Here is a 57,671-nt window from a genome sequence, read left to right on the forward strand (position 1 = left end):
GCACCTGGTCCCATCGGCGGAGTTGGCGTTGCCAGTCTGGACCAAGCGTGGCGTTTTGAGCTTCGCGAGCTGGATCGCTTTGATGGCGATGTGCGGCTGATTTACCGCCGTAGCGCGGACTGATTAAAAGTTCCTCTTCATTTACTCAGCGGTTTCAGGCGATACTGACCTATGGACTCGTCGGCCTGCCCGATGAGGGTCGGCCAATGCGTCCACCGTACCGTTCGTTCCCATCGCCGCTGCGAAGCGGCCTACCCGAAGAATTCGGGGAAAGAGAGGGTTCAGGGATGAGGTGGCGTTTGCTGTTCGCCTTAATCGGCTTGTCCATCACGGGCGTGACGTCTTTCGCACAAAGACCGCCCGGGGCTGAGGGTCTTGCCGCGGGGCGATCGAGTCCCAGCGAGTTTGGCACCGCCGAATTTCGCGACGCAGGTTTCTTTGGCGGGGCTCACAACCAACCTGGGGTCGTCAAGTTCATGTTAGTTCAAGGCCGACTGTGCCTTGATCCACCGCGACACCGAAAGGGTTCGCAAAGCTGTCGAGAAGGTGACGTTTTCGAAAGCATCTGTGTTACGGCCCAGCGTGGCGTACCGTCGCTTCAGTACATCTGCCAGACGCCGCACCAGGACCTTCGCGTCAATGTTCAAGACGCCGATGCGGTGCGCATCGAATCCTTTTTGCCCGGGCGATCGCAACGTTCAGTTCTGCATCACCAACGGTCCGGTGATATTGTTTGGCAGCGGACGGACAGCAAAGAAAGGGAAGAAATCGTTTCGGTGACCGCATCCACGCTGCTGCACCTTCGGCACAGTCATCCCGCTGATTTCGATGCTCACTTTGGGCATTTGATCTCGCGGATCTTGCAAGGCACGTCACTGCAGACACTATGCCAGCAGACCGAGGCTATCTTGATCGCCGAGACCGCCGCCGGAACCGCCGAGTTCAGCGAGTCTGACATTGCGACAGTCGTCGAAGGACTTCGTTCACCTCGCCGCGGCGTTCGAACCCAATCAGTACGAACGATACTGGCTTGGGGGACACCCGCGCTCGCTTCGCTTGATGCGGTTGATCGTAGCACGTTGGACATTGAACAGCTCGATCGGCTTGATTTCATTCGCAATCAACTGCGGCAACGAACGCCTGATACCCCGCGGACCCTGGCCAAGTTATTGATCAACGACCCGGCGTATTGGCTGTCGATCGCCGATCAACTGTCGCACACCGATAAGCAAATTGCAGAAAATCGGTTGCGGCAAGTCGGGTTCGAGGTATCGCTGCTTGAGGCCGATCCAGTGGAGTACGTCGCGTCGCAGTAGCGGCGGCATGCCTCAATCGGGGCGACTTCGCGGGAACGGTGGCCACTGCTCGGCCATTGCCGGCGATAGTCAAGCACTCACCCAAGCAGATCGAGATTCGTGAACGCGAGTCTCGGATCCTACAGCTCGCCCGCCCGATGGTAGCCGCGGGAAGGATTGCTGCGCTCAGCATGGGCGCCATCGCACGCGAAATGCGATACGCCAACGGCACGATCCATAACCACCTTTTCCTGCAAAGAACAAAATTCTGCTCGCGCTGGCGATCCAGAGTACCGAGACTCGGCTATCGCTCTTTCATATCGCCAGCAGTCCGAGTCGACCTCGCGAAATTCGATGGCGGCGATTGGATTGCTTGCGAGGATTTCCGCAATCGGTTTGCTGACCTGCTCGCGATTGAGACTCTGGTCCGGCACGCCACGATCTGGGAAAAGGCCAGTGATCGGCGACCAGAAACGCTAATGGATTGCGAAAGCCGAACGGTGTCGTGGGTCGCTAGCGTCGACCAGCAAGCGATCGAAGCCGGTGATTTGTCGTTGCCTGGGGAGGTACCAAGGTCGAGAAAATCGTGTTTGGGCTTTGGTCGCTGACTTATGGCGGAATGATGATCGATTCGACTTCGCCCGGACTCGGAAAGGTTGGCGTTCGCGACATACTAGCCGCGATCCGTCGGAACTGTAACGCGATGATGGACGGCGATGGTTGGACACCGCTGTACCACGCCGCCAGCTATCGAAAGCTTGTAACGCGAGTCCGCGCGACGCTCTTGCGACAGATTCCTACCTAACCAGTTGCGGTTACCAACGTTGAATCGCCAGCTGGTTTTTCCCGTTGTGTCGGTGCCCACGCAATCACCATGAATCGTAGCCCCATGTGATCTTCGGGTGACCGACGGTTCAAGACTCGATTGCCGATACTGGTTTGCACAAACGGATGTGTCAGCGTCGCTGCTGGTTGGCTGGTTCAGCAAAACAATGATCCGGCGGGTGCCGGTTTGTCGTCCAGTGATTCGGCAGCCGATCGTGCGACGTCCCGTTCACACGCATTGCCCGTTAACGTCATGATCGCCAGGAAGCCGCGCTAGGGCTGGACGCCTCGTCCGTCGCTGCTCGTTTGCAGGGATCCGGCGCAAAGGGGGGCGTCGGGAATGATGCGCACCGATGACCAGCAGTTGGCGATGGAAATTGCGGATCAATTTGAACAAGCCGGTGCGATCGGCGATACGCTGATCAAGTCGGGTGTTGTTAGGCGAGTCGTACGCGTCGGCGATATCGCTGACATCACTCGCGGATGTTCCGATCCGCTGTCACGTGATGCTGTCATCAATGATTCCCCCCCCGCGGTCGCACTTGGCGTCATGGTGCGTAAGACGCAGCGCATCGACCTGTGGCGTGCTGATTTCCAGCAGGTCCTCGATCAATATCAGTCTCGGCTACCGGCCGGTTTGGCGTTAGATATCATGCTTAACCAAAACAAGTACGGCGAGCAGCGGTTGTCTTCACTCGCCGGAAATCTACTGCTTGGCGTGGTTGCGATTGGCTTGGTCTTGTTGACGCTTGTGGGATGGCGAAGTGCCATCGTCGTGGCGTTGGCACTACCGCTGTCTGGGTTTACGACACTGTTTGCTCTAAGACTGTTGGGGAATTCCGACATCATTCGATGTCGGTCACAGGAATGATCATCGTGATCAGGTTGTTGATTGACAACGCGATCGTTGCGGTCGATCAAGTGGTGGTTGAAGTGAACGCAGGGGATTCGCCAATGGAGGCCCTTCGAAAAACGGTTGCAAAGTTTGTGGAACCCGCTCGCTTTTGTCGTCCGATCGAGGCGAGCAGAGATCGAAGCGACTAGAGACCGGCGGCCTCTGCTTTGATCAATGCCCCAAATTCGGCGATTTGTTTTCGGTCGCCAAGTCGCCGCAGGTTCTCGGCGAGGACAATGTCATCCACCACGCGTATGAATCGCATGTGCATCGCTTGGCGTTCTTCTTCGTCCATTTCTGTGTCGTCCTGATCCATCAGCTTGACCATTCTCGCATACTTGGGGTGCCGCTTGATGGATCTGACGAATTCGTCGGCGCGTGATGTCACCAGTTCGACCGCGACTGGGTTCATCACGTTGGCAAGCTCGGGCCAGCGTTTGATCAAATCACTCGTGATGCGTTTGCGAATCGTTTCAAGTTCAACATCGGTATCCGATCGGCGCGCCCGAGGTCGCCGCCGACCACGTTGGGGCTGGCCGGCTTCCCACGCCACGGTGATCCGATCGTCACTGTCGAGTCCAAGTCGCGATGAAAGGCCTTCCAGAATCGCTTGTTGAGCTGGTGTGCCGAGCGGCAATACCAACGAATAAGTTTCGTCATTTGCCAATAAATCGAATTGGGCATCCGAGTCACGTTCACCAGCGAATCGGCTGTGGATATTTAGGTACTCGCTTGATGTGGTCAGTGGAATGTCGATCGTTGCCGCGTTGATGACCGTGTAGGCATGGGCCTCGTTGAATCCGACCTTGCCGTCGTTGTCATAGTCGGGCAGTTCGATGGGATCGCCCGATCGATCGGTACCGTGTATTGCAGCCCAGAAATAAGTGCTGTACTCGACGTAGTTGGTTTCATCGACATCAGGCGTGCATCCGGCGGCCGGCCGATCATGGACGGTTGCAAAGAACCCCACGCGTCTCTGTTTGGCCAGCCCTTTCTTGGGGTCACCGTTGACGTAACAGAAACGTGAAAACCCACCTGCGTAACACTGCACCATGACAACCACGACATCAATATCGTCCGGCAATTTGTCAAGCAGCGACGAAAACTCGGACATCTTCAGCGACGAATTTTCCCATAGCGCGATCTCGGTATCAAACGGCTTTTTGTCTTTGCTGCTGGGGGTTCCGTGCGCGGTGACGTAGACAAACAAGCGATCGCCTGACTTGATATTCTTGGATGCTTGATCAAACCATTGTCGCACGTTGTCGGCCGTGGCTGCGTCGCGGGCACCCGGGACTTGATGGTTTCGGTAGAAAAGGCCAAGGTCGTTCGTATCACCAAACAGTTCGGCCATCCACCGATTGGCTTCGGGGATCGACGCCGGGTCAATCACTTGCAGGTCACTCGCTGGATCGTTGCCGTCGGCGAAGTAGGTGTCTGCAACTGGCTTTGGTGATCCTGTCTTCGCGGCGTAAGTGGCTTTGATCACCCGTTGGAACAGCAGCACGTTCTTTTCCAGCGATACTTGGTTTCCCGATGGCGCGTAGCCGCCGCCAATTGTCAGGAAGTGGTCACTGGCAGTTGTGCGCCGGTGTCCCACGCCAAGCGATGCAACAGCGGACAGTCCCGCGAGTGCGGCAATCCAAACGTATTTCATGGTGACTTGCCAACACTCGGTAGAACGAAGGAGGAAGGGATTTGGCCGCGGCAGTTGTTTTTGGCGCCCACGGCTATTCTAACTTGGGCCAGGGATGGCTGTGTCCAATCCCCTACGTTCTCGACGCGAAGGCGTAGAATGCGTGAACGTGCGTGACTTGATCTCGTCGACAACAACGTCTTCCTTTTGAAATCGGATCGTTCTATGAGCCAATCAAACCCCTATGCACCGTCGACGCATCTGCCCGTTTGCGATCTGCAGATCCGAAAAGTCAAAGTTCGTCCGCTGGATCTATTAAAGCGTGGTTACCGGATGTTGGGTGATCAGTACTGGTTGTTTCTGGGGATCACGATTGTCGGCATGATTGTGGGGTCGGCGGTTCCTTTTGGCCTGATCTTGGGGCCAATGCTGGTTGGCATCTATGGATGCTATGCCGCACGCGAACGCGGCGAGACGGTTGAGTTCGCTCAGCTTTTTCGAGGCTTCGATTCATTCAAAGAATCGTTCATCGCCTACTTGGTTGTCTTGGCCGCCGCGATGGTAGTCATGATTCCGGTGATGATCGCGATGTTTGTCATCGTGATCTTGCCGATCGCCTCGTCGGCGGCGCAGAACGGCGGCAATGGCGGACCTCCGCCAGGCTTTCCAATTGCGATTTTGGCTTTCTATCCGGTAATAATCATCCTGAACATCGTGATTGCGATTCCGTTCCTGTTTGCGTTCCAGCTGATTGCTGATCGCAATATGCGCGGGATCGACGCGGTGAAGGCAAGTGTGCAGGGAGCGCTAAAGAACCTGTTCGGCATCACGTGGTACATGGTGGTGCTGACCTTCATTTCGCTGATTCTGGTTTGTATGTGCTACGTGCCAGTGTTCTTTTTCTTTCCCGTTTCGTTCGGAGCAATCTTCTTGCTCTACCGAGACATCTTTCCAAATCCTGGTTCGATGCAATCGTTTGCACCTGAGAACTAACGGTCGAAAGGCTACTTTGAGTTGACCGATTCTCGAGTCGATCGCTTGTCCTTCTGTTGATTGCGATCGAGCCGTTTGGCCATGGCATCGGTCTTGCGTCGTTCTTCTCGCAACACCCGTTGTCGAGGGTCTGCAGGCTTTGTTAGCCACTGACGAATCTGGTCGAACAATCCCATCGTATTCCCTTATCTTTAGCCAAGCAGAAAAGTGGGTTGGCAATGTCCCTTCCAACCTCTGTTGCCGAATCATAGGCGATCTGGGCGTACCGGCGCTGTCGAATCTCGGAAACTTGCGGTAGAGCGCCGCTGGCCGGGGGGCGTGTTGGTTCCCCATCGCGATCGGCTTCGGTAGGGGGGTAGGCCGAGGCTACGGTCCTTCGTGCAACAAGACGAATGGGAAGATGCCCGATCCATGCCCGTCACTGAACGCAATGTTGTAAGCGTAGCTGCCGACCGGTCGCATGGACTCGATTGTAAGAGGGCGTGCTTCGGCGGCACTTAGCACTGGCAATCCGACGAGCTTTCCTTTCGCATCGGCTTTCTCGGCCTCGCCCCGTTTCTTTTCGCGGCACGTTGCACACGGGCATGCTTTGCGAAGCTGCGGCGTTGTCCATCGCGTCGTGGTGTCATCGCTCCACTTGATCACGATGGTCGTATCGCCATCGCGATCGATTGAAAGCGGGACCACATCAGTCTGTGTGAGTTTTGGTTTGATGGGATCACGAAGTGTCATTGGCTTTAGCGGTTCGTAAGGGATCGTAATGTAAGGGATCGTAGCGAAACTAAGTTCGGGACATTGCCCTTCCGCAAGCGGGAAGGTTGGTTTGTGCATGGTGAACGTTGACGTACCGGGAAACCCGACTGCATTCGGCTAGCGTCGATCAATCAAACGCTTCGCTTTTGCTTCGAATTTTGGCAGCGATTCACTAGGTAACGCTTGAACGTCGATTCGCATTGCCAATCGATCTCGTAGCAGTCCGGCCAAACGATCTGCGCTGGACTGCTCTGCTTCGACTTCGATCGCTAATTGGTCCATGTGGTTTTTGCGAGTGACGATGATGCGAAATTCTGCGGTTGATTCGACCTCGCGAATGATGGCTTCGATGCTGGACGGAAACACATTGACGCCGCGGATGACGATCATGTCATCGGATCGCCCGAGGACTCCGCCGTCGAGCCACAGGAACTTGCACGGTTGGTCATGGTTTCGATAGCCGCGAACGATATCGCCGGTGCGGTACCGAAGGACCGGACCGCCGAGACGTCCAAGACTGGTCAGTACTAATTCGGCTGGTTCGCCGTCGTCTACTGTTCGGCCGCCCGGTGAATCGTCGTCAAAGACAAGGCATTCGGCAATGAACTCGGTTTCGATTACATGAATGCCGCGGCCATCGTCGCTGCCGAAACCCCACGCGCCAACTTCGCTGGCACCGGTATGGTCAATGACCTTGGCACCCCAAGCATGCTCGATCGTATGGCGGATCGACGCAATGCTGCCGCCCGGTTCGCCGGCGACGATGATTCGCGACACTGTGTTCCTAGTCAGGTCGATACCAAGCTTCTTGGCAACTTCGGACAGGTGCAGCGCGTACGTCGGTGTGCAGCACATGACGGTGCATTCATAGTCGTTGATCATCTGCAAGCGATTCTCGCTGGACATGCCGCCACCAGGAACAACGGTCGCGCGTCGGCGAACCAGCGCATCGTGTGCGGTCCAGAAACCAATAAATGGTCCAAACGAAAACGCCATCAAAGCAACGTCTTGATCGGTCACGTTGGCTGCATCGAGCACGAAGTCCCAACATCGCAGCCACCAGGCCCAGTCATCAGGCGTGTCCAGCACCGCCATCGGAAATCCACGCGTGCCGCTGGTTTGGTGTAACCGCGTGTATTGGCAGCGAGGCAAATCAAACACCCGCCCAGGCGAACATCGAGTGTCGCCTAGCAACGCGTCCTTGGTCATCAGCGGCAATGACGCTAGGTCCTCGAGCGATTTGAGCGGAATCAAAGAACCCGCCAAGTGACCAGAGAAATACGGACGCTCGCAAACTTGCATCAGCATCGTGTTCAGCTTTCCTAACTGAATCGATCGCAGTTGATCCGACGACAAGGCTAAAGAGTCGCGGTAGGCGTTTTCGGCTGACAAAGTGGCGCTCAAAGGGGGCAAGAATCATTGTGAAGAAGTCGTGAATCTCCGATTCGCTCCATCTTACCAAACCCCGTGCGGATGATGTCACATACGCAAAATCGCCGGCTTTTTACAAGATTTAAGGACGCTGGTTTCACAAAGCGGCGAGTTGTCTCAATCGCCGATTGTGCAGGAACCATGAAGACTCTGTGAGATGGCTAATTGGCTGTTGCAACCAAGCGGTTTGGCGACAAGGATTCTCGCGTTGCCTGATTCGGACGGATGGAATCCGCCCGGCTAGCGCAGTAGTGATTACGGCCGTCGTGTGGATCGAGTTCGGTTCCCGCGAGTGCCGCGACGAACAATTCAAACAACAAGTTTCTTGTCAACATGCGACGAATCGGATTCACTCTTATTGAAATGCTAGTTGTCATCTCGATCATCGGCATACTCGCAGCTCTGCTGCTTCCTGCAGTGTCGAAGGCGCGTGAAGCCGCTCGCAGTGTCGAGTGTCAAAACAACTTGCGGAACTTTGGTGTCACGCTGACCGCGCGGAGCGCCCAGTCGCCCGACGGCGCGTTCTGTACCGGTGCGTTTGACTTGCAACGCGACGGCGTGCCCACCGAACAGGGCTGGGTCGCAGACCTGGTCAAACGAGGAGTCTTGGTTGGCGAGATGCGTTGCCCCAGCAGTTCGGTAGTGACAAGCAAGGCGATTGAGCAAATGTTGACGATGCCGCTGATCGAATTGCAGTCGACGGACTGTCTCGATCATTTGGGCAGTAAGTCGTACACCGACGAAATGGGACAGTTGATCAAGAACGTGTGTCGAACGATCTCGGACGACTCTTTGTCGCCGCTCGATATGAAGCGCGCTGAATTGATTGATCAGAAAGCCATTCAGAAAGGCTACAACACGAACTTCGCCGCATCATGGTTCTTGGTACGTACCGAGCTTCGGCTTGACGAAGACGGGAATCCCGATGCCGGTAACGCTGCTTGCACTGACCTGGACACCAAGAGTCGCAACGTGACTCGCGGACCACTGACGACTCGCGATTTGGATAGCAATAAGGCTTCGTCGAGTACCGTGCCGCTGCTGTGCGATGCTGCTGCTACTGGAACAATCTCGGCCGCGGTCGGTGAGATAGAAAGCGGATCGTTTTACGGAACCGGTATCGTCGGCGGCCCAATTGGCAATCGCAAAGACATTGACAACGACGCGGACGGAACGCCGGAAACGCCCAGTGCTTTCTTGCTTTCGAAGCCCACGTTCGCCGTCGGCAGCAAGAATCGCACAGGTGCCGACGGTTGGTTGAAGCAGTGGAACCATGACACGCGTCAAGACTATCGCGGCATGTCACCGCTGCACCAGGGCGTCGTCAACGTGTTGATGGCCGACGGTTCGGTGCGTGGAATTGTCGACGCGAACAACGATGGGTTCATCAACAACGGTTTCGATGGTGCCGATGTGGTGACGCCGACGAATGGTCCGTTTTGGACAGACTCGGAAATCGAAGCAGAGACGTTGCAGTTGGCGAGTTTTTACTCGCTTGGTTCGCACGGGAATGAAAAGTAGTTCAGGTTTCTTATTCGTACTCATTGCTGGAGTCGGCGTAGGCTCGCAGCGGCAGGCGTCACCATAGGAGGATTGCGACCTAACCAACTTCGTGATTGATAAAGCTTAGGCCGCAGTTTGCGGTAGGAAGTGGCTCGCCGTCTTCTCGATCGAGAGAGGTTGACGGCGAGGGAAACACGACCGTCTTTCGTCGTGTTTAAGACCTCAATAGAAAAAAGCAGAGTGGGAGACGGTCCTGGTCTTTGGAATCCGGTTCAGACGGAAGCCAATGTCACCTTCAAGGGACGCGTCCCACCACTCTACCGGTATCACAATTTTGGGCGCGGGCAATGTTTCGCGTCCAGAGACATTCCAAGGATTTTAAGTATGCGTTTGCGTAAAGTATCAGGTTTCACCCTGATCGAACTGTTGGTCGTCATCTCGATCATCGCCCTGTTGGCGGCCCTGTTACTGCCAGCAATCACCAAGGCACGTGAAGCCGCTCGTTCGGCACAATGCCAAGCCAACCTGAAGAACATCGGTGTTGGTCTGTTCAAATTCAGCACGCGTAGCCCCGGCGGACAATTCTGCTCCGGTGCCTACGACCTCCGTCGTGACGGATGCCCCGATACGTTTGGGTGGGTTGCTGACTTAGTAAACACGGGCGAAGCGAACTTGAACGAATCGCTCGACCCGTCGAACCCGCTTCTGGGTTCCGAAAAGTTGAATGACTTGCTCGGTAGCGACACCACCCGTGGACGCGCCGGTGCCGGACCGGACCGTTTGTCCGCAGGCGTGTGTGGCCAAAGTCAGTGGAAGGGATTCTCGACCGCATCGCCCACCACCTTTTTCGGCGGTAGCGCCAACAACAGCCCAGAACGCGCCGAATTGGTTTCGCGTTACTTCGTGCAAGGCGGATTCAGCACCAACTATGCAACCGGCTGGCATCTGTCCCGCGGCATGGTCCGCACGCAAAGCGTGGGTAGCGGTTCGAGCACCTACTTGACCACGACAACGGCAACGACGATCAACGCCATCAGCGGCGCGGTCGAACAACCGGACTTCAAAGCACTCAACGGCACCGTCGGTCCGATCGCCGCCCGCGAGTTGGATCGTTCTCGCATCCCATCGAGCAACTTCGGCTTCGTTGGTTGCGCAGGCCCCGGCGATATCGACGAAGCCGTTTTGGCATTGGATATCCGTCACGGCCAAGCAGACCGTCGCGTCTACAACCCGAACAGCGACGAAGCCGCTGCCTACATCACGGCTGGATCGATCCTTGCAGAATCGTTCAACGATGGTCCTGCGATCTATGATGCTACTACACGTTCAGTTCGCTTGATCCAAAGTGGCGCACCGTTGGTCGGGAACCAACTTTGTGAGAAAGGCGAAGCGACCACCAACGGTTGCAGGCCTGCCTACGCTGCGGACTTGGCTGCTGCGACCGCTTACGTCCCAAGCTTCACCGCAGCGGACATCACCACTGCCCCGACGTACTTGCAAGACACCCGCGACTGGTTCGCCGTTCACGCCGGTGCAGTCAACGTGTTGATGGGCGACGGAAGCGTCAAGGTCTTCTATGACCTGAACAACGATGGCTACTTGAACCCAGGTTTCCCCGTCGGCAAAGACGCCAACGGTGATGACGCTGCTCCGCTGACCGACGACGAAATCGTTGACGTCGGCTATGCCGATTCGACGACGGAAATGCCACGCGACCAGTTCTATGGCGGCGTCTTCTGGAGCGAAACCTTCTTCAAGGGCGCTTTCGAAGACTGAGCCTGATGCTTGCTTGATCAAATTCGATGCCTCTGCGATTCATCTTGAGTCGCAGAGGCTTCTTGAGTGACAACCTTTTTGCCCTATCTAAACCAAATACCTATCGCTGATGAACACGCTCGGAAAACGAATGATGGCCGGTATCGCGGTTGTGGCCAGTCTTGCCACGGTCGCCGGAGTCTTGATTGCCACGGTCAGCTACGAACCTCACGGTGTTCCGAAAGCCCTTCGCCCGGCGTTCAAAGCGAAGATCGCAGAGGTCAAGCAGCGGGCAAGCGAAGTCGCGACCATTTCCTCGTCCGTTCGTCCGAGCGCCTCGCTTGATACAACCGAGTTTCATTTCGGTTTGCTCGACCCCCATGCCACCGTCAGCCATTCGTTTACCGTTCGCAACGACGGCGAAGCACCCTTGACCATCAACGTTCAGCGAACGAGTTGCAAATGTACGGTCGGAAAACTGGGCAGCAATGTCATTCTTCCCGGCGGCCAAACCGACGTCACACTGACTTGGAACACGGGATACCAACTGGACAACTACGAGCAATCGGCGACGCTCGAAACGAACGACCCGCTACAACCTGAGATCACTTTGACAATCCAGGGCGACGTACGCGCCGAATTGGTCGTGCCCAGCGAAGTTGTTATGAAGTCGGCCAACCCCGGCGACATGCCTGGAGCATCGTTCACCGTCTACAGCCAACTGCTCGAAGACTTCTACCTAGATTCGGCCGCAAGCGACTTGCCAAGCTTCGATTGGAACGTCGAACCGCTGTCCATCGACGACACTAGTCTGTTCGACAAAAACGCGAAGTGGGCATGGCGTGTGAACGTATCAACAAGCGGAAAGTCTCGCGGCAAGTTTGCCGGCGATGTGAAGTTGACGTTCAAAAATGCGAACTCCGACCAAGTGATGACTCGCACGGTCAAACTGGCTGGCCACGTCCGTGCACCGATCAATTTTTACAGTCCTGACATCCACAGCAAGGATGGATTAGATGTCGGAACCCTAGATTCGGGCAAGGAACACCAGTTCAAACTAGTTGTCCGAAATCGAGTCGAAGCTAGTCGCAGGATCGAAGTTACCGGCGTGGAACCGAAAGAATTGAAAGCCAATCTAACGCCAACGTCCAAACCGGGCGAGTATCGATTGGTGCTGACCTTCCCGGCGGATTGTCCGACGGTGATGTTCAATCGCGATAGCCAACACGGCTACGTCGAGATAGGTGACCCCGACGACAAAACTTTCAGCAATTGGTTTCCGGTTCTCGGTGCAATCGTCGACCTTCAGTGAGGAATGAAATGACAACGATGAACTCTGTGTCCGACGCGGTCGGAAACACGTGCGGAAACTGCAAACACAGAAACGGCAACGGCGAATTGTTTTGCGCCGGATGTGGCCAAACTTTGGTCGAACCCTGTGCGACGTGCAGTAAGCAGGTCTCGCTGACGCAAAAGTTCTGTGGTTCGTGCGGTACCGATCTAGCTGCGCTGTTGAATCAACGCATCGCCAAGCACGGCGAATCGATGGCCGAGGCCGTGCAAGCAGCCAAGGCGTTTGACTTTGATCGTTCGATTTCGCTATTGGGACGTGTTGCCGAACTCAACGATTATCGGTTCGCCAAAGAAGCCAGCGACGCTCGCAAAGCCATTGAGAAGATCGAGCAGCTGAAGTTAAAAACCAACAACCAATTCGATCAGCACACTCGACAAGCCGCCGCAGCGTTCGACCGAGGCGACCATGCAATGGTTGTGAAAATGCTTGGCGAAGTCCCACCGCAACTGCTAAGCCCCGACGATCAAAAATTTCTCTCCCGCAGCAAAAACCACCTCGGGCAAATCGCCGACATCGATGCAGAACTTCGGCAAGCGGTCTCGGCAAAACAATGGGTCGTGGCGGGTGGCCTTCTCGACCAACTCAATGAATTGGCCCCCAGCCATCCGACCTATACGAAGCTAGCCGGGGACTTGTCACAAAAGCTGCTTGCCAACGCAAACGCACAGCTCGCCAAATCCAAATACACGGCCGCCCTGCAATGCGTCAGCGCCATCCCAGCGATATGTCAGAACGAAGAATCCGAGCGACTTCGCGGACGAATTGACAACGTGCATTGGCTGGCGGACCAGTTCCCCAATGAACCCTACGCACTTCCTTTGCTGGGTCGACTGTGTGTTCGATTTAACCAGGAATCGCCCGACGACGAAACGGCGAAGGTGACGTTGAAACGGTTATCCGAGGCTGTTCGCTCACGCGCATCGGAACCACGACTGGCCTATGCCGATTGGGATGGTGGTCGCCGAAGTTGGATGGGCGGGCAGGCGGGAATTTTGGCGTATCCCCAATCGCTTTCGTTCGGCGATACATCGTTTGATCGAAACGCGTTGGCAAGACATAGCGTCGCGTTCGGCCTGGCTCTGCAGGGACTTGGGATCGCTCGTGTCGAGGGCGACTTTTCGCCGCCTAAAAAAGGTCTGATGTCGGCGATTCGTAGTCGGAAGAAAATCAAGTCTTGCTGGGGAATCGACGTTGGATCAAGCGGCATCCGCGGTGCTCACTTGGAATTGACCCCCGAGGGTGCCGTACAAGTCGTTGCAATTTACACCGCCGAATTTCTTGAGCCGGCATGCCGCGTCGGTAGCCAAACGAAGTCTTCCGTCATTCGCGATGCGATCTTAACGATGGCCGACGAAATCGTTCCTGGTGAGACACCAATATGGATCAGTATGCCGACGACCGAAACGGTCAATCGCTTTGTGCGGTTGCCGCCGGTCGATAAGAAACAAGCGAACAAGTTGCTCGACGTCGAGATCAACCAACGGATCCCACTTCCCCTAGATGAACTTGGAATCGTTCGCTGGATGGCTGACGAGGTGGTGGAAGAAACCAAGGGACGACCGGCCTTCGTGTCGGCTGCTCGCCAAACCGCGATCGAAAGTCGCATCGATCTGTTCCAAAGTGCTGGTCTGACAGTTTCCGGATTGCAATCGGCAGCGATAGCATTAGTAAATTTTTCGGTGTACGAGTTTGCGACGCATTGGAAAGTGGATCCCGAATCCGAGACAACTGAATCGGAGCACAGCGAAGCATTCGCCATCGTCGACAGTGGTGCCGAGACACTAACCGTTGCGTTGATCGCCCGAGACGAGTTTTGGTTCTCGTCGATCGAAAATGCCGGCGAGAACTTTACCTCGTTGCTGGCTCGATCGATCAAACGAACCAACCGCGATGCCGAACAACTCAAACGCGATCCGGCAAAAATCGAATCACCATCATCGGCTTGGACTCCGCTTGAGAACCGCATGGGCGAAATCCGCGCGAGGCTCGAGCAAACCATGACCGAAGCCAACAAGTTCATGAGCGAACTCGACGTGATTGGGGTCTGGTGCGTCGGAGGTTCGGCGTTCACGTTCGGTTGGATCCGTCGCGTTCTGTTGAAAGAGTGATGAGAACGTTCGAGACACTTACGGCCAGCCCACTGTTCTTGCGAAGAATCCATTGAAAACGTCTTTCACCGCCGCCCGACCCGAATCCGCTGCAACGGTCGCATTGGCTCGGTTCCGCATCCATACGATTTTGAAAATGATCGCATGTTGCGCAACGATTTTTGTCGTCGGATGTGGCCCCAGCAAAGAGGATTTGATCGCCAAAGCGATGAGGCGCAAACGGGCAAGTTCCGATGACGTTGACCCGACTCCGGTGCAAGTAGCTACTCCGGTCGCAGCAAGCACCCCTGCACCGCAACCCGCCCCCATCAGCGAGTCAAAGACCGCAGCGGTCGAAACGGCCGTTCCGAAACAAACGTCCAAGGCGATCGCCGGCGTCGAACAGAAACCATTGACGCCCATTGACCAGCGCAAACCAACCGAGCCATTGTCGGCAACCGATCGTCGCAGGATGGCTGTCGACAACCTCAAAAAAATCCACGAAGCAATGGCGGCCTACGTGGCCGATCACGGTGAGTTCCCGTACTACACGATGGAATCTTCGGGTGGAATTTCGACATTTTCGTGGCGAGTTGCCCTCCTTCCCTACCTGGGCTACCAAGAACTGTACGACAAATTCAACCACGAACGACCTTGGGACTACCCCGAGAACAAAGAACTGTTGACGTTCATTCCGCCAGAATACGTTTCACCAGAACGTTTCGACACGAATACGAATTTCTTAGCCCCGCTGGCCAACTTCCTGATTTTTCACGATTTCACCGAGCGTGATGAAGAAAGCAACGAACAGAAAGTTACCAAGGTGGACAGGATCACCGATGGCTTAGACAACACGATCCTGTTGTTGGAAGTCGACGACGATTTCTCGGTGCCGTGGACCAAACCTGAGGACTATCGTCTGTTCGGTGGCGAGGGCGGTCAAAGGGCAATCACTCGCGGATTCGGTCATCTACGCGGTGACGGCGCGCTGGCGATCTGGGGCAACGGTTGGCCGTTCTCTTTGAGTGACGACCTGCCATTCCAACAGCTCTATCCCGCGTTCACCTATGCCGGGAACGAACGCCAACCGGCGGCGGTCATTCACCGCGAAGTTTCGTTCGACAGCGTGGTCGACCGCAGCGAAACAGTGACCTCGTCGATCATTGCGGACACGTCCGGGTCACCAACCCAAACGATGAGCCTTGATTCGATTCCCATCGTTCGGCGAGAAGTCCCCAACTCGATCGAATTGGCCAACGCCGAAGAACAATTTCAATCGATCTTTGGTGACCGTATCCGTGCGGCGAGAGATCGAATGGCAAAAGACAAATTGGCGGTGGACATTTTGAAAGCTTCGGCAACGATGCAGGCCGATCTGGCCGGCACCTATGTGATGCAAACGGCGGCGATGAAGCTTGGCCAATTGGCGGGATCGGTCGACACGTTGTTGTCGGCGGTCGATGCACGTGTCGCCACGTTTGAAGTCGACGCTTATAAGACCAACACGGACGCTCTTTTGAGTCTCGCCAAGTCATCGTCACAAATGGATTCGGCATCCGTCAATGGAACCACGTTTTTACAACGGGCGGTCTACGTTGTTTGGCACGCGGTTGAGAACGACGACTACGACACCGCCAGAATCTTGGTACGTAGCGCGGATCGGATGATCGAGGTTTCGCGAAGCAACCGGTTGCCGAAAATGCTGGGGCGATTGGGTGTTGTGCTGGCCGAGGCCGAACGCCAGTATGCGAACGCCAAAGATCAATTGGCCGCCTATCGCGTCAATCCCGATGATGGCGAGGCGGCGGCGACGTTTGGGCGATACCTGTGCTTCATCAAGGGCGACTGGGATCGTGGATTGCCGCTACTGGTTGGTGGCGGCCCCGAACCACTTCGCCGTGCCTCAAGGATCGACTTGAAGGGATCTGAAACGAATGAAGACGAAGTTGCCATCGCCGACTCGTGGTGGGAATTGGCATCGCAAGCCAGGCCGGGAGTCTATCGACAGGGTGCCCTCGATCGTGCCGCCCATTGGTACCGAAACGTGTTCGAAAAGATGCCCGACTCACTGGACAAGATTCACGTGAAGGCGAGACTCGGTGATCTCGAAAAAGTCGACCTTTCCAGCCCGCTTGCGATAACGGCCCAACTGGCGAAGCAAAGCGGCGTCGATCTAAGTATCAAGTTGTCCGATGTTGCATTCTTCGGTCGCAAGGGGGGCCTATTGACGGCCAGCAATACCGAAATAGAGGACGTCAACAACTAAGCGAGCGTCCGTACCAGATGCCAAAAGCTTCGTATAGGACGGCGATCAGTTTCTCAAATCAAAACAAGTCAGCCGTTCACCATCGCGAACAAATAGGTGATTTCCAGCCAGCGCGGGTGGAGCAAAACAAGGCTCTGTCATGATCGGCGCGGCAGTAAAAGCGAGCACATTGGCCTCGGTTGCTGTTGGGATGACAGACGCGAGATGACCTCGCTCGCCAACCAAAACCAATGATCCGTTGACGACCAGACCCTGGCCTCGACGAAGTAGCGAGTGATATTTCCAGTTTAGCTTTCCTGTCGCAAGGTCCACGCTGCGTAGTTCCGCGCCACCCTGCCCGGCAGAAGTAAATGCGATTACATCCGATCCGACCGGCATCAACGTATTGTACTGGCAATCGATGACACGCCGATCTCGCCACAGTTCGTGTTGCGTTCGATCAGGGTTGATTTGCAAACAAACTGCCCCTGGCCCTGGGCCTGTTACGATCAACACTTTATTATCCGACACCAACGGTGTCACAGCGTTGAACGACATCGGGGCGCGCGAATGATGAGAAACCGACCAATCGGCCAAGCCCGTTTCCGGGTCAAGTGACGTTAGACCCAAATGGGTCATCACGAACACGAACGATTGATCGTGGATGGTCGCAGCGACGGGTGCGCAATAGCCTGCGGGCGCGTCGCCGGATTGCCAAATGTCGGCTCCATCATTGCGGTCCATCGCCAGAATGCCCACGCCGTGATCTTCCGCTCCAACATCGAAAATGACGCGGTCGCCGATCACCATTGGCGATGCACCGACGGGAAAGATTCCGTCTTTCACTTCGTATTCCTCGTGCAGATCGCGCGACCAAATGATTGCACCAGAGTCAAGCGACAAGCAAAAAAATTGACCCTGTCCGCCAACCGCGAAGACTCGGTCGCCATCAATCACCGGTGTGCTATACGGGCCATCACTGTATTCGATGTCGCAAACGAACGTGGTCGGATACAGGTATTGCCATATCGTTTCACCACTTTCTGTGTCGACGCACTGGACGATCTCATCGTCGTCGATACGGTGATTGAACACCAACCGATTTCCGGCAACGACGGGCGATCCATAGCCCGTACCGATACTTAGGCTCCAGCGTTGTTTCGGGCCGCCCGGTCCCCAAGCCAGATTTACCGCCTGAGTTGCCGCGACTGAGTTTCGGCTGGGCCCGTACAACTGAGGCCAATCGTTGGAGGCAACGATCGACGACTGGGCACGGGGTGACGATTTTTTTTGAATTGCCGTCTGATACTGGCGAATGGTTTTCTGGTCTGCCACATCCGCCGATGTCGGTTCGGACAGGGGAAGCTCAAGCGGATCGGGCTGGGGTGGTCGGGCACACCCAACGTGAACCAGTAACATGATCAAAAACATAGCACCGCAAGCGTACCGGCGGTGTCGTTGGCGATGATGCAACATAAAATGGTACAGTCAGTGCAGCAAATCAGAGATGAATTTCGCGAAACATAATGTTTAACGACCGCCTGTGACATCTCTGATGCACTCGCGCCGCCAAAACTTCATAGAAATGACACCATGGATTCTTATCCCGATCCGACGCCCGATGCAGTTTCCAATTCGGAATTCCCTTGTACCGGCCGGGTTGCCTCCGTCGACTACGGGACGGTTCGCATCGGGATCGCGATTTGCGATCCAGATCGGATTCTGGCAAGCCCGCTGGAGGTTTGCTCCGCGGCGAATTGGGAAGACAAAGGCGACTACTTTCGCAATCTTGCCAAGGACGAACGCATCGTTGCTTACGTCGTGGGCTTGCCGATCCACTGTGACGGTGGCGAAAGCGACAAGAGTCGCGAAGCACGCAAGTTTGCAAAGTGGCTGTTCGACGAGACGGACTTGCCCGTTCGGCTGTTTGATGAGCGGTTCACGACGTCCGCGGCGAATTCACGCATGGCCGGCGCGGGCTACACCCGTGCGAAGAAGAAGAAACGAGTCGACGCGATCGCCGCGCTCGTGTTGTTGGAATCGTTCTTGGAAGCCTGTCGTTATCACGACGAAGTCGCTGGCGAGTCGGTGAACGCACCTGCGACCGGTGGCGAAAAACTGGATGATCAGTGAATGCTACCAGCGAAAACGACTGACGGCCTCGGCCGCGATTAGGCGGCTTCGCAGCAAGTCAGTTTTTCCAGCAACGCGGTAAACCGATCGTCGGCTTCGCGGCGGCGGGCGACTCGTTCTTGAACGCTCCAACCCGCTCGGATTCGATTCACACGTCGAGAGATTTCAGCATCGGAAGGAAGCGTCTCAATTTGGGCGCCAGTGGTGATTTCCGAGACAGTAGGTTCGCAAGTGACGGTCAACATGATCCAGATCCTCCTGAAAAGTCATTCGTCCAGATGATTGGACGTTTTGCCTGACGCGTGTCGGCTTCTTGATCGGGTTGCAATGCAATGATCGTGCCAATCAGTAGAAGTGACCGCGAAGGAATGATCGATGTTCGCGTTAAAGTCATCCTTTTCCGCGTTTTACGACCTCATTTTTCTTTCCGCCGGTCTAGCTAGCATTTGCACGGTGGGCGGTCGAACGCCAAACTGATTTTTCAAAGCTTTGCAATTCCTGCAATTCTTGTTCGGGCAATCGCATCGCTTGCAGACCGATTACAGGGCCGGCGGTGGCGAGCTCGCCGGTGATTGCCGATCGCAGCTCGATCCAAGTCGAAAGGCTGCATTTGCCTTGGATTTCGCAGTACTGGATTTGTCCTGCGGCGTCGTACAGCATCCCATAGATCTGTTGCTCGCCACGATCGCGGCACCACACAAACGAACCGTCGGGTTCAAAGTACAAAAGTGGAAGTGCTTCTAGCCGCGAGGCTGTCGCTTCGAAGCTGGTCGGAATCGGACCTCGATCATTGCCATACAGATAGATATGGAATGGACGGATAGCGTCGTTTTTAGAATTTGTCATCGGTGCAATCGCTTGGTGTTGTCGACGTTGGCCAGTGGCGAGTTCGTGAAACAAGTGTTGACGTGTTCCGGCGAAGTTTCATAGCGTCACAGATGCTCCGCGTCCTCGCCGATGCAAACGCCCGCTCGCCCTTTTCCCGGCAGCATGATACCGGATGGTCCATCTTGATTGAATTTCTGTCGCTCACGATCTTCCAAAAGATTCGAAGTCCGTATATCGGGGCGATGGTCTTGGCGTTTGCATTGCTTGCAAATCAGGTTGTCGCTCAGAACTTTCGCGCCGACGCTGGGGCGGAACGCGATGAGATCGTCGAGCTGAACTTGGCCGGTTCGGTCAGTTTGACCAAGTTGGTCGAGGCGGTTTCAAAACAAATGGATGTTCGGTTCCTGTACAGCGCTGATTTGGCGAATCGTCAGGTAACGGTTTATACGCCGGCAAAATTGCCCAAGTCGGCGTTGTCGGCGTTGATCGGCAGTCTATTGAAGGGGGAAAACCTAGCGATCGTCGATTCCGACGTGCCGGGATGGAAACGGATCGTTGATATCGCTGACATGGTTCCCTATGCCAAAACCGGCCAAGCCGGTGACGTGCTGCGTCTCGACGGGCCAGCCGCCGCAGTGACTCAGGTGATCCCTGTCGAGCATTTGAACATCACTCAGCTTTCGCAGACCTTTAAACAGTTTTTGTCTAAGGGTGCCAACTTCATCACGCTGGCTGACAACAGTTTGCTGGTGGTGACGGACTATGCCCAGAACGTCCAGTCGCTCGTTGAGTTGCTGGCAGTCCTGGATCGACCGGCGGGACGACCAGTGATCGACTTTTTCGTCGCTCGCAGTCGAACGCCCGCCTCGTTGATCGAGCAAGTCGAAGCGTTGTTGGTCGAGGGTGATGCCAAAGCCGCGGCAACCAAATCCGATTTCAAGCTGTTCAATGACGCATCGGGCCAACGGATCGTTGTCGCGGGTGAGAAGTCATTGGTCGAGCGAATCATGTCGCTGTTGAAACAGTTAGACACGGGTGTCGAGTTTCAAACACGAGCCTATCGGTTGCAAAACGTTTCAGCAGAGCGAGTCGACAAACTGGTTCGCGGAATGGTCAGCAGCGAAGAGGCCGAAGAATCGATCGAGACCACGATCGATGAAGAAGGGAACTTGTTGATCGTCCGAGCGGGCATGGACGTTCATCAGCAGGTCGAAATGTTACTAAAGGAACTCGATCGTCCGGTCAGTTCAAGCAACAGCCCGATCCAGTTCTATAAATTGAAAAACGCAAACGCGGTCGAAGTTTTGTATTCATTGTTGGCGCTGCAGCAAGCGACGGGCACCGAGGGTGTCGCAGGTTTCGGCGGCGGTGCCTTCGGAACGCTCGGCGGATTGAACGTCGGAGGTGTTGTTCCGGCGTCCGGTTTGGGACTTGGAATGGCGCTGGGTGCAGCCGTGACGCAGCCAGGTGCGTTTGGCGATACCGGCGGACAAAACATTCGGTTACCGTTCAACAGCGGGAATGGTGACAATGGCGGTTTGCTGGGGATGCAGGGTCAAAACGCAAATGCGAATCAGAATGCGGCACTGAGTCCTTTGATCGGCAACGCGGGGTTTGGGGGCGCTGGTTTCGGCTTAGCGGGTGGCGCGGGAGCCGGGCAAGTCGCGACTTTGCCGGGCGGGGCACGTGTGTCGGCTGACGTTGCGACGAATTCATTGATTGTCTTTGCGCCATCAAACGTTCAACCGCTGTACGAAAAACTGATCAAGTCGCTCGATCAACGTCGTCCTCAGGTGATGATTGAAGCTGACATCATTGCGGTCGACACAAGCGATAATTTCTCGCTCGGCGTGGAAGTCTCGATCGGCGACCGTACGGGCGCAAAGCGACTGTTCAAATTCACTTCATTCGGACTTAGCGAAGTTGATCCGACCACCGGAGCGTTGAGCGTGATTCCGAATCTGGGATTCAACGGTGTGCTGGTGGACCCGGATGTAGCGGATGTGATTGTCCAAGCCTTGTCGCGGCATACCCGTAGCCGTGTGCTTGCGTCGCCCAAAATCCTTGTCAACGATAACCAAACCGGGACGCTTGAGAGTGTCGCCAGCGTGCCGTTTCTTAGCATCAACACGATCAACACGATCAGCAGCCAGTCCCTTGGCGGGGACCAGCAGGCCGGGACAACCATTACGGTGACCCCTCATATCAACGAAGACGACCACTTGCAGTTAGAATTTGAGGTGGAGTTCAGTACCTTTACCGGTTCCGGTGGCGCCAACTTGCCACCACCACGCCAAATCGACCGTGTGGGCAGCGTGGTGACGATTCCCGATGGCAAAACAGTTGTCGTCGGGGGGCTGAAACGAATTGGTGATAGTGAGACGTTCACGGGCGTGCCGTGGGCTGAAAAAATTCCGATACTGCGAGAGCTGACTAGTTTAACGACCAAGGAAGAGTCGACGACGTCATTCTTTCTGTTCATTCGACCCAAAATTTTACGAGACTCGCGTTTCCGCGATCTGAAATACTTGTCTGACATCGAGGCGCAGGACGCGCAGATTCCCGGCGACGACCCGGAAAGCGGTCCGATCCTGATTCCATGCCTGAAACCACACCAAACCATCTCGACCCAGTATCCGAGCTCGGCGCTGAATCGCTAGTCAGAGATGCTGATTCGCTTGACCGCACTTTGGACGAGCCCGTATCGACGCTCGCACGCTTGCTGCGGTGCAATGTTTTGGATTCGCTTGCGCATTTGAAAGCCAATCCGGCGTTCTTGAAACGATTCGGCATCGCGCACGCACGAAGCCACCGAGTGATTGGTGTTTTGGATGGTGACGCGGCGCTTGTTGCGGTTTGTGACCGAGCGGGATACGACCACTTGGATGTCATCGGTCGCGCGCTGGGACGACCAGTCACGCCAGTCGTTGCATCGGCGTCGGCGATCGACGCAGCGATCAACTTGGCGTACGCCGATCGATCGAGCCAGGCTCAGCAGGTGATCGATGCAATCGATCGAGACAGTGTGCTTCGGGAGGTCAGTGGCTTAGCGTCGCGCGAAGACTTGCTGGACACCGAAGGTCGCGCACCGATTATCCGGTTGGTCAACCACTTGCTCTTTGACGCGGTCAAAGCAGGTGCGTCGGATGTTCACATTCAACCTTACGAAGACCGCGTGATCGTGCGCCAGCGGATCGATGGTGTTCTGTTCGATAGCTTTGAGATTCCCAAAGCGGTCCAGGAAGAAGTGCTGACTCGCGTGAAGGTACTTGGGCGAATGAATATCGCCGAGAAACGTTTGCCTCAAGACGGACGTGCGACCGTTCAGTTGGGCGATCGCACGGTTGATCTGCGGATTGCATCGCTGCCGACTAGCCACAACGAGCGGATCGTGATTCGGTTGCTCGACAAGAGCGCCCGGCTGTATTCGTTGGCCGAGTTGGGGATGCCACCCCACTACTTTGACATCTTTCGCAAGCTGATTTCTCGCGACCACGGCATGGTTTTGGTGACCGGTCCGACCGGCAGCGGCAAGAGTACGACGTTGTACGGCGCCCTGCAAGAAATCAACTCCCATGATTTGAACGTGCTGACGTTGGAAGATCCGATCGAGTACCAGCTTGACGGAATCAGTCAGACGCAGATCAACGAAAAGAAGGGCATGACCTTTGCGTCGGGGATGCGCAGCGTTTTGCGCCAGGACCCCGACATCATCATGGTGGGCGAAATCCGTGACGCCGAAACGGCCGTGATGGCGATCCAGGCATCGCTAACCGGGCACTTGGTGTTTAGCACGCTGCACACCAATGACGCTGCCAGCGCGGTGACCCGGTTGTTGGACCTAGGAATCGAACCGTACTTGGTCAGCAGTTCTTTGGTTGCCTCGCTCGCTCAGCGTTTGGTTCGCAAGCTGTGCAGCGAATGCAAACAGCCCGATCCGACCGCCATCGGTCGGCTACCGAAACCGCCCGATTCGTTGCTCGCTGATCAAGGGATCTCGCTAGCGGATTTGAAAGGCGTTTACCGCCCGGTCGGTTGTTCGGCATGTCGACAAACGGGATTCCGAGGCCGAGTTGGATTGTTCGAGTTGTTGGTTGTCGATGATGCGTGTCGTGATTTGATCCAAACACGCGGCAACGCATCGCAAATCCGCGATGCCGGTTTGGCGGCGGGGATGCATTTGCTTTCGACCGATGGTGTCCTAAAGATTCATCAGGGAATCACGACGCTTGATGAAGTGCTGCGAGTGACGTCGCTATGACAGTGTATGCCTACACCGGTGTTGGAAGCGATTCGCAAACGGTGCGTGGCACCATCGCCGCTGATACGCCGCGACAAGCACGTGACCAACTTAGGGCCAACGGTGTTCGCGTTCGCAAGCTTGACGAGTGCAGTATTAAGTCAACGGGCGGCGGTTGGCGGCCAAATTTCTCGTTGACGTCGACCAAGGTTCAGTGGTCAACGGCGGTTCACGAACTGGCGATGATGCTGCACGCGGGAATCCCGATGCTGGATGCGCTGGACACGATCACGGATCAAAACACTGGATCGTTTCGAACCGCAGTACTGGGCGTTCGCGATAAAGTGGCGGCCGGTTCGTCGCTTGCCGAAGCGCTGGCGGATCGACCTGATCTGTTCGACGCTGCGTCAGTACACATGGTCGAAGTCGGTGAGAATTCGGGGACACTCGATTCCGTACTGACTCAATTGGCCGACTTCAAACGCAAACAATTGAACCTACGTGATTCGGTGACCACGGCAATGGTGTACCCGTTGTTCCTGGTGTTCTTTGGAAGTGCGGCAGGACTGTTTTTGATGACGTGGGTTTTGCCACCGTTGTTGGAAAACCTGCAAGAGACGATGGACGTGTTGCCGTTTCCCACGCGGGTTGCCAAAGCGATCAGTGATGCACTGCTCGCCCACGGATGGCTGATTTCGATCACGGTGATCGTGGCGATCGGTGCAGCGGTAATTGCTTTACGTACGCCTGGCGGTCGGCGGTTTTGGGATCGTACGATGCTGAAATTGCCGATCATTGGACCGATGGCAGTCAAGCAGGGCGTGGCAAGGATCGCGATGATCATTGCGACGTTGTCTCGCAGCGGCGTTGAATTGACTCGCGCGGTCGACTTGGCCGAGCGATCCACGGGTAACGTGATCTTCAAGAAGGCCTTGTCGGAATGTGGTGATCGGATCTCAGCGGGCGAAGAGGTCGCCGACGCGCTGAAGCAAAGTGGCGTATTTCCCCCGTTAGCGGTACGGGTGTTTTCGGTCGGACAGGAATCCGGCAAGCTCGATGAAATGTTGTTTCGGCTTGCTGACGACTACGATGCACAGGTGGCGACGTCTTCGGCTCGCTTGACGGCGCTACTGGAACCTGTCCTGATCTTGTTCTTAGCCGCCATGGTCGGCTTCTTGTTATTAGCGACGATCCTTCCAATTTTGGAGGCGGGGAATGTTCAGTAAATTCGGTGGCGATCAATCCATGACATGCCAATTCGGTTGGAGTTCCAATTTGAAGCCATGTTTCGTAAGGCCTAGCAGTCTTCATCGTCGGCACCTATCGCGTGCAGGTTTTTCGCTGGTCGAGTTGATCGTTGTGATGGTGATTTTGGGGATGTTGGCCGGCTTGGTGGCGGTCCGCACGCGAGGCTATTTGATCTCTTCAAAACAGAATGCGGCCAAGGCTGAAATCGCCAATATTGTCAAAGCGATCGAAACGTTCTACGCCGACCAAGGTCGTTATCCGACCACGGACGAAGGACTGGAAATTTTGGTTCAGGGGACTGATTCCTGGCCCGATGGGTTCTTGAACAAGTTGCCGATCGATCCCTGGAAGAATCCGTACGAATACGTCAGCCCCGGCAGTACCGAACCCTACGAAGTCGTATCGCTCGGCGCGGATGGTCGCGAAGGCGGCGAAGGTGAACACGCTGACTTTACCAGTGAATCGTTGGATGGCGATGCGTAGTGCCTTTACACTGATTGAATTGGTGGTTGTGATCACGATCATGGCCGTGCTGGCGGCGATCGCTGCATTGTCGCTTGGTGGAGTGATGGATCGCTACCAACTCGGACGGGCCGCAGAAACGATCGAGCGATTTGATTCACGCGCGCGACGCGAAGCGCGTGTGACGGGCGACGTTGTGATTGCAAAAATCGATCGGAGTCGCGGTCGCTTGGACGTCGATGTGGCGGGATCTGGTTTAGACGTGATGTTTCAATTGCCGTCTCGTGTTTCGATATCGAACATGCGAATGCACCGGAGTGGTGTTTCGGGTTCCGACTTAATCTTGGTGGTTGATCGAAGTGGGCAATGTCCAACCTACGCGGTTGAACTTATGCGCGGGAACATGAAACGCTGGCTCGTGATGCTGGGGACCAGCGGCCAAGTGATATCGCTCGATAACGAGGGAGCCGTCAATGCGTTGTTCGCGTTATAGTTTTTGCTCTGCTGCTCGTGTTGGCCGGTCTTCAACGGGTTTTACGCTGCTAGAAGTTCTGGTCGGCTTAGCGATCATGGCCAGCGTGCTGGTCAGTTCGCTGTTGGCCTTTGCCGCTCATCAGCGAGCCCGCCGATTTGCGGAGGCTAAGTTGGCGGCTGTTGGTGTGGCTGATGAACTGTTGTTTCAGTTGTCGGGTGGTCGGGGTGGCATTCCACCGGCGGGGCGCGGCGTGGTCCCCGGTCGCAGCGGTTGGTGGTGGCAGACGGAGTTGGTCGGATTGGCCGCGCCGGCGGGGATCCCAATGAGTGTGGTTCGCTTTCGTATTATTGAGGCGACGGCACCGGGAAAACAGCAAACCTTGGTCAGTGTCGATATTGTCAAAGGTGCAAAGTGACCACGCGCCAAAACAATCGGCGATTGGCATTCACGTTGATCGAATTGGTCGCGTCGGCGGTTTTAACCGCCATGATGATGGCGGGACTGTTAGGTGTCGTTTGGTCGGCGGTGCGAGAATCGAACGAGCTTCGGAAGGCCGAAGCGGATCGTTTTCCCATCACGATTTTGGCGGACCAGTTGCGATTGGATTTGCAAAACTCACGTGGCATGACGGCGATCGCGGGTGGTATCGTGTTGCACGGATTCTTGAGGGATGGAAATCTGCCGGGACGAGTCGTCTATCAGATTCACGTCTCGCAGGCAGGTTCATTGCTAACGCGAACGGATGCTCGATCGACAGAAATCGCTTGGGTTGGCGCGACTGCGATCGAGATTGATGCGGTAGCCGCTGTCGATTCCGGTGATGGTGATTTGCCGATGTTGGAAACCGGTGGTTTACCGCCAATTCCATCGGTATTTCGGGTCACGCTGCGAGGACGTGACGGCCGAGTGCTGTTTCGTGAATTGGTGAATCATCATGACGCGTAAAGGCTACGTTCTACTGGTCGTGATCGCCGTCTCGGTTTTGGTGATCACCGTTCTGGCAACGCTCGCAAAAGTGAGTTTGCGTCGCGGGTTGGAAGCGGCTGATGCCGAGCGGGATTTGCGATCACGTTGGGGCGCGTTGACGATCGAACGCGTGGTCAAGCAAGCGATTCCCAAAGTGTTTGACGATCAAGAGAAAATCTACGCTGAAAAGAGCCCCGAAATTCCACCGCCTGCAACCATTCGCGCGGCGGTCACGTTGTCGGGGATCACCTTTGATTTGCTGTTGGGTGACGAAGACGCAAAGCTGAATCTCAATGCGATGTACCACCACGCTGGGCCGATGAAAACTCAGCAGGCGATCGAACGTGTGATTGGTCGGGCGGTTCCAGGAACGATTCGATTGATACCCGCTGTCGAGCCCCTGCAGTTGGCTCGCGAGAACAAGCGGTTGAAGGAACCATCGTCGGAGGATGGCGAAACGGCCGAGCCTGAGTTGCCGGCGGCGTTTCGCAGTTGGGGAGAAGTATTCGACATTGGGGAACTCGAGCGTCAAGCTAGGTCGCCGGTTGCACTTCCGAATGTGACGACCGGAATTTCACTTTGGGGTAACGGAGTTCTAAACATTCGCCGTGCATCCGACGAAGCGATCTTGGCGGTGGTCGGCTCAGTGGTGCAAGATGGCGGAGCGCAGAAGTTTTTAAAGCGTTTTCGCGAGAATCCAACCGTTACATTAGGGGTGATTCTGCAGACGGAGGTTTCGGGCCAGGACAATCGTGATCAGATTACCGCCCTGATCTCTGAGACTAGTACGAACTATTCTGTGTGGATTGACGCTTCGAGTCGCAGCGGGACAAGGTTGCGAACGTTCGCTGCGACCGTTCGCGATGAAACCGGAATCACCCAGCACACTCGATTCGCTTACTGATCGATTCGCGTACAGATCAATCGCCATGGATATCACCAACCAACGCCGCACAATGAACGCCCTAGCAATCATGCTGCTGGTTGGTGCTGGCGGTGTGGGATATTGGGCGGTTTCGGATGTTAGCGAAACCGATGGTCTAGGGGCGACCAAAACGATGCCGTCAGTGATCGTGACCGACGAAGATGCGACCGTGAAGGTTCCGCTTAGTACCGATGTCGCGCTGCGTTCACTGCGCTCGCCGCTGTACGATCCACCCGCACCGACGCCGCGTCCGGTGCCGGTCAAACCGCCGCCTCCGCCTGCGGTACCGCGACCGGTTGCTGTGCCGAAGCTAGGGTTGATTTTGGTAGGAACGATCATCGATCCAAACGGCAGCGTTGCGATCATCTCGGACGCCGAAGGAAAGTTCGACATCAAAGCGATTGGCGAGGAACTGGATCTGACTCCCGCGGGAGTGACCATTGATGGGATCGAGTCGGAACGGGTGATGTTGTCTTACCAAGGAAGCGAATCTACCGTTCGGTTACAGCGGTCGGAACCGTCGGCAAACTCGAATGGCGGCGGCAATCTTCGTCCCAACGGCCGGAGACGTAATCAATGAGTCGCTGCGAGATACTGATTGTTGAACAGTCCGGCCAGTGGACCGTTGCCTGTGGTGACGAGTCGGTGGTGATCGACGCCGCTGCATCACCGACCGAGCTTGCAGATGCGGCCGGTGTTTGGATCGACGGTTTGAAGTTTAAGAACGTCGCCTGCGTTTTGTCGCCAGCTTCGACGTCATGTTTCTTTGTCGCCATGCGTCCGGCTGACAACGTTGATGTGCGAGATCGAACTGCGATGGCGTTCGAACTTGAAGATCACTTGCCAATGGATGCGGAATCTTTTGTTGCCGATTATGTCGTGACGGACGGTGACGAGGGCAAGATCGTGGCGGCGGTCGCGATTGAATCGGATCGTTGGAAGGCGATTGCTGACGCTTTCGAAGCAAACGGAATCGTGATCCATTCGATCGTGCCGCAGTCCATCTTGGCGACGCGGTCGGTGGTCGAAAGCGAATCGTTGGTCGGACGCGTTCGATTGCTGTTGGGCATCGATGACGCGTTGGATTCGATTGCGATTCACGATGGACGCGTTGTGTCATGGAAACACTTGCAGCTCGATGGCGAAGCGATCTCACGTCACGGTGTGATGGATTTTGGTGACGTTAATCGAGTGTTGATGGCCGGGGCAACACCGGAATCAGCGGCGATGATTCGCGGCTCGCTCGATTGCCAAGTCGAGTGGATCGATGAATCGGCGATGCTGCACGCTCAGCGAGGTGCCGCGTCCTACTTGGCGGATCGCAGCGGACCTTGGTTCGAATTGCGCCGCGAGAAACTGGCCCCGCTGGATCGGCTACGCGGTGTTCAACAGAGTTTGCGATTGTTGGCGTTTTCCGCAGTGGCTTTCTTGCTGGCGATTGCGATCGGCGGTTGGTATCGGACGTCAAAGATCGAAAACGAAATCACTTCGCTTCAAAAGCAACAACGGGCGTTGTTCGAGACCGGGTTCCCTGACACCCGAGTGCCCGGCGCGATCCTTCGTCGTGTTCGCAGCGAGCACGCCAAGGTGATCGGATCCAGTGGCGCGGCGGCGATTGATGTGCCGACGCCAGCGCCGATGGTGCTGCGGCGTTTGATGGCCGCGTTTTCGCCAGACGTTCGATTCCAGTTCGAATCGATCGAGATCAACGATGGTCAAGTCGATATGGATTTGGTGGTTCGCAGTCCTGTGGATGCGGGCAAGATCGCATCGGCGATCGCGGCGGCCGGTTTCCAAGTCAATCCACCCGTCACGACTCAGAAGGACGCCAAGTCGTTTGTGTCAGCGATCGAGGCGACTTGGTTAGAGGAGCCGTCGCTATGAGTGGCTGGTCAAACGAAGCGGTGCGGCGCCGATGGTTCGTGGCGATTGCAATCCTGATCTTAGGGGTTTACTCGGTCTTTGGACTGTTGGACGCACGGTCGGCTGCGGACCGGTTGGGCCAAGCGTGCCGAGACTTGGACGAGGTCCAAACGAAGATTTCACAGATCGACCGATTGAAAGACGGCCCGCGAGTCGCGGCGTTGGAATTGCAGTCGCCCGCCGAGATCAGTAATCGAATCGAGGCGGCCCGACAGGCAGCCGGCTTGAATCAGGCGGCCCTGTTGCGAGAACAGCCGACGGATCCTCAGCGAATCGGTCGCAGTGATTTTGAAATGCGGATGACCACGATCGGGCTGGCTCCGTCGACGATGGTTCAGATTTTGAAGTTCTGTGACGCGCTTCGGGACGAAAAATCAGGGACGATGGTTCGAGACCTGCGGTTGTCGGTCCCCAGAAGTCCGGAAAATGGAAATCAGGCAAATAGCGGGGACGTGGAGAAATGGGATGCCGAGATGACCTTGACCCAGATGATCTTTTCACCGAAGTCTAAGTAATGAACGGAAACTAAGTTCGGGCTCTTACCCTCCCTCTGGGCGGCGTGTGATTTTGTGGTTGTCAATGCCTGAGTTATTTCCGAACAAGTCCTAGGTAGCCAAGAAACCTTGGCGTTGTACTCGTATTAAATTTCTGCATTTCTAATGCTTCGATTGGCCATTCACGGATGAAGCGGCTCGCCCGACGATTGCTGTTGGAATTGGGTGCTGGTGTGATCATCACCAGCGCGGTTGGCGGGTGCGCGTCGTGGAAGAACAGCAACGAATCGATCATTCAGGTTGAATCGAAACAGAACCCCGATCTGGCTCGCCGATTGACACTGGTTGGCGTGAAAGAGTTCGGGATGGGCAACCTCGAAAAGGCAACGCAAAAGTACATCGCCGCGATCTCGGCAGACCAAACCTACGGTCCCGCGCACAACAATCTTGGATTGTTGCACTTCGAAGATGGCAATCTGTATCAGGCGGTCTTAGCGTTTGAGCAAGCGATGGAGTTCATGCCTTATGATCCATCGGTCTACTACAACTTGGCGTTGACGTTGGAATCGGCCGGCAAAGTGACCGAAGCAATGGATCTTTACCGCCAAGCGATTCAGATGGCACCGGCCAATCCCGTCTTTTTGGGCAACCTTGTGCGTTTGCGAATTCGACTGGGTGAATCAGGGCCCGACTTGAATCAGCAACTGCAAGATTTGGTGCTGATTGAAACGCGGCCACAGTGGCGCCGTTGGGCAGATCGTCAGCTGGCGTTGTTCTTTAACGATGCCCTTGATCGTGGGCCAGAGGCTCCGGAATTCAACCCTAATGATGAACCCGACGAAGCGGTCGAGTTCCGCATCGAAGACCGAGTGATCGATTTGACACCCAAGTCGCGACCGAAGGCTTCGGAAATTGGTGACTCTACCGAATTGCCTTCATCAACGCGTTTGAATGAGCCGGTCCGATCATCCGCATCGCCTCGCGCTGCTCCACCGCCTCGACCTACCGCGATCCCTGATCCTTTTTCGATCGAGACGATGCCACCGAGCATCGAAATGCTGCCGACACCACACTAATGCGATCGCCAGCAACATCGCGTCGTTCAGCGATCAACTTACTTCATTGGCGGAACAACGATCGTCGGCTTTGCTTTGGCCGATACAACCCGTTCATTGCGCTGTTGAGGCGGGACGACGACGCCGCACGAAACGATAAACTGGATCGCTTCGTCGATCGTGATGTTTAAATCGATTGCTTCGCTGCGTTTGACGGTGACGGTAAAACCAGTCATCGGCATCGGGCTGGTAGGCATCAGCACGCTCAGCACAGGTTCGCCGTTGGCTTCGGCGATCTCCACCATGCTGTTGCCCGTCACAAACCCGAGCGACCAGATGCCCTGGCTGGGGTACTGGATTGCAACGACTCGGTTGAATTCAATTTCACGTTCGCTGAACGCAAAGTCGGTGACTTGCTTGACGCTGCCGTAGACCTTGTTGACAACCGGGATGCTTAGAATCGTGCGATCAAATGCGTGAACGAACCAACGCCCCAAACCGAACGTGAACATTCGGCCCAAGAAATACAGCGCGGTCGTGAACACGATCAGGAAGACCGGCACAACAAGCGTTCGCGGCATGTATTCCAGCTGCACATAGTGATGCCAGTAAGCTCTCGCGCTGGCCGGCGCCGGCGTGAACGGTCCAAAGTAGTCCGCTCGTTCATCAACGATGTTCTTGACGTATTCCGGAAAGAACCGTCGTCCGGTTGGGTCGGGAACGTATCGCTGGCCTTTGTAGGTGAACCCATCGAGTCGGCGTTCGTTGTTTGCGATGGCGCCTTCGGGAAAACCGGTTTTGGTGTCCTCGATCTTCCAGACAATCGCTTGTTGGATCCGGTATTCAATCGGTCCCAGCACGTAGCTGTCGATGGTGTTCCAAGCCCAAATCAGCACAACAATGGTCAGCAACGGCGGCAGCACCACACCAAGGCCGCGCAGAATCGCGCGTCGGAAGCCGGCTCCGCGAGTGGGTTTGGCGTCTGCGTCCGAATCGGAAGGGGGGGCGAGATCAGAGCTCATCGGATCCATGATTAGAAAGGTCGTCGGTTAAGTTCGGTCCGCCAAAATCGAACTCGGTGTCAGTCGACTCTATCGGGTGTCTGCGTTGGTTGTCTGTATCGGGTTGCTGATTTAGTGGCCGCGGACAGCCCGTGCCGTGACCGCCCAAGTGACTTTCGCGGCACCAGCCTGTTTCAAAGCGCCCGCCACCGCATCGGCAGTCGCTCCGGTCGTCAAAACGTCATCGACTACTAGAATATGCCGATTGGCGATTTGGGGCGATCTAGGTGAAGCATAGCTTTTTCTGACCGAAAACGCACCGTGAACATTTTTTTGCCTAGCTTCGTCATCTAGCCAGGCTTGTTTTGCAATCGCACGGTTTAGCTTCAGCAGTCCTCGGCTCGGCCGATTGAGCGATTTGGCGACCGATTGGGCGACGGAAACGATTGCGTTTCCTCCACGCGTCATCTGCCGCGTCAGGTGCGACGGGACGTAAGTGACGCAGTCAGGCACGGCCGAGCCCGCAAAATACGCTGCCGCTCGTTGCCCGAGTCGCCGCCCCATCGCGTCGGCGAGCGGGGCGTTGTGAACATATTTTGCGGCCACAACGGCATCACAAACTCGCCCGTTGTAGGACCACAGCGCGATCACAGCGTCAAATTCGTGAGAATGGGATCGACAGTTTTGGCACTCGACCACCGATTCAGCAGGCGCCGAACGATTGACCACGATCGATTGCGGGCTTCCGCATCGCCGACATGCGGAAGCCATCGCCGAAGCCGACATTTCAAGAGCGGTGTCACAGACGGGACAGAAATCGTCGTCGCCGCGGACCGGGGCGTTACAAAGACGACAAACTGGCGGCAAAATCAGTTCCAAGACCGCGTTTTTCGCGGCCACCCAAGTGTCCTGCAGTAGTCCCAAATTCCGTTCGGTATGCGTTTCACGGGCAGGTTCGGAACTCTTTTCCAAATTTTTCACTGCGAATGCGAACCTGAGTGGACGTAGGATGTCTAAGTTGTCGAGGTTCCAACGGGAGCGTTAAATTCGCACCTATCGGATCCCAGGGAACAGATTTAGCGGTTCACTCGACAGCAGAGTGGAAAGTAGTTTGTTTCTAACTTGCCTCTGGTATACCCTGAAGTGCAAGAAGGGCGTTTGATCGGCCGCAGAATCATTTCGATTGATCGAAAATTTCTGGTTTAGCCGCCAAGCGTGTTTTTTATTGTCTTTTTCTTTGTGCTCCGCAGCCGCGCCCTTTCCGGGTGCCACTGGAGGTTGAAATGCGTTTCGAACAGATCACCGCCGTCGTCACACGAAACTTGGTCAATGCCATGGTACGTGAGATTACAGTCGCGCGCTCGTTCGTCGCCGCAACGATCCTCCATCGTTGGCTGCATCGGATGCCACTCAGTGCAATGCCACACAGTCCATTGCTTCTGGGGACCGCCAGCTATCTAGTCGGCTCGTTATCCCCCAGCGACTTTGCTGCGTTTGTCGTCGCCCATGGTGATCAGAGCGAAACGCTCTTAGCCATCACGGGCACGAAACGCGGCGGTGTCGGCTACCAACCTTGTTTGGTAACGGCAAATTGTCCGGCCCGATCCGCTAGAGGCTAACAGCCCTGGCACACGGTAGTGGTGGAAACCGCTACCGCGAAGAATCGGAACCGACCGGCGAAGAGTCATCCAAAGCGAATCGCTTTTGGTGGGTACTTTGCTGCGGTTACTGCTCGGCAATGACGCGCTGGCTTTGGCCTTTGTGACCCGGATCCTGCTGGATTCGTTTCATGGCCCGAGTCGTTGGCATACGTCTTGGTTCGATCGTGACTGAACGTTCATTCGCATTGATTGCGGCCGAATCGTTTGCATGACGGAACCTCGTTATCCGCACCGATCACAAAGACACCGTCATGAAATTCACTGATAACACTTTATTCACCATCGAGACTCGAACCGTTGCCGACCTTGTTCGCGCAGCACAGACGGGCGACCGAGACGCCTTTGGCGAGCTGTTCCAACGTTACCGACCTGCCATCGTGGCGCTGGCGATGCGACGCGTTCGCAACGCCGACGAAGCCGAAGAACTTGCACAAGATGTTTTCATCCAAGCGATGCAAAAAATCGAGCAACTGCGAGTCCCCGAGGCCTTTGGTGGTTGGTTGCGACGAATCGTTCACCGCATGGCGATCAATCGCACAACCCGCAACCGAAGCGCGTTGGCGTGCGATCCAGAAGTCATGGAAGCCACTTGCCTAGCGATCGGCGCACCGGATGAATTCGCCGAAAAGCGAGAGGAAGCAAAGGCGATTCGCGACAGCATCGATCGACTCGGCGACTTGGACCAAGAAACGTTGAAGGCGTTCTACTTGCAAAGCAAGTCGTTGATCGAAATGAGCGACGAGTGCGGCGCACCGGTCGGTACGATCAAGCGTCGCCTGCACGTCGCACGAAAACGACTGGCCAAGGAAATGGACGACCAACTTATCTCGGCTTGATCACCATTGCTTAACGGCTGCTGACCGATAGCAGTCATTGTTTGCCGCCATGAAAACTAACCGGCTCGATAAGAAACTTTAGTTTTAAATCGAGCCGGTTTTTGTGGGCGGCGTGACGATTAATTATTGCTTGGCGACGCGGTTTCCAAGTACCACATCAATTCGAAAATCTCGTCTTGGGTGTACTGGTCCATCAGTGCTTTGGGCATCATCGAAACGCTTGATGGCACCATGGCTTCGATGTCGTCCTGAGCTACGACGGTTGGCTCTTTTGCTTCGGGGCTCGACATCAGGCTGACGTTATCGTCGTCTTCTTTGACCAACACGCCCGTGATCGTGCGACCGTCGACGGTCAAGATTCGCTGCATCATGTACTTGGCATCGATCTTGTGTGACGGGTCCAGGATCTCGCGAAGGACTCCCATTCGATCACCCTTCCAACGCGTCAGCACGTCGGTCAGTTCGGGGCCGATGACGCCGCCCTCGCCGGCTACTTTGTGGCATCCCGCACACGAGGCTTCGGTGAAAATTCGTTTGCCAAATTCAGGAGTTCGGCCGACCATGCCTTGGTCAAGTTTGTCTTTGAAGTCGTCGATCGTCCACGATTGAACAAAGGCTCGATTGCTGCCGATTGGATTGGCGGGTTCGATGGGGTTTTTCAGCCACTCGTCGAGGTTCTCGGTCACGACCATCACGCCGTACATGCGATACCAGTGCTGCGGGAACGTACAAACGAACGGATATTCGCCTGGTTCGGTCGGTGCGGTAAACGTTAAACGGGCTTCGCCATGCGCCGGCACCATCTCGGTTGCTTCGATGACTAGGTCCGACTTTGGCACGTATTGAAGTCCATCACGTCCGCCGGTTGGTCCTGCTTCGAGTCCTAACTGGGCGACCTCTTTCAAAGTTCCCGGCATCGAAATCACCATGTTGTGCGGCATCAGATCGTGATTCTCGAGGACAATCTGAACCGGTCGTCCTGCTTCGACGGCAAAGTAGGTGAGGTCGTAACGCATTTCTTCTTCGACGGTTTTGATTCGTACCATGCGAACTGAGATTTCGCTCAGACGGGCACGATATTGACGAGCCGTTTCGGACGAAACGCTGGCCATCAAACCGTCGGCCAGTTGCATCGCATCGGTGAAGGCGGCGCTGGTACGCTCGGACGCCGGAGTTTTTTCGGCGGTGTCGACAAGGTTGCTCAGCAGTTCTGCACTGACGGACTCTTGCCGGTCCTCGTCGCGGATCATCAGCAACGTCTTAACGGCGGCAGTTCGTAGCTTGGCATCAGCCACCAGCGGAGCGACCATTTCAAAAGTGTTAGCTTGATCGGTCGGAATGAACCCCAGCGCATTGATGGCGGCATTGCGAACCGACGTTGACTTCGATTCGGTCAGAGTCTTGACGACAAAGTCACGAATCGACGGTGGCATTTTCTTTGGCGGCACCAGTTCGGTGGCGTGAAGCAGTGACAGCGTTTCGTCGTTGCCAATTGCCGCATGCTCCAAAGCAATCGCTTCGCTGCCCGATACCGACAAGCCTGCGAAGCCAACCGATTGGATGAAGTCATCGCTGGATTTTGTGGCTTCGACCAACTCGTCGGTACTGGCGGGTAGATCAGCTTCATGTCGCCGAATCATCATCGCCGCTAGTTCGCGTTTAGTACGTCGGACGGCGCGGTCATCGCCTTCGACTCGGTCCACTGCACCAAGTAACACGGATACCGGACTGGCGGTTTCCAGCATCATCAACGCGTCGACCGCTTCTTCGCGAAATTGGGGAGACATGCCGGCGCGCGAGATGATTGCCGAGTACACCGGGATGTACTTTACGTCGTCCGTTTTGCGGGGCACCATCAGCAGCCGAGCATTGTCGAGTCGTTTTAGCTGGTAGGCGACAATCCGCGGGCTCTTGTCCAAGAAAACCGTCGGGGCTTCGACGGCTGTTGTGCTTGCTGATGAGCCATGACCGTGGTCGTCAGCAACAACGTCGTCAGCAAAAACAAGGCAAGTCGATACCAGAAGGATCAAGCAGCTAAAGTGAACCCGCATGTCGGTCCCAAATCGGTAGGTAGTGAAGCGGTGAATCGTAAAACAACGAGGGCCCCGCCGAGTTGCAAGACTCGGCGGGGCTTGTTTTTCGGTGACTGAATGTCGCTACGAATTGGGCCGATTGGTTTGATTCGCAGCTGACATTCAATTCAAGTCTCAACCCACGCGACTACTGTTCGAGTCGACGCATGGTTTCGTCCAACGTGTATTGGAGGTAGTCGTCCATTTCGAATTCCAATACGCCGAGTGCTAGTTCGACTGCGTCGTCGCCTTGCAGGAAACTAACCGCACGAACTCCTTCCAACCGAACTCGCGGGTGTTCATCCGCGATGCACTTTTGAAGCAGCGCTGCATGGTTGGGTACCGAGTCGAGCCAGAACGACAGCACGCGAGTCGCCGCCGCACGAGCGCGGTGATCTTTGGCGGACAACATCGTTTCGAGTAGTTCTCGATTGATGACGTTGTGCGTTTGGTGCATCCAAAGCGCTTCGAGCATTTGATGTTCGTAGCCTTCTTCGTTCTTGTCGAGCGACCCCATCCACGTTTTTAGTGCCGAGGAAACTTCGCTCGTATCGCGAGCCGCCAATTCGCGGCGAGCGCGGTAACGCGTGCGGTCTTCCGGCACCTTCAATAGTTCCAACAGCGCGGGGATCGGTTCGCCTGCGATCTTGGCAGGCTGCAATAGAGGCCGCGTTTTGTGCTTGATCCGCCAAATTCGGCCGTGGCTATGGTCGCGGCTAGGGTCGCGAAGATTGTGTTGCAGGTGACCGATCAACGCGTTGTGCCAGTCGACAATGTACAGCGAACCATCCGGTGCAATTTGAATGTCGACAGGGCGGAAGTTTCCGTCGTCACACATCAACAGTGGTGGAACTTCCTTGCCCACGAATCCAGATCCTTCTTCGCGAACTTCGTGGTTCAGCACGCCGCGATCGCCGATCACGTTGGTGACCAAGAAGTTGCCTTGCATTTCGGGTGGAAAGTGGCGACTGGAAATCATCGCACAACCGGACAGCGGACGAATTCGCTTTTTGTAAAACGTCGGGAACTCAAATTTGGGATCACCACCGCCCAGCGATGCGACGCGGCGATGTTGGGATCCGCCGGGGTGCTTCAGCGGGTAGTCGATGCGTCCGGAAATCGGTGCGGCCCAGTAACTGTTGCCCGGTGATGCATCACCGATGAAGTTTTGCCCCCAAGCGTCAAATACATGTCCCCAAGGGTTGGCGAATGCAAAGTTGCTGAAAACGCTGATCTTTTCGTTTTTGGGGTGATAGGCCCAAATCCCCGCCTCGCCCAGGCGAGTCAGCCCATAGGGGCTTTCGACTTGCGAGAACTTGAACGTGCCTTCTTGGAAATACAGATTGCCGCCCGGTCCCCATTCAAATGCCGAGATGCCGTGGTGCGAATCGGCAGTGTCGAAACCGAATAGCTTTCGAGTGACCACATCGGCTTTGTCGTCGCCGTCGGTGTCGCGTGCGACCAAAATATCGGGCTGTTCGGCGATGTAGGCTCCGTCCGCTGTCAATTCGAAACCGGTCGGTTGGTGCAGTCCGCCAGCGAACGTTTTGCAAGTATCGGAAACGCCATCACCGTCAGTGTCTTCGAGGATCAGCAACTTGTCATCGAGTTTCGTTTTAGGCTTCCAGTGTGGGTACGACGGCATGGTCGCAACCCACAATCGACCTTTGTTATCAAAGTTGAGCGCCACTGGGTTTGCCAGGTCGGGGAACTGTTCCTCCGATGCAACCAGTTGAATTTCGAACCCATCGGCCAAGGTGAACATCTTTTGCTGTTCAGCGGCGGGACTGTAATCGAGCGATCCCAGCTTGCCTCTGGTGACGTTGGGGTCATTGGGGCGGCCCACATTCGTTTTCGGATTGATGAAAGCGAGCGTGCCCGAGTCGTCCGCCTTGTCCGCGACCGATTCGCCATTGGCAAGTTTCCAAATCCGAGCGTCGCGGATTGCTGTCATTTGATCCAGGATCGCGCGTTCGCGTTCCATCACGTCAGTGTTGTCGTAGGTGCCGTCGCTGCCCGCTTTGCCGCGACCGCCATAAATCGAGAAACCATTGACGGCGCGATAGCGGTGCCACCAATGAAAGTTCTTGTCGTTGATTTCCGCAAGAACTTTAGGGTCGACTGTTTTGGGGCCACCTTCACCGAACAGTGCCTTGTCAAACACGTTCGCAAACCCAGCGTAACCGAGGTCGTTCAAGTGGCAACCGTTCAGCGTCATTCGTTCGTCGTTGTCGGCAAACATGGTTTGCGTCGGCGTGAACACGTCCGCGAAAACCACATCGGCCGTTACCGCTGCTTCGCGCAAGACTTCGGTATACATCGCCAGTCGAGCGTTGTGAGCTTCGCCGTCGGGCAAATTCGAGTCGCCCGTTTTTTCGAATGCGATCGGCGAAACCAAAACGATCCTGGGCGTGCCCTTGCCGTAATCGGTGGCTTGAGTGTGCTCGACCAGTTCGGTGATTTGTTTTGCGAACTGTTCCAAGCCCGCTTCGCCCGCGAACGATTCGTTGTAGCCGAAGAAAAACAAGATCACGCTTGCTTGGCTGTGTGCCAAGTGAACGTCGGGGTCGCCAAAGTTTTCTGATCGAATGCGATCAACGGGTTCGTCACCCGGAAAACACAAATTGCGGACGGTTAGGTTCAGCGTCGGGAACCGCTGGTGCAACAGTGCTTCCCATTCGTTGTGGTGCTGCAGTCTTTCGCCTAACGCATTCCCAACCAAACAGATGTGGTCACCGTTTTGTAGCTTCAGCTCGGCGGCTGAATTCACATTGCAGGTCAACAGGGACGCAGCGGCGATCAATGTCGCTACCAATCCAAACTTAATCGGTGGAGAGAGTGGTTTCACGGAGGGGCGACTCGTGTCAGAGGAAGGAGGTGGGAAAGTGAGGATTCTTGGGGCCAGATTACAACATTGGCAACTTAGCCGGGACGTTTTCGTCACGCAGCCGTATAGAACCACTTTAGTCATTCAAGCCTGTATTGTGGCATCTTTGACGCCCGCTTTTGCTGGGATTGCGGGTCCGGCAGTGATCAAAGCCCAAATCGGCTTGAGAGAAGCCGCATGAAAGAAGGGGCAGATCGCTGGATGTGCAGGCCGGTTGTTGGCTTCGACAACGAAACCGCACCATTTTCAGGCGACATTCCAGACGAATGTCAGCGCGGTGTGCAATATCGCCTGGCATCGATCAGTGTTTCCGCGTCCTGTTTTTTCGCGCGGAAAATTCGTTGCCGGCCGTGTCCTAACGAGCGACGTCGACTCGGTTGACAACGGTCAATCCCGCAGCGACAGCGCGGACTGCTTCTTGAGCTAGCTGTTTGTGATAGAAGCTGCGAACTCGGCCGCTCAGTTGCAGATGGTTTGCATCTCGGTCGACACGCAAGGTTCGTAATTCGCGAACCGAGTTGTTCGCCAAGATGGCGACGGCTGCTTCGGTAGCGTCGTGCTGTGCAGTTCTAATCATAGGTATTGGCCTGTTTCCTTGGTTCGGACATCTTCGATCGTTACTCAAATATGCCACATCATTTTGAAACTGCCTATCCGAACTGACGATGAAAGCGCGAAACATGTCTTTGCAACGGAGAAACTCCATCATTAAGGAGTCGATTCGCAAGTCAGGCAAGACCGTAGCTTGCCTATTTTGACACTCGAGCCTAAGTGGAATGGTTGTAGCGTTTGAATGGATTGGAATTGCGCAGAACCGCAAAGCTATTCGAGAAGCGGCCGTAGCGACCGGTTTACGTTTTGACGGGCGCCGATCGCGGCCTAGGAATTCAACGTAGCTTCGACAAACGAAACACGAGGGAGTTCTGAGAATGTGGCTTGATCTGATCATTGCAATGAGTTGTGGCGGCGCTGGCTTGGCCTGTGGCTGGGTGATGCACGCGACGAACACGGGGCTCGCCGCACTGACCGATGGGGACTCGAATGTGGTTCCTGTTGTGACGAATGAAGCTATTGAGGTCGTTGAACAAACTCCTGAGCGAATCAGCGAAGTGGCCGAGAAATTGCGAGCTTACGCACGCACGATGGCTGCGGACGTTGACGCTCACCAAACCACCGTTCAGGCGGTCAACAATCAGTTGAACGCGGATCAATCGGGGTCTCCCGAAGCGGTTTTTCAAGCGATCACGCAACTGATTGAGGCAAACGAGCTGATGCAATCACAACTGCACGTCGCCCAGGATCGAATTCATGATCAAGCGTTGCAGATTGAATCCGCCGAACGTCGTGCCGAAACGGACGCACTAACACGAGTGCCCAACCGGGGCGCATTCGACAAGCACCTTGCCCGTCAACATGCGTTGGGTGCGGGCAAAGCTGGTACGTTGGCGTTGTTGGACGTCGACCATTTCAAGAAATTCAACGACGTTTACGGACACCGGGCTGGCGACGAAGTGCTACGCGTTGTCGCTAGTATTCTGCATTCGCGTTTAGACAAATACGGCATCGTCGCTCGTTTCGGCGGCGAAGAGTTCGCGGTGATACTGGACGGTTGTCGCGTCGACCAAGCAAAAGACTTAGTCGACGCAGCTCGGGCAGCCATCGGTGCTCGCGAGATCGTATTCGAAGACAAGCGGCTTTGCGTCAACGCATCGGCGGGTGTGGCAGAGCTGCAGACCGGCGAGGCGCCAGAGAACTGGTTGCAACGAGCCGATGATGGTCTCTATCGATCCAAAGAAGCGGGCCGAAACTGTAGTCACTGGATGGATGGAACAACGCCGATCAAGGTCGCCGCTTCCGAAGCGATTGCCGCGACTCAGGCAAAAGCTGCCGCAAACAGTTCTTCGACGTCTCCAACAGGCGAGCAGGAATCGGCCACCGACAAAAAGTCCGTCAGTGAAGCGGTGGCCGAAGCAAAGCCAAAGCAGAAGATGTTTGCCAACTTGCCCGACCGGGCCGACCTGGGCGAAACGTTTGACGAAGTCCGCGGCCGAACTCAGTCCACCGTTTCCATGTTCGTGATGGCGATTCGCTGCAACGGTGAATCGAGCACGACCGGAATGCGTTCGCTGATGCAAATTGTGCGTGCGACACTTCGCAGTGTTGACCGCCTTGGATGCGATGACGATTCCACATTTCTGGTTTTCATGCCTAGTGTTGATGAAGCGACGGCCCAGAACCGCAGCTTGCAAATCTGTCGATCGGCAACGGCGATCGGAATGGGGAAATCAGAATTGCCGATCAATCCAATTTCGATTGGTGTTTCGCAAGTCCGTGCGGGCGATGACTTTGATGGTGTCGTCAATCGTAGTATCGAATTCGCTGAAAAGGCAAAGGTCGATAGCAGCGAACCGGTGTTGATCGCACCCGGCGAGTAAACTGCGCAGACTTCTTAGAGCCCGTTGTTTACGGACTGGTTGCGGTTACTTGCAAAAAAATTCAAGTCGCCCTGAATCCGCCTTGACCTTGGCAAACGCCAGCCTCTATCTTCCCGGACATGTTGAGGGTTTGGAAACAAACCCGCCAACACTTGTGACTCAAGCACAGACGCGGTCCTGCACTGGCAACTATTTTTCAAGGTTGCTGCGGACACACTGAATGTCGTAATTCACACGGATGTGATGATCGGCTCAGTGGCGTGTAACGTTTGAGTGACTTGTTCATCGAGGCCGAGGGCAAGGATGCCATCGACTCGATTGAACGCCAATCCACCGGCTCCCGGAATCGAAGCGCGTTGTCCTCCGCCCCCCTAGGATCACGTTCTTTCCGGGAGCTTTTTTTATGCGCCGACTGAACTTCATTCCGTCTTTTTCAAGGGCACGACTGGTGCCTAGTGCGAACCTGTCAGGCTTGTCGATTCAGGGTTCCAGAACAAATCGATAGCCGGCGTCGCGGATCGTTAGCAGGTGGATCGGAGCGGTGCTATCGGGTTCGATAATCTTTCGCAATCTCGCGATGAATTGATCGACCGCACGTGTTTGCAGGTTGCCCGACAATTCCCATACTTCGGTCAGTAATTCGTTGCGGCTGATGACGCGTCCCTGGTGCTCGACAAAGTACCGAAGCAGTTTCAGTTCTTTTGGCGTCATCCGCACAATTTCGCCGTCAACGCTGACTTCGTGCGTTTCGAAGTTCGCTTGGATGTTGCCAAACTTGACTTCGCTGATCGCTTGGTAAATGCGTTTGGGCGGTTGTGAAGGTGGTGTTCGCACCGTCGTTTGCAGCAGGTTCTTGATTCGGCTGAGTAGTTCGTCTAGTTCAAACGGTTTGCTCATGTACTGGTTTGCGCCAACGTCGAACCCGCGGGTGCGGTCTTCCGCAAGCGTTCTTGCCGACAGCATCAACACCGGGATGGTGATCCCCGCCTCGCGGATCGTTTCGCAGACCGTGTATCCGCTCATTCCCGGCAGCATCAAATCGAGCAACAACAAGCCGATCGATTCGCTCGAGTTGTCAACGATTCGCAGTGCCGTTGGCCCGTCTTCGACTAGGGTGACGCGATAGCCTTCGGCTTCCAGATTGTATTTGATGCCGACGCCGAGGTTCTTCTCGTCTTCGACAACCAAAATATGAGGGCGCATGGCGATTGGTTGGTGGTTGATGTTGTCGGATTTTTCACTTGCGTGTTTGCCGATACGCTAGTCCCCAATACGCTAGTCATTGGGGGACGCTGGCGGAACGACCCCAGTCAGAGTGACTTCGAATTCGGTTCCCGTTCCCTCGACTCGATCACAAATGCGGACGGACCCGCCAATTGCTTTGGCCACCGTTCGGACTAGGTATAGTCCCAATCCGGTCCCGGGCGTGCTGCGTTCGAGTTCGTTGCCCAATCGAACAAACCGCCCAAAGACTTTGCGACGTTTTTTGATCGGGATTCCTGCTCCGTTGTCGGTGATCGAAACTTTGACTTTCTTGTCAGCTTCCTGAGTGACTATGATTGCGACCTTGGGCGGTTTTCCTCCGTATTTTACGGCGTTGTCGATCAGGTTCCGGAACAAGATTTCTAGCTGGATCAAGGGGCTGCGGACATGGATTTCGGGTGACTCGATCGTGACAGTTTCCGGCGGCAATCGGTATCGAATGCACGCAGCCAGTCCGCACTCGGCCAATAATTCGTCCAGGCAAACGACTTCATCATCGGTTGGTTCGACGCCTCGCTCGATCCGCGCGGCGTCCAGCAAGTGATTGATCAACGAGTCGAGCCGCTCGACGTCCTCGAGCATGAAGCGGTGGAAGTCCTGCTGTTGCTGTTCGTCGACGCTGCGACGGGCCATCGTTTGCAGATAAAGCTTTAGCGATGCGATCGGGCTTTTTAGTTCGTGAGTCACCGCGTCAATGAAGTTGGATTGTCGCCGGTTCAAGTTGAATGCTTTGACCGTCAGCGTTAGGTACGCGATTACTCCGGCAAGTACGCCTGCAATCAACAGGGTCCCCGTAGCCAGAATCGTGCCAAAAACCGCTCTCGATCCCAAGTTACCCGTCGCCGCCAACACGTTTGCCAGGATCCAAACCGCCGCCAAAATGACGACCATGACAATCATGACCACGCCCAGCGTGATCGGGGCCCTCAAGGATCGGCGTTCAAGCATAGTAGGTGAACAAAAATGGCGGTGAATTGGGCGGGGAAGTTGGAATGGGATCAATCTGAGAATTATTTCGCCATTCGCCAGAATTTCGTCCCAAGTGGGCATGACGTTGGTTGACGATGTCGCAATAATAAGACTCAGTGGCGGACAGTATTCCCTAATTGCGTCGGTTTTGGAGAACCAATCTTGAGCGCCGATACAAGGACACGACGCTTTCCCGAAAAAACGATCCGACAAGTACGGTTGGATTGTACTCGGGGATTGATACGTGCACTTTTCTGTCCGGATCGTAGCGAAGTATTGCAGTTGCGATGCATCGATGATCGCGTCGAATCAGATGATTCGTTCGGAAGCCAGTTGTGGTATTTCGAAGGTGTCGGCGTCGACGGGCACGATCGACGTCACAGCGTTTACGGCGTTGTCGAGTATTCGTTGCAGTTTGGTCTGCACGAATTGGTCGAAGATGGTGTGTTCCAATCGGAACATCAACGCGAACGCTTCCGGCACCAGTACGAACGAGGAAGCTTGCAACCGACTTGGAATCACCCAGGGCACGGTTGGCTATTAGCCGGTTTAGGTCTCGTTGCATCGGTTTTAATTGCGTCCCTGATCACTCGCATGTTGACCGCGTGACCGATCCGATCGTTGACGTTTGCGATCTTCGCAAGACCTACAAAGGTTGGTCCGTGCGCGGACGACGTAACGTGGATGCACTGCAAGGTGTTTCGTTGCAAGCGCAAGCCGGTGATGTTTTTGGTTTGCTTGGCCCCAACGGCGCCGGCAAAACGACACTGATCAAAACGTTGTTGGGTGTAGTAAAGCCATCGGGTGGAACGGCATCACTGTTTGGGCAACCGGTCGGCAGTAACGCAGCACGGCAGCGAGTTGGCTATCTGCCCGAATCCTTGCGAGTCGATCGTCACCACACTGCGCGAACGGCGCTGCATTTTTACGGTCGGCTAAGTCAGATGAATTCGGCCGACATCGCGCGGCGTACCGACGAATTGCTAGAGCTAGTTGGTCTGCGTGGTCGCGATTGCGAATCGGTGCGTCGGTTCAGCAAAGGCATGTATCAGCGTTTAGGGTTGGCTCAAGCGTTGATGCACGATCCCGATTTGTTGGTTTTGGACGAGCCGACCGATGGTTTGGATCCGGTCGGACGCAACGAAGTTCGTAAGGTGATCGAACGATTGCGAGATTTGGGAAAGACCATTTTCTTAAACAGTCACATCCTTCAAGAGGTCGAGTTGGTATGTACTCGCGTCGCCATCATGGCGGGCGGAAAGTTGCTGGCGATCGGACCGATCGACGAATTGGCGTCGCCGACGGACGCTGCCAACGTGTTTGTTGACATTCGAGCAGCGGTCAGCGGTGGCGATTCGGGGGCATCGGGTCGGTTCGTTTTCGATCAGTTAACATCGGAATTGGCGGTTACCGATTCGGCATCGCTTTCCGTCGTCGAAAAAATTTCCGGTACCGCAACGCACCGGATCATGATGTCAACGCCTGACCAAGCGGAGGTCGATCGCGTGGTTGATCAGCTTCGCCAGCACGGCCATTCGATCGTCCGACTGGAAAACAAGCGACCGTCACTCGAAGACACGTTCATGCGATTGGTGGGCCAGAACTGATGCGACCGTACCTTGCTGTGATCGCCGATTCGTTTCGTGCGGCACTCTCGTCGCGAGTGTTATGGGTGGCGTTCGTTGCGATTTGGTTGTTGTTGGCAGCCTTAGCGCCGATTGGCTATCGCGAAGACTTCACGACGCTGTTTCGCGGTCAAGACTTTCATAACGGCACTCGCATGAAAGCAATGCTGGCGCAAGGCTTGGTCGATCCGAAATTTAAGAAAGAACCAATCGGCCGGATCGTCGCTGCGATGCCCGAAGATTTGCGCCGCCAATTGCGACGCGTGGGCGAAGGCGACGAGGTTCGGATCCGGCTGTCCGTCTTGGCAGATGCGCTGAACGAATTGATCGAAGACCAGTCGTGGTACGACGAAGCGGCTTGGAAGTCGACGTTGCGGCTGCGTGAGCTGCGCGAACTTGATGCAATGGACGACTCGGAAATGACCGAGTCGCTTGATCACCGACGCGCTCGGTTGCGGATCGAAGCCGCTCTGCCCGGCGTGTTTGAAACTCGATCATCGCGCTCGATGTTTTTGACTTACGCGGGCATGGATTTTCCCGCCAACCTGGCTGTCGATAAGACTCAGTTTGCGACGCTGATCAATCAATGGGTGTTGCCCACGATCATCAATTGGTTGCTTGGGTTCGTGTTGATATTTTTGGGCATTTTGGTGACAGCATCGATCGTACCCGACATGCTGCAGCCCGGTTCGCTGCACTTGTTGCTTAGCAAACCCGTGTCACGATCGTTGTTGTTGATCAGCAAGTTCATCGGCGGATGTGCGTTCGTGTTGTTGTGCGTGACTCAATTGGTTTTGGGTCTGTACGTGATCGCCGGTGTGCGACTGGATATCTGGAACATCCGGTTGTTGTGGTGTATTCCGGTGTCGGTGTTCTTGTTTTCAGTCTTTTACAGCGTCTCGACGTTTGCGGGATTGCGATGGCGATCACCGATTCTGGCCATCGGAGTGACCACGATCTTTGGTGCGATCTGTCTGGTGACCGGGGTGATCGGGGGGCTGTTCGACGGGCTGGTGACACGGCCCGAAAAGCTGCAGCATCTGGCGATAGTAAATGATGACATTTTTGCATCGACACGCGGTGGCGGGCTGGTCCGATTCGATGTTGGCGAAAATCGATGGGACGAAATCTTTGAAAGTGACGCGATGAACCAAGATCGCATTGTTCCGCCAATCATTTTGGGCGACGGGATGATCGCGACGGCCCGAGTTCGCGGCGGTCGGTTCAATCCATTCGGATCGGGTGCATTGGATTTGTTGGTGCTTCGCAAGTCGGACCAGTGGACGCCCGAATCAAGTTTAAGATTGCCAACGGCAACCAGTTATCTGTACCGATGCGGTGATGAATCGGTGTTGGCCTTGAACACAGGCGATCTGCTGCAGACCAGTCGCAACCGAATTTTGGCGGCGTCGGGTGAGCAAGTCGAAGATGGTGGTGATGCATCGAAAACCCAAGATGAGCCTAAGGCCGAGTCATGGTTGTCGAAGCTGACCAACATGATGGGCAATGCGAACGAAGAGTTCACGCCAGTCATGCCGGAGGCCGCTGGTATCACGCCGCCGCGGGGCGTGGCGGTTGATTCGGGCGGTAAGTTCTTGGTCGCGTTCAGCCGAGGGCGGGTGATGCGTTTGGATGCTCCGTCGGAAAATGATTCGTCCCAGCGATGGACTGAAACCGCAGCTCACTCGCTCGACGGAGAAGCGTCCAAGCGAGGTGTGATTGCGATCGAAGGCAACGTTGTGATCGTGGCTCGCCAAGAAGAGCCGCTTGATTTCTTTGACGTGAAAACGCTTGATCCGATCGGGCGAATCGAGATGACGGAAAAAATGATTCCCGTTGATGTGATCGGAACCGGCGATGGAAAACGATTTGCAATGATCACCGGTGATGGGGTGTGTCGATTGATTTCACCGCTGGATTCACCAAGCAGCGGTGAATCAACCAGCTATGAAATCAGCAATTCGGTTGGGCCAAGCGAAGTCGAGGCGATCAAATTCGACGCTCGTGACAAGACGATTTATGTGGCCCACCACGTTGACCAGATCGACATCGTTTCGGGAAGTGATTTTACTATAAAACGTCGCATTCGTCCGACTCTCAATCGATGGCGTTGGGTGGACCGAATGATCGTCACGCCGCTGCGGATGGTGATTCCGCAGACTGGTGAACTGGGGGAAACGATTGCATCGATGGTCAGCGGTCAAACCGCGATCGCAGTGAACCAACAATCCGAAGACGAAGAGTTGGTTCGCTACAAAATCGTGAGGCCGGTGATCAGTTGCGCCGTGTTCATCGTGGTGATGTTGACGCTTAGCTGTGTCTATTTCTCGACGCGAGACTTTTGATCCGGTGCGGTCTGGTCTTGCTGACTACTGTCCCTTGATACGATAGAGGTTGCTCTTGCTGCGTAGTAACAGCGAGTCTTCGATCGGCACCGGGCTAGCGACGGTGAAGGGTTCGTCATCCCCTAGTTTGTTCGACGCGACGATGGTCGGAGTCGCCGACGATAACGGGCCAATGACATGGGTCAAAGCGTCTTCGCCGGTCACGTACAAATGGTCGTTGGCGATCAATGGCGAACTGCTGAAGCTGATTCGAGATTTTGGTGTGTCGAGCGTCCAAAGGGTTTCGCCGGTGTTCAGGTCCAAGCACCATATCGTGCCTCGTGACGATTTGCCGTCGCCAACCAAGTAAACGCGACCATTGTCAATCGCAGGCGTTGGCACATCGCTGCCAAGGTCATCGCGGAACCAAGCGATTGCGTCGGTACCTTTGCCAGCGGCTAGGTCGTTCATTCGCACGGCGGTTACGGATTCACCGCGAGCGTAGGGGCAAACCACGATATCGCCCTCGGCGGCGGGAGACGAAATGGACCGAAAGTACTTGTGGTCGGTTGGGTTGAAGCCGCCCAGCTTTCCGATCGTTTTGCCGGTGGCGGCATCGTGCAGGGTCAAATGGTCGGCGCCCATGACGGCAATTGCCGGCTTGTTGTTGACGGTGGTGGCAATCGGGGTTGAGTAACTTTGGGCGGCTTCCTCGGGAGCGTCGAGCACGCGGTCTTCTTTCCACATCACATCGCCAGTCTCTTTGTTGAAAGCGACCAAATAGCTAGGGCCGGATTGCATCACGGCGACCACGACTGCGGAATCCGTCAACATTGGTGACGAGCCGAGGTCCCACCAAAGAGTGTCTTCGCCAAACTGATCTTGCAGGTTGGTTTGCCAGATCAGTTTTCCATCGGCGGCCGAGACACAGGCCAAGTCACCGCTGCGGAAATAGGCAAAAACTCGGCCATCGTCGACTGCGGGCGAAGGGTTGCTGCCCCCGCCTTTTTTGTGCTTGTTGCCACGGTCAGGGCCTAAATCCAACTGCCAAGCGATCTCACCCGTTGAAGTGTCGATTGCCATCAAAACATTCTTTTCATTCAGCCCCGATGTCAAAAACGCTTTTTGTCCTTCAACGACGGGGGTGCTGCTGCCTTTGCCTGGGATCTGTTTTTTCCAAGCAATTTGCGAGTCCTCGTCCCACTGGACCGGATAGTTACCGGACTGGGCGACGCCGTTTTGGTTGGGGCCGCGCCACTGAGGCCATGAGTCGTCTGCTGATACGGTCGTCGATAATGCGATCAGGGCAACGATCGCGATGGATTGGGGACAAGGAAACGACTCACGTAACATGGCGGGAACTCCGGCTTTGGGAAGGGCGAAATGCGGTAAGGTAGGATAGAATTGCAGTGACGCTACGGTGTTAGTTGTGATGACCATTGTGACCTCTGGCTCGCGGCCGAACCAGCACGGATACGACATGTTGACTATTGGACTGCTTTGGCTGTGACCCATCGACCACCCGCAACTCGCGCATCTTCTATGGCAATCATTGCTCGCTGCGCAGTCTTGTTGGCTGTATCTGCGGGTTTGACCGCCGCCGCCGCCGCTCAGATGCCCAGCGGCACGCCGCCTTACGAGACTCTGAATTCGGATTCCCAAGCGTCTGATACCCAGCGAATGGATTATCAAGGCTGGATTCAAGAATTGTCTCAGCAAGACTATTCGACACGTCAGAACGCAACGATCCAGATGTGGAAAAATCGCGACGGATCTCGCGACGCGGTCCAACAAGCTGCTCGCGATCCCGATCCGGAAATCGCTGGACGTGCTCGGTGGATCCTTCGTCAGTGGCGACGGGGTGCCTTACCCGATACGCCGCCGGAAATTTCGCGGTTATTACAAAACAGTGATCAGCCAGCGGCGGTGGAGCAATTGCTAGAGGCCGGCCAGTTCGTCGCGGCCGTTGTCGCCGTCGAAGAATCGGCCGGTACCGTTGATCGCGAATTGATCCAGCGACGGATCAATTCGGCTCTGTTGCGCCGTTTTCCCATTTACGTTCGCGCGGCGATGCAAAGTGAATCGATCGGCGACTTGTTGGATCTGATCGGCTTGGTCGCCAATTCAAACGAAATGGTGGCTTGCCGGCTCGACATGATGAAACTGCTTTCGATCCCAATCTCGGACGATAATTTGTTGCCTCGGTCCGCCACGACGTGGCCGATCGCCCAACGCAACGAAGCCACTGCGATGTTGTTGATCAAGCTTGACCGCTACGACGACGCGATTCAGGTCGCCAAGGACAGTGGCGACGAGACGCTGCTGTTGAACTGTCAAAAAATCGCTTCGCGTTGGCGAGATATTGCGGACCAGCAGCACGCGTTGGCATTGGCAACCGAGCCAGGTTCTTACGAGCACTATGTTCGGTACGGGTACGTTTTGATGGCGGCTGATCGATGCGACGATCAGCAACTGTTCGAAGATTCGTGTGAGCAAATGATTGCACCCGAGAAACCGACGGTTGCTTTGATGAATGCTCAGAACGAAAAGCTGCCAGTTGCTGGCAGTGTCCGTTGGCGGTACTTGGCCAGTCATGGCAAAGTTGACAAAGCGTTGACGATCCTGGACCGAATGAGCGATGAAGACGCTGCGCAGTTGGCGACGGACAGTTCGCGAGTCTTGCACGCATTCGAGGTGTTGGGGTTTCCGATCGATCAAATCGATGCGGAACTGAGCGGTTGGATCAAGGTCGCCACAGATGCTCAGCGGAAACTTGGCAAAGAAGAATTGTCGCCCGAGATCGGACGATTACTGGTACTGATGCAGTCGCTGATTACGGTCGGTCGTGATGATGCGGCGTGGATCATCGCAAATCGCCTGTCGTATTCAAATCTCGAAGTCGAATATCAGCGTACGTATCGAATGGCGGACTATGTCAATACTTCGTTAACGGTGACCAAGCGTTCGGACTGGATTCCTCGCTTGGCGATCAATCCGGTCGATCGATCGGTGTCCCAGGAAAGCATGGAAATTGTTGCTCGAGCCCTGCCCGAAGCTGATGGGACAACGATCGAGATCGTAATGGAAAGTCTCGGAAAGATGGACCCGAGAAAATCAACCGAAGAAAAGTTTCTGGCTGCGTTCGAGTTGTTGGACGGCCGGGTGCCCAATTGGGGTGACGGGCCGTTCGATTTTGAAACGTTCTTCGAAACCGTGACACGGCCATTGTCGACGCGAACGATTCCGGGTTCCCAGGGACGGACAACGCCCATCTATGCGAACAAGAATGTTGCGTTGATGTTTTCAAGATTGGGCGAAACCAACTGGGGATCACAGTGTTTGCGGCGTCTGGCGGAAACCGGTGACACGACAGCGCTTTTCATGTTGGCCGAGCAGGCGTTGGATTCAGGGCAAGCCGATGTCGCGCAACAATTGTTTGAGATGGTCTATCAGAAAGTTGAATCACAGCGACGCGTTGGTGGTGGTGATACGGCATTGGCGGTTAAGTCTCTGGTCGGAATGTGGACAATTGCCAGACGAGCTGGAGACGCCGAGCAGAGTGCCGAATTGTTGCGAGAACTTCGGTTCGCTTTGTGCTCCCCCGATTCGACGACTCAGTACACGTTGGCCGGTTACTTTTCCGATCGCGATGAAAAGGATCTGGCGATTGACGTGTATCGGAACTTGTTGGCGGTCAAAGCATTTGGGAGTAGCGATTCAGTAGACTTTTACAAAGCGACTCGCGGGTTTGCTTTGGCGGCCAGGACGGATTTCCCGGATGAAGCGGCACGATGGTTTGACTTGGCAGTCTTGCATTCGATCAGTACGAATGATTTCCGCGCAAGTGCGTTTGTGACGTTGCCGATGTACGTCCATCGCTGGGCGCTCGAAGCAGCAATCAATGATGGAGATGAAGCGAAGGCGAAGTACCAGATCGATCGATTGTTGTCGCTTGATCCGCTCGATATCGACTTAGCCGAACGATTGTTGCCAGAGATGCGAAAGGCTGGGATGGAATCATTGGCTGATGAAGCATTCGACCGAGTCATGGACGAAGGGATTCGTTATACCGAAAAGTTTTCGCTCGACGCGATGGCGTGTAACAATTTGGCATGGGTTGCAGCGATGAACGAGAAACGTCTTGGCGAGGCCCGGCAATTGTCCGAAATGGCTGTGAGAGTCGAGCCTGACAGCGCCATCTATCGCGACACGCTCGCCGAAATCCTGTTCTTGGTTGGCGAGAAAAAACAGGCCCTCGAAATCGAAAAGGCATGCTTGATCGACGACCCCGGTCAATGGCACCTGCATGAACAAGTTGAGCGTTTTTCGAAGCCGTAACGGCGATGGATTCAGCCCAACGGATCCGTTCGGCTTTGCAATCAATCCCAAGACATCGGCGAATTTGCACTATGTTTCGACAAAATTGCAAATTCACTCTTCGCCTGCCCGATGTCCATCATCGGAAACACGATGGGGTGATCGGCCGGGCCCGCAGCAGCGGTGTCGATCGACAGTCGTCCCATCGACCATCGGCGATCAAACGGCGATGTCTTGATGTCCAGCGTTTGGATTCGGTCAAAGAACGTGACACTGGTTTTTCGGTTCCAGGCTCCGCTGCGAAACATGACGCCGTCATTGAACCGGTGATATCCCAGAAACCGCAGATAGATTCTGGACCAGGCAACGATTGCGACACCGACGATCACGCCCAGCAGGATTCCCCCGTTTCCCAGCGACAAGAATCCGATTGTCGCGGCCAGGATGGATCCGAGGATCGCCAATCGCAGGAGTCGGCGGCCTGCGCGAGGCGACGCGGTCGTCCAGTTGACGGTTGGTTCATTGATTACCAATCCGGTACGAATGTGGTCCAGGACTTCGGCGAGCCGCGCATCAGGGATCACCGGAACGAACCAGCGCCGTGTCACGGTGGATGCCGCATCTTCGCCTTGTTTACCAGCGCCGCCGGCTGTTTCAATGCGAATCGATGACAGTTTCATCCATCGCATCAAGGGCGTCCGATGGATGCTGATGAATTGGATGCGTCGACGGGGAACGGTCGCTGATACTTTCGTCAGCAGACCACACGAAACTTGAAAGTCCTCGCCCACTCGATCGAGTCGGTATCCTGAAAATCGCAGGATGTACCAGCCGACGCCCAGCAACCGGATCACTAGTAGCGCGGCAATGATCGCGATGGGAATCAAAATCCAAGGGTTTAGCGTCCAAGCTTGGCCCGGAATGTTCTGGGCCACGCGATCGAATTGTTGGTCCCATCGCGTGTTCTGTTGAGCAATGTAGCCCGTAAGGATGCCGAACAAGATCAGTCCACGGTTGCTCGCTAGGCCCGCTTTGATCAACCACGGCGTGGGGATCGCAAGAACGAGTTGATGGGATGGTGATTCCGGTTCCGTATCGTATGCATCACTGGGATCATCCGTCGCCGAAGCGGTCGTTGCTCGTGATCGGTTGCTTTGGGTCTTGATTTCGCTGCGTAAGCGGTCCACTTCGACCAATGACAACACACGCAAAGTGGCTTCGGGTTCGCTGCCGCTAGCCGTTTCGACACGAACCTCAGCAACTTGGAACATGCGGTGCCAAAGGTTTTGGACCAGGTCGACGTTTTGGATTCGATCAACGGGGACGTTCCGCACCTTTCGAAATAACAGTCCTTCGGTGACGATCAATTCGCCGTCGGCGATCTGATAACGCAGTGTAAAGTACCGAACCAAGACGAACGCCAAGCCCAACGTCGAGGCTGCGATCACGCCCAACGCGATCAGCCAGTTGCCGTTGACCGCGGACCAGCTTGCGACGACCAGCGGAAGAACCGATTGGCGGCCCATCGCCATCAATTGAAACAGCACCGAAACGGGGGCCAGTCGCTTGGCGATTGACAGTTGATGGATTGCGTCAGACGGTGGGGGCGGGTCTGACGTTGGGGGCATGTCAGACATTGGGACGTGCTTTCGTTTTGGAAACTCGGGCGAGTCGATTGGTAACCAATGCTTCGCGTAGCCGCTGGGCCGTTTCGTGCCGGATTCCTTCTAATGAAACCGACGAGTTCTTGGTGCCGGCGGTGTGAACGACCAGCGTGGAAAGATCGAAGCGTCGCTGCAGCGGTCCCTGTTCAATGTCGCTGTGCTGGATCCGCGAATGGGGGACAACGATTCGGTGTCGCCACCAAACGCCACGTCGGATTTCGAGACCAATTTCGCTCAGTCGCCACCCCGCGCGGCGGTACGACATCGACGGGAATATCCAACCAAACCAAAAAACGAACGACACCCCAAACAATGCGGCGATCGCGGCTACTGCAAACGGCAAATCGAGCGCTGGATTGATCAAGTACCAAATCGCCAACATCCCGATGGCGATGATCGCGACCAACGCGGTCAATGAACCGCCGATCAAACGAGATAATTTCAGATGATTGGGGGACAGTGGGTCGAATCGACCGTTCTCGTCATCCTGAGCTGTTTGACTCCGTTCTGCACCGTCATTCATCTGTGCCTTCTTTCATCTGTGCCTTCTTTCATTTGGGCTTTCATTCATTTGTGCCCGTCATTCGAAAGGGGCTCGATGCTGTGTCTGCATGAATGTAGCGGATTGTCGAGTTGTGTTTCGGAAAGTGGACGGTGACCCAGGGACGAGACCTGGTTAAGTACACTAAGTGTCCTTGAATCGGTTTTGAACTTCCCTCTGAATATTGTTGATTGAAAGCTGGTGATTTCAGTGTCTCGGATTCTTTTTGTACTCGCGGTGATGGTGTGTCCAATCATGTTGTCTTCCTTTTCGGCCAGTGCGGATGATTTGCCGGTCGCTCGTCCTGGGGACGTGGGTATGTCGGCGTCGAAACTTGCCGAGGTCGATGCCGCGATGGAAGAATCGATCGCCCAGAACCGGATCGCCGGTGGCGTCGTGATGGTGGCTCGAAACGGCAAAGTGGTCCATCACCAAGCGTACGGGAAAAGGGACATCGAAGCTGACTTGCCAATGCAGTCCGACACGATTGTTCGTATCTATTCGATGACCAAAGCGATCACCACGGCGGCGGCGATGATGTTGGTCGAAGAGGGCAAGATTGAAGTGAACGATCCGGTCTCGAAGTACTTGCCGGAACTGGCCGAGGTTGTGGTTGCCGTCGATGGCAAAGTCAAACCGGCCGAGCGGACGATGACGGTCGCCGACTTGATGCGACACACCGCCGGGTATAGCTATGGTGCGACTGGCAACGCGACGTCGGATCAGGTGTTTAGGAAGTTAAATATCATGGACCGCGACGCGACGCTTGCCCAACTGCAAACCAAACTTGGCGAGTTGCCGTTGGTGTTCGAGCCGGGCAGTGATTGGTTGTACGGAATTTCGGTCGATGTCTTGGGCCGAGTCGTTGAAGTGGTGTCGCAGCAGCCGCTCGATGAGTTCTTTCAACAGCGAATCTTCGAACCACTCGGTATGGAAGACACCGGCTTCTTTGTACCTGCCGATAAAGCCGCTCGGTTCGCAGCGAATTACAACAGCGATGGAAAAGGAAAATTAACGCTTGGCGATGATCCAAAAACAAGTCGCTATCACGATGACCCTGCGTTCCTGTCCGGTGGCGGCGGTTTGGTGTCTACCGCAGGTGACTACATGCGGTTCTTGTTGATGATCGCTGGTGGTGGCGCAAGCGGTGGCGTTCAGTTGATGAAGCCAGAAACCGTCGCGATGATGACCACCAATCAACTGCCCAAGGACGTGGGCTGGATCAAGTTTGGCAAGGAAGTTCGCAACGGCGTCGGCTTTGGTTTCGGATTCAACGTGCGCGAAGAAATGAGCGACTGGGATCCGAGCGGCCGCGTTGGCGAATATGGTTGGGGTGGCGCGGCGAGCACGCATTATTGGGTGTCGCCCAAGGATAACCTGATCGTGATCACGTTAGAGCAAGTCATGCCGTATCAGTGGCTGACGGAACTGAAAGTCAAAGGCATCATCTACGACGCGATCGAGAATTGATCCGCCGAGGGGAAACTAAAACCCGATTCGGATGCTGCCGCCGCCGTGGTGATGATACCGAGGTGCGGGCGCGTGGTGATAGAAGCGATACGCCGGTGGTGGATAGCTAGGAACAACGTAGTGTTCTTCGACGATCACTGGCCGTGGCGCCGGCGCCACGTAGGTAGGCTGCGCGACGCGGGCGACTCGTTGGCTGCCGGTCGGTGCTTGTTGCAACGCACTGATCACGTTTTCGCTGACGCCTTGTTGGTGCAGCGCGATGATGTCGGGCACTTGCAGCGTGACTTGAGTTCCGCGTTGCTGGATTTGGTTGATGATGACACTGTCGCTAAGACCACTGCGACTCATCGAGACAACGTCTTGGATCGAAACGGCTGATTGCGTGACGACGTTTTGCTGCTGTTGTTGGTAGTAATATTGTTGTTGTTGCTGGACTGCCCGCTCTTTGTCGGCCGCGTTTCCTAGCAAGCCACCGGTCACGGCGCCAATCACGCCGCCGATCGCGGCACCGGCACCGGCTTCGCCATTGTGGTCACCAATGATGGCTCCGGCGACAGCGCCGCCAAGTCCACCTAGTGTGGCTCCACGCTGGGTGCCGGCTTGTGAGTAGCCCGTGCTAGGAATCGAGGCGACGAGGGCGACGGTAACGGCGAAAAGGATCTTGCGAGACATCTGCAATGCTCCGGCAGCCAGTCTCGAACGGAGTAATCCAGATCGGACGGCCAAAGTGCGGTGAATGGGGCGATCGTTGAATGACAGATTTAGAGACGATCGCGATCCGAATCAATGCCAACCGGGAAGTTGTAAAGGCCGTGCAGTTTGTCTTCTTATCTTCGCCCTCCTTTTTAAGGATGGCCTGATCCTAAGCCTGGGGAGAGTTCCAGCAAAGCCGGCCTTATACCTCGCTTAGGCTCGACTCTCCGCGAGGGAACGTGAAGTAAATGCCTATGGAATCACGACTGGAAAACTGCAAGACCTGCATCGAAAGAGGGGTTGGGGTAAACGTGGTGACAGCGGATGGTGTAGGGGGCGGGATCTTCCGTGTTTGCGGTATTTGCTGGCGTTAATGCTTGGTTTGAGTGTTT

Annotated in this window: 50 protein-coding genes (1 of these 50 only partly in view); 31 read left to right on the forward strand and 19 right to left on the reverse strand. The window is 55.4% G+C overall.

Annotated elements, in window-relative coordinates; genetic code table 11:
• From ribD to Poly59_RS04725, 4 genes are all read left to right on the forward strand, one after another.
• A protein-coding gene (gene ribD, locus Poly59_RS04710; RefSeq protein WP_146532858.1) for a bifunctional diaminohydroxyphosphoribosylaminopyrimidine deaminase/5-amino-6-(5-phosphoribosylamino)uracil reductase RibD crosses the window boundary here: on the forward strand, positions 1–123 show its final stretch. Its footprint begins 960 nt before the window's first position; the window shows 123 of its 1,083 coding nt (coding positions 961–1,083); its start codon lies beyond the left edge, outside the window; it ends in the stop codon at positions 121–123.
• Between the two features lie 83 nt (positions 124–206).
• Positions 207–1,316, forward strand: coding sequence for a hypothetical protein (locus tag Poly59_RS04715; RefSeq protein ID WP_146532859.1), 1,110 nt, complete (start codon positions 207–209; stop codon positions 1,314–1,316).
• 565 nt (positions 1,317–1,881) lie between these two features.
• The gene (locus Poly59_RS04720; RefSeq protein ID WP_146532860.1) at positions 1,882–2,100 is read left to right on the forward strand and encodes a hypothetical protein; all 219 of its coding nucleotides are present in this window, start codon (positions 1,882–1,884) and stop codon (positions 2,098–2,100) included.
• Between the two features lie 360 nt (positions 2,101–2,460).
• Entirely contained in the window at positions 2,461–2,991 is a 531-nt protein-coding gene (locus tag Poly59_RS04725) for an efflux RND transporter permease subunit (protein WP_146532861.1), read from the forward strand.
• 169 nt (positions 2,992–3,160) lie between these two features.
• On the opposite strand, the gene Poly59_RS04730 is transcribed toward Poly59_RS04725, so the two are convergent.
• Positions 3,161–4,672, reverse strand: coding sequence for a hypothetical protein (locus Poly59_RS04730; RefSeq protein WP_246151382.1), 1,512 nt, complete (start codon positions 4,670–4,672; stop codon positions 3,161–3,163).
• A 204-nt stretch (positions 4,673–4,876) separates the two neighbouring features.
• Between Poly59_RS04730 and Poly59_RS04735 the strand changes: the two genes are divergently transcribed.
• Positions 4,877–5,644, forward strand: coding sequence for a hypothetical protein (locus tag Poly59_RS04735; protein ID WP_146532862.1), 768 nt, complete (start codon positions 4,877–4,879; stop codon positions 5,642–5,644).
• 11 nt (positions 5,645–5,655) lie between these two features.
• Here the strand turns inward: Poly59_RS04735 and Poly59_RS29245 are convergent, their stop codons facing one another.
• From Poly59_RS29245 to Poly59_RS29250, 4 genes are all read right to left on the reverse strand, one after another.
• Positions 5,656–5,820 (reverse strand): hypothetical protein, encoded by a 165-nt coding sequence (locus Poly59_RS29245; RefSeq protein ID WP_186776015.1) that lies wholly within the window; start codon positions 5,818–5,820, stop codon positions 5,656–5,658.
• Positions 5,821–6,010: 190 nt separating this feature from the next.
• Complete coding sequence (locus Poly59_RS04740) at positions 6,011–6,475, reverse strand: DUF971 domain-containing protein (RefSeq protein WP_246151383.1); 465 nt, start codon at positions 6,473–6,475, stop codon at positions 6,011–6,013.
• Positions 6,476–6,514: 39 nt separating this feature from the next.
• Positions 6,515–7,789 (reverse strand): phenylacetate--CoA ligase family protein, encoded by a 1,275-nt coding sequence (locus Poly59_RS04745; protein WP_246151384.1) that lies wholly within the window; start codon positions 7,787–7,789, stop codon positions 6,515–6,517.
• Positions 7,790–7,989: 200 nt separating this feature from the next.
• Complete coding sequence (locus Poly59_RS29250; RefSeq protein WP_186776016.1) at positions 7,990–8,163, reverse strand: hypothetical protein; 174 nt, start codon at positions 8,161–8,163, stop codon at positions 7,990–7,992.
• On the opposite strand from Poly59_RS29250, the gene Poly59_RS04750 reads away from it, so the two are divergent.
• From Poly59_RS04750 to Poly59_RS04770, 5 genes are all read left to right on the forward strand, one after another.
• Positions 8,162–9,349, forward strand: coding sequence for a DUF1559 family PulG-like putative transporter (locus Poly59_RS04750; protein WP_146532863.1), 1,188 nt, complete (start codon positions 8,162–8,164; stop codon positions 9,347–9,349). The two genes, Poly59_RS29250 and Poly59_RS04750, sit on opposite strands and share 2 nt — an antisense overlap.
• A 366-nt stretch (positions 9,350–9,715) precedes the next feature.
• Entirely contained in the window at positions 9,716–11,107 is a 1,392-nt protein-coding gene (locus Poly59_RS04755; protein ID WP_146532864.1) for a DUF1559 family PulG-like putative transporter, read from the forward strand.
• Positions 11,108–11,216: 109 nt separating this feature from the next.
• Complete coding sequence (locus Poly59_RS04760; protein ID WP_146532865.1) at positions 11,217–12,398, forward strand: DUF1573 domain-containing protein; 1,182 nt, start codon at positions 11,217–11,219, stop codon at positions 12,396–12,398.
• Between the two features lie 8 nt (positions 12,399–12,406).
• Complete coding sequence (gene pilM, locus Poly59_RS04765) at positions 12,407–14,548, forward strand: pilus assembly protein PilM (RefSeq protein WP_146532866.1); 2,142 nt, start codon at positions 12,407–12,409, stop codon at positions 14,546–14,548.
• Between the two features lie 52 nt (positions 14,549–14,600).
• A complete protein-coding gene (locus Poly59_RS04770) occupies positions 14,601–16,793 on the forward strand; it encodes a DUF1559 family PulG-like putative transporter (protein WP_146532867.1) in 2,193 nt (730 codons plus the stop codon).
• A gap of 45 nt (positions 16,794–16,838) precedes the next feature.
• Here Poly59_RS04770 and Poly59_RS04775 read toward each other — a convergent pair whose 3' ends face one another.
• The gene (locus tag Poly59_RS04775) at positions 16,839–18,191 is read right to left on the reverse strand and encodes an outer membrane protein assembly factor BamB family protein (RefSeq protein WP_186776017.1); all 1,353 of its coding nucleotides are present in this window, start codon (positions 18,189–18,191) and stop codon (positions 16,839–16,841) included.
• A gap of 174 nt (positions 18,192–18,365) precedes the next feature.
• Here Poly59_RS04775 and ruvX point away from each other — a divergent pair, with 174 nt between their 5' ends.
• Complete coding sequence (gene ruvX, locus Poly59_RS04780; RefSeq protein WP_146532869.1) at positions 18,366–18,905, forward strand: Holliday junction resolvase RuvX; 540 nt, start codon at positions 18,366–18,368, stop codon at positions 18,903–18,905.
• Between the two features lie 38 nt (positions 18,906–18,943).
• On the opposite strand, the gene Poly59_RS04785 is transcribed toward ruvX, so the two are convergent.
• Together Poly59_RS04785 and Poly59_RS04790 are read right to left on the reverse strand one after the other, a co-directional pair.
• Entirely contained in the window at positions 18,944–19,150 is a 207-nt protein-coding gene (locus Poly59_RS04785) for a hypothetical protein (RefSeq protein ID WP_146532870.1), read from the reverse strand.
• 190 nt (positions 19,151–19,340) lie between these two features.
• Positions 19,341–19,751: a hypothetical protein gene (locus Poly59_RS04790; protein WP_146532871.1), complete on the reverse strand. Its 411-nt coding sequence runs from the start codon at positions 19,749–19,751 to the stop codon at positions 19,341–19,343.
• A 164-nt stretch (positions 19,752–19,915) separates the two neighbouring features.
• Here Poly59_RS04790 and Poly59_RS04795 point away from each other — a divergent pair, with 164 nt between their 5' ends.
• From Poly59_RS04795 to Poly59_RS04850, 12 genes are all read left to right on the forward strand, one after another.
• On the forward strand, positions 19,916–22,393 hold the full coding sequence (locus Poly59_RS04795) for a secretin N-terminal domain-containing protein (RefSeq protein ID WP_186776018.1): 2,478 nt from the start codon (positions 19,916–19,918) through the stop codon (positions 22,391–22,393).
• Entirely contained in the window at positions 22,333–23,994 is a 1,662-nt protein-coding gene (locus Poly59_RS04800; RefSeq protein WP_146532873.1) for a GspE/PulE family protein, read from the forward strand. Before Poly59_RS04795 ends, Poly59_RS04800 begins: the two co-directional genes overlap by 61 nt.
• On the forward strand, positions 23,991–25,199 hold the full coding sequence (locus Poly59_RS04805) for a type II secretion system F family protein (RefSeq protein WP_146532874.1): 1,209 nt from the start codon (positions 23,991–23,993) through the stop codon (positions 25,197–25,199). The genes Poly59_RS04800 and Poly59_RS04805 overlap by 4 nt, the downstream gene beginning before the upstream one ends.
• A complete protein-coding gene (gspG, locus tag Poly59_RS04810) occupies positions 25,189–25,704 on the forward strand; it encodes a type II secretion system major pseudopilin GspG (protein WP_222436038.1) in 516 nt (171 codons plus the stop codon). Before Poly59_RS04805 ends, gspG begins: the two co-directional genes overlap by 11 nt.
• Positions 25,697–26,176: a pilus assembly FimT family protein gene (locus tag Poly59_RS04815; RefSeq protein WP_186776019.1), complete on the forward strand. Its 480-nt coding sequence runs from the start codon at positions 25,697–25,699 to the stop codon at positions 26,174–26,176. Before gspG ends, Poly59_RS04815 begins: the two co-directional genes overlap by 8 nt.
• On the forward strand, positions 26,157–26,573 hold the full coding sequence (locus Poly59_RS04820; protein WP_146532876.1) for a prepilin-type N-terminal cleavage/methylation domain-containing protein: 417 nt from the start codon (positions 26,157–26,159) through the stop codon (positions 26,571–26,573). The genes Poly59_RS04815 and Poly59_RS04820 overlap by 20 nt, the downstream gene beginning before the upstream one ends.
• Entirely contained in the window at positions 26,570–27,103 is a 534-nt protein-coding gene (locus Poly59_RS04825; protein WP_146532877.1) for a hypothetical protein, read from the forward strand. The genes Poly59_RS04820 and Poly59_RS04825 overlap by 4 nt, the downstream gene beginning before the upstream one ends.
• Positions 27,093–28,028 (forward strand): hypothetical protein, encoded by a 936-nt coding sequence (locus tag Poly59_RS04830; protein WP_146532878.1) that lies wholly within the window; start codon positions 27,093–27,095, stop codon positions 28,026–28,028. The genes Poly59_RS04825 and Poly59_RS04830 overlap by 11 nt, the downstream gene beginning before the upstream one ends.
• Positions 28,029–28,053: 25 nt before the next feature.
• Positions 28,054–28,629: a type II secretion system protein N gene (locus Poly59_RS04835; RefSeq protein ID WP_146532879.1), complete on the forward strand. Its 576-nt coding sequence runs from the start codon at positions 28,054–28,056 to the stop codon at positions 28,627–28,629.
• Entirely contained in the window at positions 28,626–29,933 is a 1,308-nt protein-coding gene (locus Poly59_RS04840) for a hypothetical protein (RefSeq protein ID WP_146532880.1), read from the forward strand. The genes Poly59_RS04835 and Poly59_RS04840 overlap by 4 nt, the downstream gene beginning before the upstream one ends.
• Positions 29,930–30,487, forward strand: coding sequence for a hypothetical protein (locus Poly59_RS04845; protein WP_146532881.1), 558 nt, complete (start codon positions 29,930–29,932; stop codon positions 30,485–30,487). Before Poly59_RS04840 ends, Poly59_RS04845 begins: the two co-directional genes overlap by 4 nt.
• 167 nt (positions 30,488–30,654) lie before the next feature.
• Entirely contained in the window at positions 30,655–31,542 is an 888-nt protein-coding gene (locus Poly59_RS04850; RefSeq protein ID WP_146532882.1) for a tetratricopeptide repeat protein, read from the forward strand.
• A gap of 38 nt (positions 31,543–31,580) precedes the next feature.
• On the opposite strand, the gene Poly59_RS04855 is transcribed toward Poly59_RS04850, so the two are convergent.
• Positions 31,581–32,543 (reverse strand): DUF502 domain-containing protein, encoded by a 963-nt coding sequence (locus Poly59_RS04855; RefSeq protein ID WP_246151385.1) that lies wholly within the window; start codon positions 32,541–32,543, stop codon positions 31,581–31,583.
• Positions 32,544–32,654: 111 nt separating this feature from the next.
• Positions 32,655–33,503 carry a ComF family protein gene (locus Poly59_RS04860; RefSeq protein WP_146532884.1) on the reverse strand — a complete coding sequence of 283 codons (849 nt, stop codon included), beginning with the start codon at positions 33,501–33,503 and terminating at the stop codon, positions 32,655–32,657.
• A gap of 302 nt (positions 33,504–33,805) precedes the next feature.
• On the opposite strand from Poly59_RS04860, the gene Poly59_RS04865 reads away from it, so the two are divergent.
• Both Poly59_RS04865 and Poly59_RS04870 read left to right on the forward strand, forming a co-directional pair.
• Complete coding sequence (locus Poly59_RS04865; protein WP_146532885.1) at positions 33,806–34,141, forward strand: hypothetical protein; 336 nt, start codon at positions 33,806–33,808, stop codon at positions 34,139–34,141.
• Positions 34,142–34,434: 293 nt separating this feature from the next.
• A complete protein-coding gene (locus Poly59_RS04870) occupies positions 34,435–35,019 on the forward strand; it encodes an RNA polymerase sigma factor (protein WP_146532886.1) in 585 nt (194 codons plus the stop codon).
• A 119-nt stretch (positions 35,020–35,138) separates the two neighbouring features.
• Here Poly59_RS04870 and Poly59_RS04875 read toward each other — a convergent pair whose 3' ends face one another.
• The 3 genes from Poly59_RS04875 to Poly59_RS04885 form a co-directional block, all read right to left on the reverse strand.
• Complete coding sequence (locus Poly59_RS04875) at positions 35,139–37,070, reverse strand: plastocyanin/azurin family copper-binding protein (RefSeq protein WP_146532887.1); 1,932 nt, start codon at positions 37,068–37,070, stop codon at positions 35,139–35,141.
• A gap of 169 nt (positions 37,071–37,239) precedes the next feature.
• Positions 37,240–39,939: a PVC-type heme-binding CxxCH protein gene (locus tag Poly59_RS04880; RefSeq protein WP_246151386.1), complete on the reverse strand. Its 2,700-nt coding sequence runs from the start codon at positions 39,937–39,939 to the stop codon at positions 37,240–37,242.
• Positions 39,940–40,333: 394 nt separating this feature from the next.
• Complete coding sequence (locus tag Poly59_RS04885) at positions 40,334–40,555, reverse strand: BON domain-containing protein (RefSeq protein WP_146532889.1); 222 nt, start codon at positions 40,553–40,555, stop codon at positions 40,334–40,336.
• 352 nt (positions 40,556–40,907) lie between these two features.
• Here Poly59_RS04885 and Poly59_RS04890 point away from each other — a divergent pair, with 352 nt between their 5' ends.
• Positions 40,908–42,413, forward strand: a complete 1,506-nt coding sequence (locus Poly59_RS04890) for a GGDEF domain-containing protein (protein ID WP_146532890.1) — start codon at positions 40,908–40,910, stop codon at positions 42,411–42,413.
• Positions 42,414–42,893: 480 nt separating this feature from the next.
• Here the strand turns inward: Poly59_RS04890 and Poly59_RS04895 are convergent, their stop codons facing one another.
• Both Poly59_RS04895 and Poly59_RS04900 read right to left on the reverse strand, forming a co-directional pair.
• Positions 42,894–43,616 (reverse strand): response regulator transcription factor, encoded by a 723-nt coding sequence (locus Poly59_RS04895; protein WP_146532891.1) that lies wholly within the window; start codon positions 43,614–43,616, stop codon positions 42,894–42,896.
• Positions 43,617–43,688: 72 nt separating this feature from the next.
• Positions 43,689–44,624, reverse strand: coding sequence for a sensor histidine kinase (locus tag Poly59_RS04900; protein ID WP_146532892.1), 936 nt, complete (start codon positions 44,622–44,624; stop codon positions 43,689–43,691).
• 258 nt (positions 44,625–44,882) lie between these two features.
• On the opposite strand from Poly59_RS04900, the gene Poly59_RS04905 reads away from it, so the two are divergent.
• From Poly59_RS04905 to Poly59_RS04915, 3 genes are read left to right on the forward strand one after another with little or no spacing between them, the layout of a single operon-like run.
• Complete coding sequence (locus tag Poly59_RS04905) at positions 44,883–45,254, forward strand: hypothetical protein (protein ID WP_246151387.1); 372 nt, start codon at positions 44,883–44,885, stop codon at positions 45,252–45,254.
• Positions 45,251–46,252 (forward strand): ABC transporter ATP-binding protein, encoded by a 1,002-nt coding sequence (locus Poly59_RS04910; protein WP_246151388.1) that lies wholly within the window; start codon positions 45,251–45,253, stop codon positions 46,250–46,252. Before Poly59_RS04905 ends, Poly59_RS04910 begins: the two co-directional genes overlap by 4 nt.
• A complete protein-coding gene (locus tag Poly59_RS04915) occupies positions 46,252–48,615 on the forward strand; it encodes an ABC transporter permease (protein WP_146532894.1) in 2,364 nt (787 codons plus the stop codon). The genes Poly59_RS04910 and Poly59_RS04915 overlap by 1 nt, the downstream gene beginning before the upstream one ends.
• 24 nt (positions 48,616–48,639) lie before the next feature.
• On the opposite strand, the gene Poly59_RS04920 is transcribed toward Poly59_RS04915, so the two are convergent.
• Positions 48,640–49,947: a PQQ-binding-like beta-propeller repeat protein gene (locus Poly59_RS04920; protein WP_246151389.1), complete on the reverse strand. Its 1,308-nt coding sequence runs from the start codon at positions 49,945–49,947 to the stop codon at positions 48,640–48,642.
• A gap of 189 nt (positions 49,948–50,136) precedes the next feature.
• Between Poly59_RS04920 and Poly59_RS04925 the strand changes: the two genes are divergently transcribed.
• Positions 50,137–52,932 (forward strand): tetratricopeptide repeat protein, encoded by a 2,796-nt coding sequence (locus tag Poly59_RS04925; protein WP_146532896.1) that lies wholly within the window; start codon positions 50,137–50,139, stop codon positions 52,930–52,932.
• Positions 52,933–52,973: 41 nt separating this feature from the next.
• Here the strand turns inward: Poly59_RS04925 and Poly59_RS04930 are convergent, their stop codons facing one another.
• Both Poly59_RS04930 and Poly59_RS04935 read right to left on the reverse strand, forming a co-directional pair.
• A complete protein-coding gene (locus Poly59_RS04930; RefSeq protein WP_146532897.1) occupies positions 52,974–54,548 on the reverse strand; it encodes a PH domain-containing protein in 1,575 nt (524 codons plus the stop codon).
• Entirely contained in the window at positions 54,541–55,098 is a 558-nt protein-coding gene (locus Poly59_RS04935) for a PH domain-containing protein (RefSeq protein WP_146532898.1), read from the reverse strand. The genes Poly59_RS04930 and Poly59_RS04935 overlap by 8 nt, the downstream gene beginning before the upstream one ends.
• A 273-nt stretch (positions 55,099–55,371) precedes the next feature.
• On the opposite strand from Poly59_RS04935, the gene Poly59_RS04940 reads away from it, so the two are divergent.
• Positions 55,372–56,586, forward strand: a complete 1,215-nt coding sequence (locus Poly59_RS04940; protein ID WP_246151390.1) for a serine hydrolase domain-containing protein — start codon at positions 55,372–55,374, stop codon at positions 56,584–56,586.
• A 15-nt stretch (positions 56,587–56,601) separates the two neighbouring features.
• On the opposite strand, the gene Poly59_RS04945 is transcribed toward Poly59_RS04940, so the two are convergent.
• A complete protein-coding gene (locus Poly59_RS04945) occupies positions 56,602–57,258 on the reverse strand; it encodes a glycine zipper domain-containing protein (protein WP_146532900.1) in 657 nt (218 codons plus the stop codon).
• Positions 57,259–57,671 lie beyond the last annotated feature (413 nt).

This window comes from Rubripirellula reticaptiva, assembly GCF_007860175.1.
Classification (GTDB): Bacteria; Planctomycetota; Planctomycetia; order Pirellulales; family Pirellulaceae; genus Rubripirellula; species Rubripirellula reticaptiva.

Bases quoted from the DNA above. Each gene is read 5' to 3' on its own strand.
- Poly59_RS04870 (WP_146532886.1), top strand. From the start codon at position 34,435: ATGAAATTCACTGATAACACTTTATTCACCATCGAGACTCGAACCGTT.
- Poly59_RS04755 (WP_146532864.1), top strand. From the start codon at position 9,716: ATGCGTTTGCGTAAAGTATCAGGTTTCACCCTGATCGAACTGTTGGTC.
- Poly59_RS04935 (WP_146532898.1), bottom strand. From the start codon at position 55,098: ATGAATGACGGTGCAGAACGGAGTCAAACAGCTCAGGATGACGAGAAC.
- Poly59_RS04750 (WP_146532863.1), top strand. From the start codon at position 8,162: ATGCGACGAATCGGATTCACTCTTATTGAAATGCTAGTTGTCATCTCG.
- Poly59_RS04790 (WP_146532871.1), bottom strand. From the start codon at position 19,751: ATGACAAATTCTAAAAACGACGCTATCCGTCCATTCCATATCTATCTG.
- Poly59_RS04845 (WP_146532881.1), top strand. From the start codon at position 29,930: ATGAGTGGCTGGTCAAACGAAGCGGTGCGGCGCCGATGGTTCGTGGCG.
- Poly59_RS04850 (WP_146532882.1), top strand. From the start codon at position 30,655: ATGAAGCGGCTCGCCCGACGATTGCTGTTGGAATTGGGTGCTGGTGTG.
- Poly59_RS04940 (WP_246151390.1), top strand. From the start codon at position 55,372: ATGTTGTCTTCCTTTTCGGCCAGTGCGGATGATTTGCCGGTCGCTCGT.
- Poly59_RS04900 (WP_146532892.1), bottom strand. From the start codon at position 44,624: ATGCTTGAACGCCGATCCTTGAGGGCCCCGATCACGCTGGGCGTGGTC.
- Poly59_RS04865 (WP_146532885.1), top strand. From the start codon at position 33,806: ATGCGTTTCGAACAGATCACCGCCGTCGTCACACGAAACTTGGTCAAT.
- Poly59_RS04835 (WP_146532879.1), top strand. From the start codon at position 28,054: ATGGATATCACCAACCAACGCCGCACAATGAACGCCCTAGCAATCATG.
- Poly59_RS04800 (WP_146532873.1), top strand. From the start codon at position 22,333: ATGCCTGAAACCACACCAAACCATCTCGACCCAGTATCCGAGCTCGGC.
- Poly59_RS04760 (WP_146532865.1), top strand. From the start codon at position 11,217: ATGAACACGCTCGGAAAACGAATGATGGCCGGTATCGCGGTTGTGGCC.
- Poly59_RS04855 (WP_246151385.1), bottom strand. From the start codon at position 32,543: ATGAGCTCTGATCTCGCCCCCCCTTCCGATTCGGACGCAGACGCCAAA.
- Poly59_RS04885 (WP_146532889.1), bottom strand. From the start codon at position 40,555: ATGATTAGAACTGCACAGCACGACGCTACCGAAGCAGCCGTCGCCATC.
- Poly59_RS29245 (WP_186776015.1), bottom strand. From the start codon at position 5,820: ATGGGATTGTTCGACCAGATTCGTCAGTGGCTAACAAAGCCTGCAGAC.
- Poly59_RS04895 (WP_146532891.1), bottom strand. From the start codon at position 43,616: ATGCGCCCTCATATTTTGGTTGTCGAAGACGAGAAGAACCTCGGCGTC.
- Poly59_RS04915 (WP_146532894.1), top strand. From the start codon at position 46,252: ATGCGACCGTACCTTGCTGTGATCGCCGATTCGTTTCGTGCGGCACTC.
- Poly59_RS04820 (WP_146532876.1), top strand. From the start codon at position 26,157: ATGCGTTGTTCGCGTTATAGTTTTTGCTCTGCTGCTCGTGTTGGCCGG.
- Poly59_RS04920 (WP_246151389.1), bottom strand. From the start codon at position 49,947: ATGTTACGTGAGTCGTTTCCTTGTCCCCAATCCATCGCGATCGTTGCC.
- Poly59_RS04715 (WP_146532859.1), top strand. From the start codon at position 207: ATGCGTCCACCGTACCGTTCGTTCCCATCGCCGCTGCGAAGCGGCCTA.
- Poly59_RS04725 (WP_146532861.1), top strand. From the start codon at position 2,461: ATGATGCGCACCGATGACCAGCAGTTGGCGATGGAAATTGCGGATCAA.
- Poly59_RS04830 (WP_146532878.1), top strand. From the start codon at position 27,093: ATGACGCGTAAAGGCTACGTTCTACTGGTCGTGATCGCCGTCTCGGTT.
- Poly59_RS29250 (WP_186776016.1), bottom strand. From the start codon at position 8,163: ATGTTGACAAGAAACTTGTTGTTTGAATTGTTCGTCGCGGCACTCGCG.
- Poly59_RS04875 (WP_146532887.1), bottom strand. From the start codon at position 37,070: ATGCGGGTTCACTTTAGCTGCTTGATCCTTCTGGTATCGACTTGCCTT.
- Poly59_RS04735 (WP_146532862.1), top strand. From the start codon at position 4,877: ATGAGCCAATCAAACCCCTATGCACCGTCGACGCATCTGCCCGTTTGC.
- Poly59_RS04730 (WP_246151382.1), bottom strand. From the start codon at position 4,672: ATGAAATACGTTTGGATTGCCGCACTCGCGGGACTGTCCGCTGTTGCA.
- gspG (WP_222436038.1), top strand. From the start codon at position 25,189: ATGTTCAGTAAATTCGGTGGCGATCAATCCATGACATGCCAATTCGGT.
- Poly59_RS04740 (WP_246151383.1), bottom strand. From the start codon at position 6,475: ATGCACAAACCAACCTTCCCGCTTGCGGAAGGGCAATGTCCCGAACTT.
- Poly59_RS04930 (WP_146532897.1), bottom strand. From the start codon at position 54,548: ATGTCTGACATGCCCCCAACGTCAGACCCGCCCCCACCGTCTGACGCA.
- Poly59_RS04805 (WP_146532874.1), top strand. From the start codon at position 23,991: ATGACAGTGTATGCCTACACCGGTGTTGGAAGCGATTCGCAAACGGTG.
- Poly59_RS04785 (WP_146532870.1), bottom strand. From the start codon at position 19,150: ATGTTGACCGTCACTTGCGAACCTACTGTCTCGGAAATCACCACTGGC.
- Poly59_RS04775 (WP_186776017.1), bottom strand. From the start codon at position 18,191: ATGTTACTGGTTCACGTTGGGTGTGCCCGACCACCCCAGCCCGATCCG.
- Poly59_RS04945 (WP_146532900.1), bottom strand. From the start codon at position 57,258: ATGTCTCGCAAGATCCTTTTCGCCGTTACCGTCGCCCTCGTCGCCTCG.
- ruvX (WP_146532869.1), top strand. From the start codon at position 18,366: ATGGATTCTTATCCCGATCCGACGCCCGATGCAGTTTCCAATTCGGAA.
- Poly59_RS04840 (WP_146532880.1), top strand. From the start codon at position 28,626: ATGAGTCGCTGCGAGATACTGATTGTTGAACAGTCCGGCCAGTGGACC.
- Poly59_RS04925 (WP_146532896.1), top strand. From the start codon at position 50,137: ATGGCAATCATTGCTCGCTGCGCAGTCTTGTTGGCTGTATCTGCGGGT.
- Poly59_RS04890 (WP_146532890.1), top strand. From the start codon at position 40,908: ATGTGGCTTGATCTGATCATTGCAATGAGTTGTGGCGGCGCTGGCTTG.
- pilM (WP_146532866.1), top strand. From the start codon at position 12,407: ATGACAACGATGAACTCTGTGTCCGACGCGGTCGGAAACACGTGCGGA.
- Poly59_RS04815 (WP_186776019.1), top strand. From the start codon at position 25,697: ATGCGTAGTGCCTTTACACTGATTGAATTGGTGGTTGTGATCACGATC.